The 57671-nt window shown below is 66.5% G+C and carries 51 protein-coding genes (2 of these 51 cut by a window edge); 14 read left to right on the top strand and 37 right to left on the bottom strand.

Annotated features, from left to right (window positions below; genetic code table 11):
• On the top strand, positions 1 to 1001 hold the 3' portion of the coding sequence (locus ACO05N_RS07325) for a glycosyltransferase family 4 protein (protein ID WP_422056505.1). It extends 97 nt beyond the left edge of the window; the window shows 1001 of its 1098 coding nt (coding positions 98–1098); its start codon lies beyond the left edge, outside the window; the stop codon is at positions 999 to 1001.
• Here ACO05N_RS07325 and ACO05N_RS07330 read toward each other — a convergent pair whose 3' ends face one another.
• The 17 genes from ACO05N_RS07330 to ACO05N_RS07410 all read right to left on the bottom strand — a co-directional run bounded on the left by ACO05N_RS07330 (position 1002) and on the right by ACO05N_RS07410 (position 21987).
• Positions 1002 to 2225 (bottom strand): glycosyltransferase, encoded by a 1224-nt coding sequence (locus tag ACO05N_RS07330; RefSeq protein ID WP_422056506.1) that lies wholly within the window; start codon positions 2223 to 2225, stop codon positions 1002 to 1004.
• Between the two features lie 5 nt (positions 2226 to 2230).
• Entirely contained in the window at positions 2231 to 2407 is a 177-nt protein-coding gene (locus ACO05N_RS07335) for a hypothetical protein (protein WP_422056507.1), read from the bottom strand.
• A gap of 55 nt (positions 2408 to 2462) precedes the next feature.
• On the bottom strand, positions 2463 to 4385 hold the full coding sequence (gene asnB / locus ACO05N_RS07340) for an asparagine synthase (glutamine-hydrolyzing) (RefSeq protein ID WP_422056508.1): 1923 nt from the start codon (positions 4383 to 4385) through the stop codon (positions 2463 to 2465).
• Positions 4386 to 4424: 39 nt separating this feature from the next.
• Positions 4425 to 5780: an oligosaccharide flippase family protein gene (locus ACO05N_RS07345; protein ID WP_422056509.1), complete on the bottom strand. Its 1356-nt coding sequence runs from the start codon at positions 5778 to 5780 to the stop codon at positions 4425 to 4427.
• Positions 5777 to 6850 (bottom strand): CgeB family protein, encoded by a 1074-nt coding sequence (locus ACO05N_RS07350; RefSeq protein ID WP_422056510.1) that lies wholly within the window; start codon positions 6848 to 6850, stop codon positions 5777 to 5779. Before ACO05N_RS07350 ends, ACO05N_RS07345 begins: the two co-directional genes overlap by 4 nt.
• Complete coding sequence (locus tag ACO05N_RS07355) at positions 6834 to 8078, bottom strand: glycosyltransferase family 4 protein (RefSeq protein WP_422056511.1); 1245 nt, start codon at positions 8076 to 8078, stop codon at positions 6834 to 6836. The genes ACO05N_RS07350 and ACO05N_RS07355 overlap by 17 nt, the downstream gene beginning before the upstream one ends.
• Complete coding sequence (locus ACO05N_RS07360; RefSeq protein ID WP_422056512.1) at positions 8078 to 8944, bottom strand: FkbM family methyltransferase; 867 nt, start codon at positions 8942 to 8944, stop codon at positions 8078 to 8080. The genes ACO05N_RS07355 and ACO05N_RS07360 overlap by 1 nt, the downstream gene beginning before the upstream one ends.
• 100 nt (positions 8945 to 9044) lie before the next feature.
• Positions 9045 to 9926: an FkbM family methyltransferase gene (locus ACO05N_RS07365; RefSeq protein ID WP_422056513.1), complete on the bottom strand. Its 882-nt coding sequence runs from the start codon at positions 9924 to 9926 to the stop codon at positions 9045 to 9047.
• A gap of 72 nt (positions 9927 to 9998) precedes the next feature.
• A complete protein-coding gene (locus ACO05N_RS07370; RefSeq protein ID WP_422056514.1) occupies positions 9999 to 11150 on the bottom strand; it encodes a glycosyltransferase family 4 protein in 1152 nt (383 codons plus the stop codon).
• Complete coding sequence (locus ACO05N_RS07375; RefSeq protein WP_422056515.1) at positions 11147 to 12085, bottom strand: glycosyltransferase family 2 protein; 939 nt, start codon at positions 12083 to 12085, stop codon at positions 11147 to 11149. The genes ACO05N_RS07370 and ACO05N_RS07375 overlap by 4 nt, the downstream gene beginning before the upstream one ends.
• Positions 12075 to 12833, bottom strand: coding sequence for an FkbM family methyltransferase (locus tag ACO05N_RS07380; protein WP_422056516.1), 759 nt, complete (start codon positions 12831 to 12833; stop codon positions 12075 to 12077). Before ACO05N_RS07380 ends, ACO05N_RS07375 begins: the two co-directional genes overlap by 11 nt.
• Positions 12830 to 14923 (bottom strand): bi-domain-containing oxidoreductase, encoded by a 2094-nt coding sequence (locus ACO05N_RS07385; RefSeq protein ID WP_422056517.1) that lies wholly within the window; start codon positions 14921 to 14923, stop codon positions 12830 to 12832. The genes ACO05N_RS07380 and ACO05N_RS07385 overlap by 4 nt, the downstream gene beginning before the upstream one ends.
• Positions 14920 to 16620: a heparinase II/III family protein gene (locus ACO05N_RS07390; protein WP_422056518.1), complete on the bottom strand. Its 1701-nt coding sequence runs from the start codon at positions 16618 to 16620 to the stop codon at positions 14920 to 14922. The genes ACO05N_RS07385 and ACO05N_RS07390 overlap by 4 nt, the downstream gene beginning before the upstream one ends.
• The gene (locus ACO05N_RS07395) at positions 16617 to 17843 is read right to left on the bottom strand and encodes a glycosyltransferase family 4 protein (protein ID WP_422056519.1); all 1227 of its coding nucleotides are present in this window, start codon (positions 17841 to 17843) and stop codon (positions 16617 to 16619) included. Before ACO05N_RS07395 ends, ACO05N_RS07390 begins: the two co-directional genes overlap by 4 nt.
• A 28-nt stretch (positions 17844 to 17871) precedes the next feature.
• Positions 17872 to 19680 (bottom strand): asparagine synthase (glutamine-hydrolyzing), encoded by a 1809-nt coding sequence (gene asnB, locus ACO05N_RS07400; protein WP_422056520.1) that lies wholly within the window; start codon positions 19678 to 19680, stop codon positions 17872 to 17874.
• 4 nt (positions 19681 to 19684) lie between these two features.
• A complete protein-coding gene (locus ACO05N_RS07405) occupies positions 19685 to 21208 on the bottom strand; it encodes a hypothetical protein (protein WP_422056521.1) in 1524 nt (507 codons plus the stop codon).
• Positions 21208 to 21987, bottom strand: coding sequence for an FkbM family methyltransferase (locus ACO05N_RS07410; RefSeq protein ID WP_422056522.1), 780 nt, complete (start codon positions 21985 to 21987; stop codon positions 21208 to 21210). Before ACO05N_RS07410 ends, ACO05N_RS07405 begins: the two co-directional genes overlap by 1 nt.
• A 323-nt stretch (positions 21988 to 22310) precedes the next feature.
• Here ACO05N_RS07410 and ACO05N_RS07415 point away from each other — a divergent pair, with 323 nt between their 5' ends.
• Complete coding sequence (locus tag ACO05N_RS07415) at positions 22311 to 23087, top strand: metallophosphoesterase (protein ID WP_422056523.1); 777 nt, start codon at positions 22311 to 22313, stop codon at positions 23085 to 23087.
• A gap of 42 nt (positions 23088 to 23129) precedes the next feature.
• On the opposite strand, the gene ACO05N_RS07420 is transcribed toward ACO05N_RS07415, so the two are convergent.
• Complete coding sequence (locus ACO05N_RS07420) at positions 23130 to 24443, bottom strand: UDP-glucose dehydrogenase family protein (RefSeq protein WP_422056524.1); 1314 nt, start codon at positions 24441 to 24443, stop codon at positions 23130 to 23132.
• A gap of 173 nt (positions 24444 to 24616) precedes the next feature.
• Here ACO05N_RS07420 and cysD point away from each other — a divergent pair, with 173 nt between their 5' ends.
• Genes cysD through ACO05N_RS07435 form a run of 3 tightly spaced genes read left to right on the top strand, consistent with a single transcriptional unit; the run spans position 24617 to position 28157 of the window.
• Positions 24617 to 25513, top strand: coding sequence for a sulfate adenylyltransferase subunit CysD (gene cysD, locus ACO05N_RS07425; protein WP_422056525.1), 897 nt, complete (start codon positions 24617 to 24619; stop codon positions 25511 to 25513).
• Positions 25513 to 27426: a sulfate adenylyltransferase subunit CysN gene (gene cysN, locus ACO05N_RS07430; RefSeq protein WP_422056526.1), complete on the top strand. Its 1914-nt coding sequence runs from the start codon at positions 25513 to 25515 to the stop codon at positions 27424 to 27426. The genes cysD and cysN overlap by 1 nt, the downstream gene beginning before the upstream one ends.
• Positions 27426 to 28157: a 3'(2'),5'-bisphosphate nucleotidase CysQ gene (locus ACO05N_RS07435; RefSeq protein WP_422056527.1), complete on the top strand. Its 732-nt coding sequence runs from the start codon at positions 27426 to 27428 to the stop codon at positions 28155 to 28157. The genes cysN and ACO05N_RS07435 overlap by 1 nt, the downstream gene beginning before the upstream one ends.
• 39 nt (positions 28158 to 28196) lie before the next feature.
• Here ACO05N_RS07435 and ACO05N_RS07440 read toward each other — a convergent pair whose 3' ends face one another.
• Entirely contained in the window at positions 28197 to 29222 is a 1026-nt protein-coding gene (locus ACO05N_RS07440) for an NAD-dependent epimerase/dehydratase family protein (RefSeq protein WP_422056528.1), read from the bottom strand.
• Positions 29223 to 29320: 98 nt separating this feature from the next.
• Here ACO05N_RS07440 and galU point away from each other — a divergent pair, with 98 nt between their 5' ends.
• Complete coding sequence (gene galU / locus ACO05N_RS07445) at positions 29321 to 30190, top strand: UTP--glucose-1-phosphate uridylyltransferase GalU (protein ID WP_422056529.1); 870 nt, start codon at positions 29321 to 29323, stop codon at positions 30188 to 30190.
• A gap of 370 nt (positions 30191 to 30560) precedes the next feature.
• On the opposite strand, the gene ACO05N_RS07450 is transcribed toward galU, so the two are convergent.
• Entirely contained in the window at positions 30561 to 30800 is a 240-nt protein-coding gene (locus ACO05N_RS07450) for a hypothetical protein (protein ID WP_422056530.1), read from the bottom strand.
• 428 nt (positions 30801 to 31228) lie between these two features.
• Between ACO05N_RS07450 and ACO05N_RS07455 the strand changes: the two genes are divergently transcribed.
• A complete protein-coding gene (locus ACO05N_RS07455) occupies positions 31229 to 32251 on the top strand; it encodes a peptidase M48 family protein (protein WP_422056531.1) in 1023 nt (340 codons plus the stop codon).
• On the opposite strand, the gene ACO05N_RS07460 is transcribed toward ACO05N_RS07455, so the two are convergent.
• The 4 genes from ACO05N_RS07460 to ACO05N_RS07475 are packed head-to-tail and all read right to left on the bottom strand — an operon-like array spanning position 32248 to position 34822.
• Positions 32248 to 33135 (bottom strand): alpha/beta fold hydrolase, encoded by an 888-nt coding sequence (locus tag ACO05N_RS07460; protein ID WP_422056532.1) that lies wholly within the window; start codon positions 33133 to 33135, stop codon positions 32248 to 32250. The genes ACO05N_RS07455 and ACO05N_RS07460 overlap by 4 nt on opposite strands.
• A 60-nt stretch (positions 33136 to 33195) precedes the next feature.
• Positions 33196 to 34095, bottom strand: coding sequence for a pirin family protein (locus tag ACO05N_RS07465; protein ID WP_422056533.1), 900 nt, complete (start codon positions 34093 to 34095; stop codon positions 33196 to 33198).
• The gene (locus ACO05N_RS07470) at positions 34095 to 34538 is read right to left on the bottom strand and encodes an NUDIX hydrolase (protein WP_422056534.1); all 444 of its coding nucleotides are present in this window, start codon (positions 34536 to 34538) and stop codon (positions 34095 to 34097) included. The genes ACO05N_RS07465 and ACO05N_RS07470 overlap by 1 nt, the downstream gene beginning before the upstream one ends.
• Positions 34535 to 34822, bottom strand: coding sequence for a BolA family protein (locus ACO05N_RS07475; RefSeq protein WP_422056535.1), 288 nt, complete (start codon positions 34820 to 34822; stop codon positions 34535 to 34537). Before ACO05N_RS07475 ends, ACO05N_RS07470 begins: the two co-directional genes overlap by 4 nt.
• A gap of 36 nt (positions 34823 to 34858) precedes the next feature.
• Between ACO05N_RS07475 and ACO05N_RS07480 the strand changes: the two genes are divergently transcribed.
• A complete protein-coding gene (locus ACO05N_RS07480) occupies positions 34859 to 35464 on the top strand; it encodes a J domain-containing protein (RefSeq protein ID WP_422056536.1) in 606 nt (201 codons plus the stop codon).
• A gap of 56 nt (positions 35465 to 35520) precedes the next feature.
• Here the strand turns inward: ACO05N_RS07480 and ACO05N_RS07485 are convergent, their stop codons facing one another.
• Genes ACO05N_RS07485 through ACO05N_RS07510 form a run of 6 tightly spaced genes read right to left on the bottom strand, consistent with a single transcriptional unit; the run spans position 35521 to position 39428 of the window.
• Positions 35521 to 36180 carry a glutathione S-transferase family protein gene (locus ACO05N_RS07485; RefSeq protein ID WP_422056537.1) on the bottom strand — a complete coding sequence of 220 codons (660 nt, stop codon included), beginning with the start codon at positions 36178 to 36180 and terminating at the stop codon, positions 35521 to 35523.
• A complete protein-coding gene (locus ACO05N_RS07490) occupies positions 36177 to 36968 on the bottom strand; it encodes a VOC family protein (protein WP_422056538.1) in 792 nt (263 codons plus the stop codon). The genes ACO05N_RS07485 and ACO05N_RS07490 overlap by 4 nt, the downstream gene beginning before the upstream one ends.
• A 52-nt stretch (positions 36969 to 37020) precedes the next feature.
• Positions 37021 to 37746 carry a DUF1428 domain-containing protein gene (locus ACO05N_RS07495; RefSeq protein ID WP_422056539.1) on the bottom strand — a complete coding sequence of 242 codons (726 nt, stop codon included), beginning with the start codon at positions 37744 to 37746 and terminating at the stop codon, positions 37021 to 37023.
• Complete coding sequence (locus tag ACO05N_RS07500) at positions 37743 to 38465, bottom strand: glutathione S-transferase family protein (RefSeq protein ID WP_422056540.1); 723 nt, start codon at positions 38463 to 38465, stop codon at positions 37743 to 37745. Before ACO05N_RS07500 ends, ACO05N_RS07495 begins: the two co-directional genes overlap by 4 nt.
• Positions 38466 to 38478: 13 nt before the next feature.
• Entirely contained in the window at positions 38479 to 38970 is a 492-nt protein-coding gene (locus ACO05N_RS07505; RefSeq protein ID WP_422056541.1) for a VOC family protein, read from the bottom strand.
• A 23-nt stretch (positions 38971 to 38993) separates the two neighbouring features.
• A complete protein-coding gene (locus ACO05N_RS07510) occupies positions 38994 to 39428 on the bottom strand; it encodes a VOC family protein (protein WP_422058719.1) in 435 nt (144 codons plus the stop codon).
• Positions 39429 to 39570: 142 nt separating this feature from the next.
• Between ACO05N_RS07510 and ACO05N_RS07515 the strand changes: the two genes are divergently transcribed.
• Complete coding sequence (locus tag ACO05N_RS07515; protein WP_422056542.1) at positions 39571 to 40239, top strand: winged helix-turn-helix transcriptional regulator; 669 nt, start codon at positions 39571 to 39573, stop codon at positions 40237 to 40239.
• A gap of 71 nt (positions 40240 to 40310) precedes the next feature.
• Entirely contained in the window at positions 40311 to 41315 is a 1005-nt protein-coding gene (cobS, locus tag ACO05N_RS07520; protein ID WP_422056543.1) for a cobaltochelatase subunit CobS, read from the top strand.
• Positions 41316 to 41360: 45 nt separating this feature from the next.
• Here cobS and ACO05N_RS07525 read toward each other — a convergent pair whose 3' ends face one another.
• Positions 41361 to 43502, bottom strand: coding sequence for a methyl-accepting chemotaxis protein (locus ACO05N_RS07525; protein WP_422056544.1), 2142 nt, complete (start codon positions 43500 to 43502; stop codon positions 41361 to 41363).
• Between the two features lie 205 nt (positions 43503 to 43707).
• On the opposite strand from ACO05N_RS07525, the gene cobT reads away from it, so the two are divergent.
• The 4 genes from cobT (at position 43708) to ACO05N_RS07545 (ending at position 49120) form a co-directional block, all read left to right on the top strand.
• Entirely contained in the window at positions 43708 to 45540 is a 1833-nt protein-coding gene (gene cobT, locus ACO05N_RS07530) for a cobaltochelatase subunit CobT (protein ID WP_422056545.1), read from the top strand.
• Positions 45533 to 45817, top strand: a complete 285-nt coding sequence (locus ACO05N_RS07535; RefSeq protein WP_422056546.1) for a ribbon-helix-helix domain-containing protein — start codon at positions 45533 to 45535, stop codon at positions 45815 to 45817. The genes cobT and ACO05N_RS07535 overlap by 8 nt, the downstream gene beginning before the upstream one ends.
• A gap of 79 nt (positions 45818 to 45896) precedes the next feature.
• Positions 45897 to 48221 carry a TonB-dependent receptor gene (locus ACO05N_RS07540; protein ID WP_422056547.1) on the top strand — a complete coding sequence of 775 codons (2325 nt, stop codon included), beginning with the start codon at positions 45897 to 45899 and terminating at the stop codon, positions 48219 to 48221.
• A gap of 215 nt (positions 48222 to 48436) precedes the next feature.
• Positions 48437 to 49120: a Fe2+-dependent dioxygenase gene (locus ACO05N_RS07545; protein ID WP_422056548.1), complete on the top strand. Its 684-nt coding sequence runs from the start codon at positions 48437 to 48439 to the stop codon at positions 49118 to 49120.
• A 1-nt stretch (position 49121) separates the two neighbouring features.
• Here ACO05N_RS07545 and ACO05N_RS07550 read toward each other — a convergent pair whose 3' ends face one another.
• From ACO05N_RS07550 to ACO05N_RS07575, 6 genes are all read right to left on the bottom strand, one after another.
• A complete protein-coding gene (locus ACO05N_RS07550; protein WP_422056549.1) occupies positions 49122 to 49997 on the bottom strand; it encodes an FAD:protein FMN transferase in 876 nt (291 codons plus the stop codon).
• A gap of 98 nt (positions 49998 to 50095) precedes the next feature.
• The gene (locus ACO05N_RS07555) at positions 50096 to 50926 is read right to left on the bottom strand and encodes a DUF4198 domain-containing protein (protein WP_422056550.1); all 831 of its coding nucleotides are present in this window, start codon (positions 50924 to 50926) and stop codon (positions 50096 to 50098) included.
• Between the two features lie 17 nt (positions 50927 to 50943).
• Entirely contained in the window at positions 50944 to 51447 is a 504-nt protein-coding gene (locus tag ACO05N_RS07560) for a DUF2271 domain-containing protein (protein WP_422056551.1), read from the bottom strand.
• A gap of 15 nt (positions 51448 to 51462) precedes the next feature.
• On the bottom strand, positions 51463 to 52110 hold the full coding sequence (locus ACO05N_RS07565; RefSeq protein WP_422056552.1) for a PepSY-associated TM helix domain-containing protein: 648 nt from the start codon (positions 52108 to 52110) through the stop codon (positions 51463 to 51465).
• Between the two features lie 427 nt (positions 52111 to 52537).
• Positions 52538 to 57154: an NAD-glutamate dehydrogenase gene (locus tag ACO05N_RS07570; protein WP_422056553.1), complete on the bottom strand. Its 4617-nt coding sequence runs from the start codon at positions 57152 to 57154 to the stop codon at positions 52538 to 52540.
• Between the two features lie 176 nt (positions 57155 to 57330).
• Positions 57331 to 57671, bottom strand: the final stretch of a protein-coding gene (locus tag ACO05N_RS07575) for a PAS domain-containing protein (RefSeq protein ID WP_422056554.1). The gene runs 943 nt beyond the window's last position; only the last 341 of its 1284 coding nucleotides appear in the window; its start codon lies off the right edge, out of view; it ends in the stop codon at positions 57331 to 57333.

The raw sequence follows: 57671 nt of genomic DNA on the forward strand, positions 1-57671 counted from the left end.
TCGAGGCGCTCGACGCGGACGACCGCGTCGCCGAGATCGTGTGTCCACCGCGGGTCGCCCGCGGTGCCATCGGGCCGCTGCCGCCAAAGCTGAACTATGACCTGCGCGGGCTGACCGGGCGCGCCGCCTATCTGCGCACGGTTCTGGGCCATGTGCTGTCCGGGCGCTTCGATGCGATCATCGTGCCGCACATCGGTCTTGCCCCGATCGCATGGGCCGCGGCGAAGCTGACCGGTGCGCGCTGGGCGTTGTGCCTGCACGGGGTCGAGGCGTGGCCGGCCGTGGCAAGCGCGCGGCGGCGCTTCTTCGGACTGCGCGCCGATGCGATCGTCAGCGTGAGCGCGTTGACGCTGGGGCGCTTCCGCAGCTGGTGTCCGGTCGATCCGGCCCGGTGCGTGGTGATCCCCAATGCGATGGACTTTACCAGCTACGCCCCCGGACCGCGCGACCCCGTGCTGGAAGCGCGTTACGGCCTCACCGGCAAGCGCGTGATCCTGACGCTGGGTCGGCTCGATCCCCGGGAACGCTACAAGGGGTTCGACGAGATCATCGAACTGCTTCCCGAACTGGCTCCCGATGTCACCTATCTGATCGCCGGCAAGGGAGAGGATCGCGCGCGGCTGGAGGCCAAGGCTGCGGCGCTGGGTGTGGCGGATCGCGTCGTGTTCGCCGGGATGGTGCCGGAAGCGGAAAAGGTGGCGACCTACCGGTTGGCGGACGCCTATGCCATGCCCAGCACCGGCGAGGGGTTCGGCTTCGTGTTCCTTGAGGCGATGGCGTGCGGCATCCCGGCGATCGCCAGCGACCTGGACGGCGGTCGCGAAGCAGTGCGCGAGGGCAAGCTGGGCCAGGTCGTCGATCCGCGCGACCGCGAAGGCCTCAAGGCGGCGATCGTGCGGGCGCTCGACCAGCCCAAGGGTGTGCCCGACGGGCTCGATTATTTCGCGCTGCCCGCCTACCGCGCGCGGATTTCCGATCTGCTCACCCGGCTGGTCGCCTAGTCAGCGCGCCAGGACGGCCGCGAACATCCGTTCGAGCTGGCCCGCGCCCGCGTCCCAGGTGACCGAAGACAGATCGGGATCGGTTGCGGGAATCCGGCCTGCGCGCCAGTCCTGCCACACGGCATCGAACGTCGCGATCAGCTGCGCTTCGTCGGTGCAGGTGCGCAGGTCGCCGCGAACGCGGTCGGCCAGCACGAAGGTTTCGGGATGTTCGCCCGGAAAGCTGATGAGCGGTCGGCGGCACGCCATCAGCTCCAGCGCCTTGTGGTGAAAGCCGAAGGGCGCCCAGATATAGCAATTGACCGCCGCGTCGTGACACAGCCGTGCCAGCCGGTCGTGCGGCACGTTTCCTTCGACCGTCGCCACACACTCCAGCCCGGAGCGGCCGATCGCGGCGCGGACATTATTGTCGGCGGCACCAGCGTAATGGAACAGCGTGGCGTCGCGGCGCTCGGTCCCCCCCGCCTTCACCCAGGCCGCAAAGCCGGAGAGGAAGCGTTCGAGGAACTCGTCGGTATAGGTGCTGCCGATCAGCGTCACGAGGAACTTGTCGCTGCGCGGACGGCTGTCGGGTGCGGCAATCATTGCCGGGGCGATGCTGGAATAGATCACCTCATGCGGCTGGGCGAACCAGCGCGCGGCGATATCGGCGTGCAGCTCGGCGTTGCCGGTAAAGGCGGCCGCATCCGCAAAGCGGCGTTGCAGCACGCCATGAAGGCGGCCTGGGACGTAGCTGGCGAAATTGTCCTTGAAGTCGATCGTCCAGGGCACGCCCGCTGCGCGCGCCAGCTGCTGTCCGACCACGAGATTACTCAGATTTCCGAAATTGGCCCAGACGATCTCGGGCTTGAAGCCGTCGAGAATTGCGGGATGCGCCGCGCGCGCCGCCGCGACCCAGTCGCCATGCACGCCTCCTTCGGCGGCGATCAGCCAGGCGGTGGCGAGGCGCCGGAGCGATTGCGGCAGCGCGGAGGACCGGTGCAGGCGGAGCATTGCCGTTTCACGCGGTGCGAGTTCCAGGCTTAACGGTTCCGCCCAGTCATGCGCGGCAATCCGATCGCGAATGGTTGCCGGGGACAGGGTGGGTTCGGCCGGATCGAGAGTCGGGGAGAGCAGCAGGATCTGGTGGCCGCGGCGCGCCATGGCGCGGGCAAAGGATGCCGCGCGCAGGCCATATACGCCGCCCGCGCGCGAAGAAACGTCGGATATGAACAGGCAGCGCACTGCAATCACCCTCGATCAGAACTTGTGGTCGCGCACGGGTCGACGCGCGCCATTCGCCGGTCTTTCACGTCGGCCGGCATGGCGAAACGGCTCGTCAGCAGCCCGCGCTCGCCATTGGCCTCACCGACGGGCTTACGGAACAGGCGCTGGAGCGGAAGATGGCGCGATTCGGCATTCAGCATGAAATGAAGCCCTGCGGTCTGCGTGAGTTGGAAACGCGGTGGCGGTTTGCCCGAACTACGCAGCGGAGCGAAGGGTTGCCGCAGGCGCGGCGGCATCGAGCCGGTCGAAATACTCGCGGCGCCAGCTTTCGATGATGAAGGGCTGCCACAGGATCCAGCCCAACCCGGCCTCGCCCGCAACCGCGCGGTCGAGAACGCGGTTCCAGTAATTGGCCTGCCAGTATGGCGACTGGCGGAAGCTTTGCGAGGCGAACAGGTCGCGCACCATGGTCTGCAGCCGGGGCGACTTGAACCACAGATCCTGGGGCGGGTTGAATCCCTGCTTGCGCCAGCGCGCGCGGATATCCTCGGGCAATATGCCGCGCATGCTTTCACGCAGCACGCGTTTGGTCTGCACTTCGCCCATCAGCAGATGCGGCGGCAGCGACAGTGCGAAATCGGCAAGGCGATGGTCGCAGAAGGGCAGGCGCACCTCGCGCGAGTGCGCCATCGAGTTGCGGTCGCCATAGCGCAGCAGGGTGGTCAGAAAGCCGCCGAAACTGTCCTCGGCCAGCGCGCTGGCGAGGGGGTGGAACTGGTCCTGCCGCGTGCGATCATTTTGCGCCATGATCCGCTGCGCCACGCCCGGTTCGATCGCATAGAGCATGCTCGATCCCTTGCCCATGCGGTTGGCGAGTAGATGGCGCAGGCGGAAGGGAAGCCGGTCGCGCAGCGCGCGTGACGGCGGGGTGAGCACGCCGGGGTAGCGCGCCGCGATCTGCGGCATCTCCTTGTCGAGCCGCGCGCGGTCGCCGGTCTCGCGCAGACTGTCGAGATAGAGCGCGAAATAGGTCTCGTATCCACCGAGCAGCTCGTCCGACCCCTGGCCATCGAGCAGCACGGTCACGTCATGCTGCTTGGCAAGGTGGAACACGCACCATTGCGCGAACTGGCTCGACCCGCCGGTCGGCAGCTCATTGTGCCAGATGAAATCGGGCAAATCGTCGATCAGCCGGTCTACCGTCGGTTCGACCAGATGGCTTTTCACTCCGGTCGCGTCGATCACGACCTTGGCAAAGTGATATTCGTCCGCGGGCGTGCCGGGAAAATGGCCGGTGAAGGTATTGTATTCGGCATCGTCGCCGATGAGCTGGCGGGCGATGCAGACGATGGCGCTCGAATCGAGCCCGCCCGACAGGCACGAGCCGACCCGCACGTCGCTGCGCAGCCGGATGCGGACCGAATCGGTCAGCAGCTCGCGGAATTCGGCGAAGACGTCGGCGTCCTTTGCCGTGGCGCGGCTGGCGTCGTAGCGCGGCGCATAATAGCGCCAGATTTCGGGTTCGAGCCGCTGAAGGTCGAAGGCGATCGCTTCGCCCGGCAGCAACTGCTCGACCGCGTCGAATACCGTCTGTCGATCGGCGTCGAGACCCTTGCTGGGGTTCACCGCCGCGCGCAGCACCCGGAAATCGTCATAACCGCGCCCGATGCCGGGCAGGGTCAGCAGCGCCTTGTACTCGGAGCCGAACGCGATGAAGCCGTCGCCGCGCGCGAACAGCAACGGCTTTTCGCCATAGCGGTCGCGCGCGCCGAACATGGTGCGCGCGTGACGGTCGAGGATCATGAAGGCGAACATGCCGTTCAGCCGGTCGACGACCTTGCGGCCCCAGACGCGATACCCTTCGATGATCACTTCGCTGTCGCTGTGCGAGGTGAAGCTGGCGCCGAGCGCGATCAGCTCCTGCCGCAGCTCGACATAATTGTAGATTTCGCCGTTGAAGATCAGGACATAGCGGCCGTCGGCCGAATGCATCGGCTGGTCGCCGGCGTGGCTCAAGTCGATGATCGACAGGCGGCGATGTCCGAACCACACGCCCGCCTCGGCATCGCTCCAGTCGCCCGCGCCGTCAGGGCCGCGATGCGCGATGAGGTCGAGTGCGGCGCGATAACGCTCGACTTCCAGCGGCCGCTTTCCGACCCAACCCAGAATTCCGCACATGCTTTCCGTTCCCCAAAGCAGCCAGGCGCTTGAGCTGCCTCAATTCGACTGTGATTCTGGCGATTCCACTGGCGCGCGCCGGTCGATTCGAACCCAGACCCCGATTGCGACCGCCGTTACCACCCAACCAGCGAGTTGGATATAGGCCAGAATTTCGCCGGTCAGCGTCTGCTTGAACCACATGGTTCCACCGATGACGATCGCACCATAGGGCAGCGACAGCCAGAGCTGCGTCCACATCGTCCCGCGCGCGACGAGCAATTGCTGATGCACGTTGCAATAGACCGTGGGGATCACCGCGATCACGATCAGTGCGAACAAATAGTTGTTGTCCCGGAAGCTGTCGCCATAGAGCGCGAGGATCAACGGCGACGCGGCGATGACGACCGCGCAAAACAGGGTCGCGAGGCCCAGATTGACGACCATGTTATAGCGCTGGAGCCGCTGGACGTCGCCATGCTGCTGCTTGCCGATCGACGCCCCCAGCATCGGCAGGATCGCCGAGGCAAGCGATGCCATCACCATCAGGACCGGCAGCCGCCACTGCACCCCGGTATTGATGATCGCCAGATCGGTGAAGCCGGCGGGCGCGCGCGACAGGACGTAGTTGCCAAGCCAGGCGGCGCCGCCCTGCACCACCGACAGCAGTCCGCTCGGGATCGAAAAGGCGAAGATGACGCCGGCATGGGCGAACGCCGCACGCAGGTCGACACCTGACCGCAATGCCCGGCGATGACGCTGCGCCGGGATCGCCACGGCGAGCAGGCGCAGGACATTCGCCGCCGCAACCGCCGCCATGACGTAATTCAGGCTCGGGGCGAACAGGGCTACCGGCACGAGCAGCGCGAAGGCTGCGGCAGCCGTCCATGACCGCGCGAGCGCGAGCACGCGAAATTCCTGCTTCGCCTGAAGCAGCGCGTCGCTGAGCCCGGCCTGGACCGAGGTGAGCAGGATCACGCCGCTGAAGATCACCGCCCAGCCATGCTGTCCTTCACCGAGCAGCCAGTTGGAAAGGCCGGCCGGCCACAGTATGCAGAGCGCGAAAAAGGCGAGGGTGAGGCCCCAGGTCAGCCGGTCGGCGAGCAGCATCACCGCGCCCGCCCGCGCCGGATCGCGCTCGGCGAAGCGCGAGACGATTGAGATCACGGAGTAAGGCAGCTGCAGCGAGGCAATCGGTGAGGCCAGCGCGATGGTGCTGAGCAGCAGCGCATAGCGACCGTAATCGTCCGCGCCGATCGCGCGCGCGATCAGGATGGTCTGGACGAGCGCCGCTGCGCGCTCGACCATCGATGATCCAAAGATCCAGCCTGCGCCGCGCAACCAGGTCGCGACCGGGCTGGAACCGAGCAGATAGGAAGGCGTCAGCCGCGCACGCAGCCACGCGATGTGGCTCATGCGCCGCCCCGCACGATCCCGCGGGCGCGCAGCAGCGCGGCAAGCTCGCCGGCGCGCGCATCGAGGCTGTAGGCCGGGACACAGCGCGCATGGCCTGCGGCAGCGATCCGGCGGCGGTCGTCGTCGTGGTCGAGATAGTAGCCGATCCGCGCGCACAGCGATGCGGTGTCGGCGAAGATGTCGATTTCCTCACCTGGCACGAACAGCGAACGCACCTCGTCATTGTCGATGTGCAGCATGAAGCCGCCCGCCGCGGGAATCTCGAAGGTGCGGGTCGATGTCACGTCCTGCCACCCATCGGGCGGAACCGGGCCGTGATGCATTGCGACGTTAATGCGGCTTTCTTCGATCGCGCGGGCGAAATAATCGCCGACCAACGGATAGCCAAGGACATGGCGTTCGAGCGCGGTCCCCTGGGCCGGCCCGGACCAGCCATTGCCGATCACCGCGATCGTGCGCTCGGGAAATGCCTGCGCAACGGCGAGCATATGGTTGAACTTGTACGGAGAGAAATTGCCGATGTGCGAAATGTCCCAGCGATAGGGGACGTCGCCTTCATGCTGCCGGGCATGGACCAGGGGGGCATAGCCGTGATGGACGAACCCGGTCCGATCCGCGCCATAGGTCTCGCGCAGATGGTCGAGATGGTAGCTCTTGGTCGTGACGATCTGGTCGTAGCGGGCATAGGCCTGTGGCGACGAGCCATCGTGATTATAGGCAACGTCGGGGTAGAAATTCACCGTGCGCACCCCGCGCTGTTGCAGCGTCGCAAGCGTTTCGGTGGTGATGTAGCTGCCCTTGACGGTGACCAGCACCTCCGCATCGACCCGCGCGGCATGGTCCAGGATCTCGCGGTTGTATGCGGCGATCCCGCGGGGGCTGAGCAGGCGGTTGGCGATACGGTGGATCAGGCCGTGCGCGCGACCGAGATAGGACCCCAGATCGACCTCGGCGACATCCCAGCCTTCGCGGCGCAACCCCTGCGCCAGCGCGCGGCCGGTCGACCCGTGCCAGAATTCAGTCGCCATGACGGCGCGGATCGGGCGACGGGGATCAGTCGCCGACAGCATGCCGCGTGCCAAAGATGTCATGGAGGCCCTGGACATTCTCGTTGAAGGACCATTGCGCGATGATCTCGCGGCTGCGCGTGCCCATGGAACGCCGCAATTCTGCATCGGCCACGATCGGACGCAGCGCGTCGCACAGGCCGACAACGTCATTGGCATCGAAGCAATGACCGTTTTCGCCGTCGCGCACCAGGTCCGCTACCGCGCCTATTTCACGTGAGGCGACGATCGGAAGCCCTGCGCACATCGCTTCGTTGATGATCAGGCCCCAGGGCTCACTTTCGGCCGGAAGGGCAAAGATATCGCAGGCACCGAGCATGGGCAGCAGCTCGGTCTGATTGAGAAAGCCCGTGAAGATCGTCTGAAGCTGTGGCGTGTCTGCAGCCGCTGACCGGAGCGACGCTTCCATTTCCCCGGCACCCGCGAAGACGAGCGCAAGCCGCTGTCCCTCGTCGGCAAGTCGGGCGCACGCTTGCAGCAGATGATCGGGATGTTTGCGGGCCAGAAATTTGGACGCGAACAGGACGATCGGCCTGTCGTCCGCAATGCCAAGCTTTTGACGATAGGCCGCGCGTTCCCCGGGCGACAGCCGCGACCCTTCCTCAACCCGGGCGTTGTCGACGGAGAAGGGGAAATGGAAAATCCTCTCGTCCGGGATACCGAGCGAGCGATAATAATCGCGATTGTTGCTGCCGATCGCGAGCAGGCCATCGACGCTGTGGTAAAAGGCGCGGATCGCGATCGAGCGGAGCGCTGTCTTCCAGCCGGCCGCCTTCAGGCTGCCGTGCGAGTCCCCACGAACGAAGCAGGGAATTCCCTTCGACTTGGCGGCGGCAATAGCGATGTAGTTTGCGCCGAGCACGCCGCCGTGCACCACCAGCGCGTCGAAATTCCCGTTGCGCACGATGCTCCACACATCCGGCGCAAGCAGCCTGAGCGCCTGTTCGGGCCGGTGCCTGCTCGCATTCCGGACGAAAATCGGATCCGTACCCGCCAGCAGGTCGATGTCCCACGCCACCTTCTGCGCGAATCCGGGATCGAACTCGCCCCTCAGGCTCACGTCCGAGAGATAGATCGGAATGGCTTCGAACGCGCCAGTGCGGTTGATGTGCGCATAAAGCGGCGCGAAATACTGGATCGGGTGCGAATTGAGAAACGCGATGCGTGGACGTCGCGCACGCCCGTCGGGCGATGCAGTGTCATCTTGGCCCTGGCGGCGCGCTGATTTCATCACAAACGCAGCCCGAACAGCTTGATCGCGGGCGTTGCCGCCACGCGATCCATGATCGCGTCGATATTGCGCACGAACAGCATGTTGTTGTCGTGCCACGGATTGGGATCGGCAGAAAGCGAACGGGTCCAGGGGTTGTAGAAGCGTCGTTCGAACCCGAACCGTGCAAAGCTTGCCAGCGTCTCCGGCCCGGCCGATTCGGTCATGATCGCGAGCAGCGACGGTTTCTGGAGCACCTGTTGCGCCCCGGCGAACATCGCATCCTCATGTCCTTCGACATCGACCTTCATCAGGACCGGCTCGATATCGCCGATCAGGCTGTCCAGCCGCGCCATCGGCACGATGCGATGCGGCTCTTCCGCACTGGCGACGCGGTTGATCGTGTCGAGCCCGACGGTGAACGCGATCTCTCCGTCACTGGCGCCCAACGCCGTTTCATGGATCGTGACCCGATCCGCGATGGCGTTCGCCGCCAGATTGGCGCGCAGCTTGGTCGCCGTTTCGGGATCCGGCTCGAAACTCAGGCAGCGCGCCTCTCGGACCGCTCCGGCGAGGACGGTGTAGGTGCCCACATTGGCGCCGACGTCAAGGAACAAGTCGCCGGGCTTCAGCAGGTGCAGCAACAAGCCCATGTCCGAAAATTCATGGAGCCCGAAATACAGGTTGCCGGTGGCTCCCACCATGCCCCGCTGCACCACCAGACGACTTCCCGCCACCCACGGCTCGACATGGCTGCCGGGGTTGAGGCGGCTGCGGATCTGCCAGGAAATGAAGTTCGCGAGCGCGCGCACGGGTCGCCGAGCGCCGACCGGATGCTGGCTGAGGTATCGCAACAGTGCGACTGCGTCGGTTCCAATATTCGCCATCAGAAACCCCGTCTACCGGACCGGAACGGCCCCTGCTTCTGAACTGCGATGCAACCCGATGTTCCCGCAATTAGCATGGGTCGTCCCGCGCCGTGCGTCCTCATGCGCGCTCAGGAATGACGACATAGTCGCCAGCGGTCAGCCGGTCGGCCGGGCTCTCCTCGAGCGTCACCGAATGGCGCAATGCCGTGCGCGCACCGGTGATACGATAGAAGCGCGCGCCTTCGGGCACCAGTGCGACGATGCGCGCGGCATCTGCCGGAGCGATCCACGCGCCGCCTCCCAGCTCGATCCACAACACCGGGCGGTCCCGCTGAATGGTCTGCTGCAGACCTTCCAGAACCTCGATCTCGAAGCCCTGCACATCGCATTTGATCGCATCGATCCGACCGACATTCAGGCGGGACAGCAACGCGTCGCCCTGTTCGACCTGCACCGTCGCCACGGCTTCGAGCGGGGCGTCATACTGGTCGACGGTGACCAGAGTGCCGAGCCCACCATTGTTGCCGGCGGGCGAATAGAGCTGAAAACTGCCCGGCTGTGCGCCGAGGCCAATCGGGTGCGGCGTGACGTTGGTCGCGGCGTTGAGCGCGAGGTTGCGTTGCAGCCGACCGAATATGAGCGGATTCGGCTCGAAGCTGTGCACCTGATCGAAGGCGCGCGAAAACTGCAGCGCATGGGTGCCGACATTGGCGCCGATGTCGAGGATCGTGCCCCGACGGTCGGCGGGGATGCGCGCCAGAAAAGCGGCGATCTCGTCGCGCTCATAGCCGCCGAACAGATAAGCCTGGCGCTCGATAAAGGAGCTTAGTTCACCCTCGATCCACACACCGTCGTTGGCGACGCGGAAGGCGCCGGTGCGGCCAGCTACACGACTGGCCAGCGGTGCCCATCCGCGCAGATGGCGCAGCCCGCGCAAGGCGCGAACCGCCCGCGCGGCGGCGCCCGGGTGCTGCTCGCCCTGGGGCGTCGTTCCGGTCAATGCTAGTCCCCCTGACCTTCGGCACGGGCGTGCGGAAGCCCGCGCGGCGGATTGCAGACGATCGACGAAAGGTCAAGCGTCACGGCGGACAAGCTCCTTGAACAATGCCGCCATCTCCGCCGCGGCCTCGTTGCCGGCAAGGAAGGCTTCTGCCCGTGCGCGTGCGCCCCGCCGCCACGCCGCCAGCTCTCCGGCGGGAAGTTGCGCCAGCGTATCGATCGCGCCCGCCAGTGCGGCGCGGTCGTCCAGCGGCAGATCGAACCCGGCATGATCGTCGGCAAGATTGCGCCACGGCGTCTCGGTGCCGATCAGCACCGGGGTGCCCGAACATAGCGATTCGAAGATCGCGTGGCCGAAATTCTCGCTGCGCGACGGGAGGAACAGCAGGTCCTGACCCGCCATCGTGTCGGCGACCTCCGCATTGGCCAGTTCACCGCGATGCGTGACGGTGACATGGGGAGGCAGCGCGGCGATCAGATCGCGGCACCGCGCCCAATGCGCGGGATCGCTGATCGGGCCATAGATCGAATAGGCGACCGGCGTGCGGACCCGGGCCAGGGTCTCGAGCGCAACATCGAGGCCCTTGACCGGCGAGATGCGGCCAAGAAACGCGGCGCGGAACGGCTCCCCTGCGCCGCGCGGACGGGGGGTGGGAAGCGGGAAGGCGGGACGCGCATTGCCGATCAGCTCGATCCGGTGCGCAGGGAAAGCGGCCCGGACATCGCTGCGCTCGGCCGCGCTGGTCACGTGGAAGGTGACACCGCGCATCAGCCCGGTCAGCGTGACCAGCCGTCGATACGCCCCCTTGCGTCCGCCCTTGAGGCCCAGGGCACCGGCCGAGAATTCGCCCCGCGGCGAAAGGATCACGGGCGCGCGCGACCCCTGTCCGAAACGCCGGGCGATCAGCGCGGGAATGGTGAATTCGCGGTCGAAGAAGCCATTGAGCAGCAGGATGTCGTGTGGCGTCTCGCGGAGCAGCCTGGCCAAACCCTGCGCGCCGGTGCGGCCGACCGGCAGATATTGCGCCTTGGCATAGCCCAGGTCGCGCCAGCGCCCCGTCTCGACCAGCGGCTCCGTTGCCCCGACCGCACGGTCGCGCGCGACGATGCGGAAATCGAACTGGTCGCCCAGCATCTCGCACATCGTTTTGACGCTGAGATTGGGGCCGGTCGACTCATGCCCCGGCCAGAAGGCGCCGATCAGGTTCAGGATCCGCGGCTTCACCCGCCCGATCCCGGCAACAGATCGGTAAAGCCATAGCGGTCCGCCAGCCACTGCGGAAAGGATTCCCGCCCGTGCCGGGCGATCTGCTGCTCCGCCTCGTCAATCTTGGCGTCGATCAGCATGAAGAACCAGAATCCGTGCAGGAAATGCCAGACAAAGCCCAGGCGCCCGTCGAGAAAGCCGAACCGCGCGACATAACGATACAGGAAGTAGAGCAAGCTGCGGAGATAAAGCGGCGCGCCGCCGAAAACGCGCTCGCGCAGCCAGCGCTTCGTTCGCGCACGCCGGTTCGTCGGCATCGGTTCGGTCGGAACGAACTGATATTTGCGTCCGACGAAATCGACCATGTGCCGGGTGGCATAGCGATTATGCTTATCCGTCCAGGCGCCGATCGTCTGAAGATTCTCGTCGACGAAATCGCCGCCGCCGAACAAGCAGGCGGTTCCGTGGTTCAGCTGGATATGTTCGTCCATCCAGCGTTGTTCCACCCGCGCCGCGCCGGTGCGGAACAGGCGGAGCAGGAACACCGGATAATAGGTGCCCCAGCGGATCCATCGCCCGCGAAAGATCATCTTTCGGCGAAAGGTGACGCCGCTGGTTTCTGCGTCGAGCTGGGGCAGCCTTTCGCGGATTTCCGCCACCAGCGCGGGCTCGAAATACTCGTCTGCATCGACCCGCAACACCCAGTCGGTCGCGATCGGCAGCATGTCGAGCGCCCATTGAAACTGTTCGGCCTGGTTGACGAAGCGTCGCTCATGCACCTGCGCGCCCAGCGACCGGGCAATGTCCTGCGTGCCGTCGTTCGAAAAGCTGTCGACGACGATGATCTGCTGGCACCAGTCCTTCAGCCGCTCGATGCACCGCCCGATATGGAGATGTTCGTTATAGGTGAGGATGATCGCCGTGATGGACGGCGCAGATCGGTCACCGCTCATCTGGACAGGCAAGGACGTTGGTGGTGAACTTGCTCGCCGGGCGCTGCTCGCCCGGGGGCGCGTCGCCGTCGAACAGGCGATAGCCGGCGGTCTCGAACAAGTGCGCCGCCTGGGCCCAGGTCTTGTCGGTGACCTCGATCAACATGGTCGGCCGCACGTCGCGCAACAGCGTTTGCGCCCCGGCAAGCAGCAGCAGCTCGGCGCCTTCGACATCGACCTTGACGAACTGGGGCGCCGGAAAATCGTCGAGCAGCCGGTCGAGCGTCAACATGGGGACGTTGAGTATCTGGCGTGTCTCGCCATGCTGTGTGCTCAACTCGCCACCTTCGATCCCGCTCGAAGCGCGCCCGCGCCCGGCCACCCGGAACCGCGCCACACCGTCGCGATCGCCGATGGCGACGCACAAGATGTCGATGTGCAGGTCGGGGTTGCGCGCGCTGGTCCGCCGCAACAGTCCGGCCAGAAACGGATCGGCTTCGATCGCCAGCACCGGGGCACCCGACAGATGCCCTGCGGCGACCGTGAACACGCCTACATTGGCGCCGATGTCCCAGGTTACCATGCCGGGCTTGATGAAATGCCGTGCGATGGCAAGCAGGGCCGTCTCGAACGCGCTGGCGTCGGGTTTCAGCCAGCGCAGCGCCGCATCGGGCGACACCTGGATCGATCGCCGCCCGAATTCGGAGGGAAACCGGCGGGCGAACGACCGGTTGCGGGCAAGCCGCTCGACAAGGGTGCGAAGCTTCATTGTGTGTCCCCTGCGATGTCGAGCGTTGCTTCACTCACAGCGACCAGCTCGTCGAGCGGGATCGGCGGTGGCGCACCGTCGCGGGCGGCGGCGTAGAAGGCCTTGACCAGCCCCGCCTGTCCCTTGTCCTGCGCCGAGGCGGATTGCGTCGTCGTCTTGCCGCCGGTGGTGATGTGCAGCTTGCGGAAATCGTCGAGGCGGACGACCGTGCCGCTGGCGAAAATCTCCAGATATTCCTTGGGCAGCGCGGAGTCGCCGAGCGAGGAATAGAGGATCGTGCCGGTCGATCCGTCGGCAAAGCGCAGCACCGCCGACACGGTGTCGTCGATCCCCTCGGGCCGGAAGGCGCTGACCGAGATCGGCGGGCCGCCGGCGAGGAAGGTGAGCGCGTCGACGAAGTGGCACGCCTCACCCACGATCCGCCCGCCCCCCTGCGCGCCGTGTAGCCAGCTGTCGCCCGGCACATATCCGGCATTGACGCGATAATGCATCGCGATCGGCCCGGCGCGCGAGGCGATCGCCGCCTTGGCCGCGATCATCATCGGGGCGAAGCGGCGGTTGAACCCGACCGTGAGCACGCCCGGAGCGCCTTCGGCTGCCGCGACGACATCGGCGAGCTGGTCATGGTCGAGCGCCAGCGGCTTTTCGACGAACACATGCTTGCCCGCGCGCAGCGCGGCGGCGGCGAGGCTGGCGTGGCTGTCATGGCGGGTCGCGATGAACACGCAATCGGTGTCGGCATCGTCCATCACCGCCTGCGGATCCGTCGCGGCGTTGGCGAACCCCTCGCGCTGCGCGGCGTCATGCGCCGACAGGCCGGTCGAGGTGACGACCGTGGTCAGCCGCTCCTTGCTCGCCTTCTTGAGCGCGGGGACCAGCACCGACTTGGCATAGTTGCCAAAGCCGATGAACGCGGTGCCGCGTCCGGTCGCGCCGCTCGACGCATTGACGGGAATCGACCGCGCGATCGGCGCCGGGGTTTCGGGATAGGTCAGCAGGATCGCCAGGAACGGCTCGTCCGTGTCCATCAGCTTGTACGCCGCTTCAGCCTCCGCGATCGGGAAGCGGTGGGTAACCAGCTTGAGCGGGGTCACGCGGCCTTCGGCGACCAGTTCCAGAAACGCCTGCATGTTGCGCTGTTCGGTCCAGCGGACATAGGCGAGCGGATAGTCATGCCCCTCCAGCTCATAGGCCGGGTCATGGCGGCCGGGACCGTAGGACATCGACAGGCGCAGATCGAGTTCGCGCTTGTAGAATGGCTCGCGGTCGATCTCCATGCCGGTCAGGCCGACCATGACGACGCGGCCCTTCATCCGGCTGATCTCGGCGGCCTGATTGGGCGGGGTCGATGACTTGCTCGATGCGGTGACGATCACGGCGTCCGCGCCATAGCCTTCGGTGAACCCGCGAACCGCCTCGTCCAGCGCATCGCTGACCACGACGTCGGCGCCCATCTCCAGCGCCAGCTTGGCGCGGCCGGGGTTGGGATCGAAGCCGAGCACGCGGCAGCCATTGGCCTTGAGCAGCTGGACGGTGAGCTGGCCGATCAGGCCAAGGCCCATGACGACGACGCGCTCGCCCAAGGTCGGGTTGGCGACGCGCACGCCCTGAAGCGCGATGGCGCCGAGCGTGACGAAGCTCGCCGCCTCGTCGCACACGCCCGCCGGGATGCGGACCGACAGATTCTTGGGCACGGCGTTGTATTCGGCGTGGTTCGCCACCGCTGCACCGGCACAGGCGATGCGGTCGCCGACCGCGTAGCCGCCCGCTTCCGCTCCGGCTTCCACCACTGTCCCGGCGAGGCTGTAGCCCAGCGGGATCGGGGTATCGAGCTTGGCGAACACCTTCTGCACCGTGGGCAGCAGCCCTTCGTTGCGCACCTTTTGCAGCGTCTTGCGGACGAGATCAGGCCGCGCCATCGCCTTGCCCGCGAGCGAGCTGCGCGCGAGATCGATGATCTGCTTTTCGGTCCCCGCGCTGATCAGCGACACGCGCGTGGCGACAAGGTTGCGGCCCCGGCCCGAGCGCGGAACCGGCGCTTCGATCAGGCGCAACACACCGCTGCGATAATTTTGTTCGACCTGTTTCACTTAAGCCCCGCTTCCCCGACCGACGCGGCCATGAATGTGACATCGCTCTCAAAACAACCGTCCGGGAGTGTCAAGCACAGACGTTGCGTGGATGATTCTTGGCCCATGTCGGGCCACCATGTTGCAGCTTCGAGACGCAGCGGTTGCGACGCGCGGATGGTGAGCTGTGCGTCGCCCCGGCGCAGCGTTGCGGTGGTGCCGTCGAGCGTCGCTTCGCAGTCGGGGTGGAGCAGCATCCGCCAGGTGGCGGGGTGCCACATCGCGCCCTCGATCCGGTCGTACACGCGGATCGTGTCGCCGTGCGCCTCGGCCCGGCGGGTGACGATCGGACGGCCGGGGAGGTGGGTGTAGCCGTCATGGCCTCCCGCCAGTGTCAGCGCGTCCGGCTGAACCTCGGCCGCGCTCACCCACACGCGTGGGCGGCGGCCGCAGCGAAAGGCGCCGAAGAAATCGGCCGGTTCTGCCCCGTCGATCGCGAGGACATTGTGATGATGCGCGCTGCGGCTCTGGTCGCGGCGCTTGCCGGGGACATATTCGAACACGCCCTGGTCGACGATCATCCGCTGGCCTGCAACCGACAGCTCGATGCTGCCGACATCGCCATGGGCATGGGCGGGCAAATCGTCGGGACCGATCCGCCCCTGGTCGGCGATCAGCGTCAACAGCGGCGTGTGCAGCCCGAAATAGCCGGCGGTCGGGAGGGCGAAGCCGCCCTGTGGCTGCGGAACTGTGCGCCCGGTAGAGCCGGTATAGGCTGCCAGGCAGTCGGCGGGCGGATAGGCCATCGTCAGGCCAGCATCGTTGAACAGCGCAGGGCCGGCATCGGGGTGGGCGAGCAAGGCGGTCGCGCGCGCCATGCCGTCGAGCGCGCGGTCGAGCGCCTGCGGTGCCGCGGCGCCGAGCGCGTCGCGTGTCTCGATCAGGTCGGCGAACACCTGCGCGTGGTAGGAGGGCGAGCGCTCGTAATGCACGCCATCGGCCAGCACCTGCCGGGCGAGCTCCTTGTCGACCAGCTCCAGCGCCCGCGCGCGCCAGCGTTCGGCGGTGGTACCGGAAAAGAATGCCGCGCCCCAGCTCAGCGCCTTGATGTTCTTGACGAGGTGGTTGCCACCGATGTCCAGCTCGAGATTGCGTTCGAGGAACGCCAGTTGCTGCGCGAGGCTGGCGTGGATCGAGGCGAGTACCGGATCGCTGGAGTCGACGCCCCAGGCCGCGATCCGCTGCATCCATACCATCACGCGCAGCGACAGCGTGTAGCTGTTCCAGCTGTCATGCCAGTAGCCCGGCTGCCACGGCGGATTGGCGTCGATCCACTGGCGCATCAGGTCGAGGCCCGCGTCGGCGTCGAGTCCCTCCAGATACTCCATGTAATGAAGGTTCATCCGCCACAGCTGGTTGGCGACGCCGGGGCCGGGGGCCTCCCAGTCGATCGTTTCGCCCATCTCGACCGCGCGGCCAAGGAAGGTGAAGCGCCAGCCGCTGGCGGTGCGCTCGACCTGTCCGGTGCGCGGCGGGAAACGCGGGGCTGGCGGGGCGGGGGCGGGTTCGACCCGGCCCGGCGCAAGGCCGTCGAGGCGGGGCGGGCTTCTCAGCGAGCGGCGGCGCTGGAGCGTCAGCCGGCCGCGGGCGAGCAGCTGGCCGACGGGCACGTGACGTGCGAAGGCGATACTGCGGCGCAGGCGGGTGAGGCGGCTCATCGCGCGGCCACCAGCGCCTGCATTTCGGTGAGCAGCCGATCGGCAAGCACGCGGCGGTCGAACTCCCGCGCGACGAAGCTGCGGCCGGAGTCGCCGAGTTGCGCGGCAACGGCTGGATCGTCGGCGAGGCGGGTCACCGCCGCCGCGAGTTCCTGTGCCGATTCGGGGGTGATCGCGATCCCCGCGCCGCCCGCCTGCATCAGCGCCTTGGCCTCGCCCTCGACCCCCAGGACCATCGGGCAGGCCATCGCCATCGCCTCGAACATCTTTGAGGGGATCACCGTCTTGAACGTATCGACCCGGCGCAGCAGCACCAGTGCCGCGTCGCTCGCCGCCCAGATGCCGGGCATCGCCGATTTGGGCTGCTGGGCGAGCATTACGACATTGGACAGGCCGCGCGCGGCAACTTCGCCGACCAGCCGCTCGCGCTCCGCCCCGTCGCCGACCAGCAGGAAGGCGATGTCGCTGCGGTCGCGCAGCAATTCCGCCGCCTCCAGCACCGTATCCAGCTTATGCGCCATGCCGTGCGTCCCGACATAGGCCGCGACAAACTTGCCGCTCAAGCCGTGCGCGGCGCGAAACTCCGCCTCCGCCGCCGCATCGGGCGTGGTGAAGGTGGTCAGGTCGACGCCGTTCTTGACCACTGCGATCGGCCCGTCGCCCCGGCGTGCGCGGATATGCGGCACGAAGCCGTCGGTGACCGACACCACCAGATCGGCCTGGCGATAGGCGAAGCGTTCGATCGCCTCGAGCAGCTTGATCGCCGCGCCGCGCTTCATCGCGCCGACGGTCACGATACTCTCGGGCCACAGGTCGCGAATCTCCAGCACCCACGGCCGCCGCCTGCGCTTGAGCAGCCATCCGGCGAGGCCGCAGAAAAATTGCGGGGAGGTGGACAGCACCACATCGGCCTTGGGCAGCCGCCACATCCACAGCAGCACCGACAGCAGATAGGATACGTAATTTGAAATGCGCGGCAGAAAGCCCTCGTTCGCCGCGAGCCATGTCCACAGCCGGATCACGCGCACACCGTCGCGCTCCTCCTCCTGCCACAGCCGGTTGCGATAGCCCGGATAGGCGCGGCCGGTCGGGTGGTTGGGGACGCAGGTGACGACGGTCACCTCATGCCCGGCCTGCGCCCAGACGCGCGCATGTTCGGACAGGCGCGACGCGGGGGCGTTCACCTCGGGCGGGTAATAATGGGTGAGGACGAGGATTTTCACGCGCGCGCGTCCGCGATGTCGGTCATGGTCACGCGGCCAGGCGCGCAGGATCGCCGAAATAGCGCGCCAGCGCCTCGCCCGACCATTCGCGGCCCGATCGGCGCGTGCGGATGTCGCGCGTCGCACCCTTGAGCCAACCGGTAACGGGAATGCCGAACCCGGTCTTGGGCTTGTTGAGTATCACGTCGGGCAGCGGGGTGGACGGCGCATTGCCGAGCATCGCCTTGCCCACGCCCGGCGTCAGGCCCGGCAGGATCGGGGCGAGCGCCCTGAGCAGCGTGAAATCGACCAGCGGAACGCGGATCTCCAGCGAATGTGCCATGCCGGCCCAGTCCGAATCGCGCAGCAGCTGGTTGCGCATGTAATTACAGGATTCGAGCGCGGCGACGCGGCCATTGGCGCTGCCCGGATCGGGGGTCATCGTCGCGGCGATCAGCCCTTCGGGATCGAGTTCGGCAAGGCCCTGCGCCGCCAGTCCCGCGTCCATTGCCCCGTCCAGCTCGAACGGAAGCAGCACGGCGCGGCGCAGCAGGTAGGTGCCCGCCCAGCTGCGCGGCAGGTCGAGCAATCCGGCTAGCTTGGGATTGCGCGCGAGCAGCCCCGGGGCGAGCAGCTTGAGCAGGCCCCGGCTGGCGCTCCCTGCCCCTGGAACATGCGCGACGGGTCCGAACATGCGCCGCGTCTGCGGGATGGTGCGGAAGGTGGAATAACCCGCGAGCAGTTCGTCGCCGCCCAGACCCGACAGCGCGACCTTGAGGCCCAGTTCGCGGGTCGCCTTGCTCACGAACCAGCTGTTGATGCCGTCGATCGTCGGCTGGTCCATCGCCGCGAAGATGGCGGGCAGATCGCCGCGAAACTCCTCGGCGCTGATCTGGCGGACATGATGCTCAACGCCATAGAGCGCCGCGACCGATGCCGCGCCCGGCACTTCGTCGGCGGGGGTCCCGGCAAATTCGGGGAAGGCGAGGGTGCAGGCGCGGATGCGTTGCGCGCCGCAATCGCGCATCAGGCCGACCAGCGCGCCTGAATCGACGCCGCTGGACAGGAACGCGCCGACTTCGACATCCGCGACCATATGGTGACGCACGCTGTCGCGCAGCGCCTGGGCGACATCGACCGCGCCGCCATTGCTGCCCTCGGCAATCGCCTGCGCGACCGATGCGTACTGCACCGGGGCGCTGACGCCATGGGCATCGACCGTCATCCAGCTGCCCGCCGGGACGGCGCGGATCGCGCGATAGATGGTGAACGGATCGGGCACCGATCCCATCAGGTGGAAACCCGTCAGTCCGGCGGGCGAGGGCTCACGCGAGATCGAAGGGTCGGCGATCAGTGCCTTGACCTGTGACGCAAAGGCGATCCGCCCGTTCGCGTCGGCATAATAAAGCGGCTTGATGCCATAGGGGTCGCGACCAAGCGTCAGGCGGCGTTCGCGCGCGTCCCAGATGGCAAAGGCGAACATGCCGCGCAGCCGGGGCAGCATCGCAGGGCCATGCGCGGCGAACAGCGCCAGCAGCACTTCGGTGTCGGACCCGCCGCTGAAGCGATGTCCCTGTGCCTCCAGATCGGACCGAAGCGCGCGATAATTGTAGATCTCGCCATTGAAGACCAGACTGTAGCGCCCGCTGTCGTCGTGCATCGGCTGCGCGCCGCCATCGCTCAGATCGATGATCGACAGGCGGCGATGGGCAAGGCCGACCCGCGCCTCGCCGTCGATCCACAGCCCGACGCCGTCGGGACCGCGTGCCGCCATCGCGTCGCGAATCGCGATCAGCCGTTCGGGGTCAATTGCAAGCGCGTTGTCGCGATGCGCGACCATGCCCGCGATACCGCACACTGGATCAGGCTCCCACCCGCGGCGGTAACAGCCGGTTGGCGAAATAGAGGATGAGATGGAAGACGACGGCAGCGCTGATCGGCCCGATGATGTCGATCACCAGCATCCCGTCGATCCGCGATCCAACGCGCAATCCCATCGCCACGACCACCAGCAGGTGCCAGGCTTCGCGACTGAGCGCCAGCACATTGTAGATTGACCACAGCGCCAGAACCGGCGCCGTCAGCGCCGCAAACAGGCCGACGCCGAGCCAGCCGAAATCCCAATAGGCTTCGGCTGGAATGCTGGGGCTGGTCGACGAGTTGTAGTTGCCATTCGCTAGGAAGGTGAATTCGCGCGCCAGATCGGTGATGATCGGCTTGTCCGGATAGATCAGTCGAGGCACCCAGACGATGGACAGGTCGCGCAACGAGTCGCCGGGCAGGCCCTGGTCATATTGGCTGATCGCAAAAGCACCGGCGTTGACATAGCTGAGACGGGACCAGCTGATCTGATAGTCAGGCTGGCCGGCACGGCTGCGATCCTCGCCGCCAGCGCGGGCGGACAGGGCTTCGACCGTTTCGGACAGGACCGCGGGGCCCCCATCGCCGCGCGAAACTTCGTTGCGGGTGTCGGTAACGATATCGCCGATCACGAAATAGGTGGGCAGGAGAAACGCAACAGCAATCGCGATTCGGCGAAGGCTGGGGCGATGATAGATATAGGCGATCGGCAGCATCAGCGCCGGAAACATCACCATATATTTGCTGAGCTGAAGCAGGCCGGCGATCGAATCGACCACGGTCAGCGCGGCGACCAGCCAGATCCAGCGGGTCCGCCCTTCCTTGAGCGCCCAATAGCTGACAAGGAAATAGCCCACATAGGCGCACTGACCGACCTGGAAGATGATCTGGGGCGGCGTGAAATTCATCACCCCAAGGACGGCCGGATAGATGATCAGGTAATTGACGCCGGTTCCGATCGCGAGAAAGACGAAGCCGATCATCTGCGTGGACACGTTGGATGGGGTGATGAAACCCAGCATGTTCCCCGTCGCGGCGCGGGTACGCAACGGCCCGACGATCCCGGCGGTGAACACCAGCACGCCCGCATGGAACGTCGCCACGACCATATTGAACTTGAGTACGTCGCGCGGGAAGAAATCGAAGAAGGTCGCGATCATCGCGCGCGTTTCATCGTTCAGGAACAGCGTGATGAGCGAGCCGAGACCAAGGTACGAAACCACCCCGATGCGGTACCACAGCAACGGCGTCCACAGCGTGTGGCGATTGCGCCGCAGCATCTGCACCACCGCCCATCCGACGACCAGCGACAGGATGGCCGGTCCGCAATAATTGGCGACGGTAACCCCGGCGCCGCCATAATTGCTGATGACGCCGTAAAAGATCAGCAGCGCAAAGGTACCGGAAAATTCGGCCACGCTGGGCATCAGCCCGGCCATGGGATCGTCCACCGGGTCTGCCAGCATCGTGTCGCCCCAGCGCGAACGGGGGCGAGGGGGCACCCAGGTGGCGCTGCGGGTCGCCATCAACCTCGCACCGCCAGCGCGATGCAATCCGGACCGTCCCAGATCACCGTTTCGAGGCGAAAGCCCCGCGCTTCAAGGTTCGCCAGGAACCCCTTCACATCGCCGCCAAAGGCATGAAGTTCGATGCCCACCCGGTCGCTGATGTCGAGCAGGCGGCTCGCCGGGTCGACCAGGAAATATTCGCTTCCTTCGATATCGCATTTCAGGAAATCGATATGGTCGATGCCGTGGCGGGCAAGGAACTCCGTTTCGGTCAGCCGTTCGACATCGGCGTAATTGGGGTCGGTCGCAACGTCGCTTTCCTGCTGCCGGCTGAACAGGCCGATAAAGGCGCGGCACAGCGTGGCGCGGTCTTCAAAACCGTTGACGCGCATCGTTTCGCGGAACTTGGCCACCGTGTGCGCGCCCGGCTCCACCGCCACGACCCGCGCGGTCGGGTTGGTGGCCAGGGCCAGCGCGCTGAAATTGCCCATGTTGGCACCCAGGTCGACAACCACCCCGCCATCGGGAATCTTGAAGAAATCGCCGCGCGAATAGACCCGCCGGACCCAGATTTCGCGCAGGCCGCTGAACGCCTGCCGGCCGACCAGCTTCGCCGTCGCCCGGTCATGCCGCACGGTGAACGGGCCATTGCCCATCACAGCATCGGCGGCGAGCAGGTCGCGTCTGCGCAGCGCGGTCGGCAGGGTGATCGCGATCGCCCCCAGCCATTGCACCGCCCGGACCGGGCCGGCCACTCGCATAATGCCGAAAAAATCGCGGAGCAGCTTGCCGATCATCCAATTTCTCGTTGCGCGTACCGCGACCATGCGGCGACAGGGCCAGGAACGGGACTGCCCATAGTCAGAAGCAGTGATCGATGCACGCGGATTTTTAGCCGCATTGCTTTTGCTTGGGCGGTCGGTGAGCATCCGATCGCCGCAATAGAAATTCGGAAGATGGGCGCTGTTGAGCCGAGAATTGCCGTACGTCGCCAAGGTCGATCGGGGGGCGTGATAACGCTGTCCCGGCTAGGCGGGCTGGCCCTTGCACGCCGGTCCTCCGCGATTGCGGCACTGCGGCAAAGCGCCTATCTGGCGGGCGGTAACGGGATGCATGTGTGGTGCTGACAAGGTTGAAGGCAGTGTTCGGGGTGGCGGCGGCCGCACAGGCGGCGGCGCTGCCCGATGGCGAGCGGGTATACGCTATCGGCGACATTCATGGTCGCCTGGACCTGCTCACCGACCTCCTTGCGCGGATCGACGCGGATGATGCGGCGCGTGGGGATGCGCGGACGCGGATCATCTTCCTGGGCGACCTGGTCGATCGCGGACCCGATTCGGCGGGCGTGGTCGAACTGTTGGCGACGCGCGATTTCGGTGGGCGACAGGTCGATTTCCTGGCTGGCAATCATGAGGAGGTGTTTCTCAAGGCGCTCGGCGGCAATCTGGAAACGATGCGCTTTTGGCTGCGCATCGGCGGTGAGGAGACGCTGCTGAGCTATGGCACGCCGATCGAACTGATCGACCGTGGCTTGGCAGATGAGCTGGTCGCCGATTTCCTGCCGCGCGTGCCCGCGCGCCATGTCGCATTCCTGCACGGCATGACCGACATGGTGCGGATCGGCGACTATTGCTTCGTCCATGCCGGGGTGCGGCCCAACGTCGCGCTCGACCGGCAAAAGCCCGAGGACCTGCGCTGGATCCGCGAGCAGTTCCTCAGCTTCGATGGCAATTTCGGCGCGACCGTGGTGCATGGCCATTCGATCGCGGCGCAGGTCGAGGAACTGTCCAACCGCATCGGGATCGACACCGGCGCCTATGCCACCGGGCGGCTCACCGCGCTGGCGCTGGAGGGCGGGGCGCGCTGGTACCTCGCGACCGAGGGCGCGGCGGGGTGAGCCCCTTACCCTCCCCCTTGCGGGGAAGGATAAGCGAAGGGCTCAATCCACCTTCTTGCCCACGCCGACCAGCTTCAGTCCGGCACGCGCCACCTCTTCGGCGGGGTAGATGTTGCGCAGGTCCACCAGCAAAGGCGCGTTGAGCAGCCCCTTCATCCGATTGAGGTCGAGCGCGCGGAATTCGTCCCATTCGGTGACGATCACCAGCGCGTCGGCGCCCTCGGCCGCGGCATAGGCGCTGGTCGAGAACTCGACATTCTTGACCAGCGGTCGGGCCTGTTCGACGCCTTCCGGGTCATAGGCGCGGACGATCGCGCCCGCGTCCTGCAGCGTCTGGATCACCGCCAGGCTGGGCGCGTCGCGCATGTCGTCGGTGTTGGGCTTGAACGTCAGGCCCAGGATCGCGACCGTCTTGCCGCGCACGTCGCCGCCCATCGCCTTGATCACCTTGCGCCCCATCGCGCGCTTGCGGCTGTCATTGACCTGTACCGTCGCCTCGACGATCCGCAGCGGCGTTTCATGGTCGTCGGCGGTCTTGAGCAGCGCCAGCGTGTCCTTCGGGAAGCACGACCCGCCATAGCCGGGGCCGGCGTTCAGGAACTTGCGCCCGATGCGGTTGTCCATGCCGATGCCGCGCGACACTTCCTGCACGTCCGCGCCGACCTCTTCGCACAGGTCCGCGATCTCGTTGATGAAGGTGATCTTGACCGCAAGGAAGGCGTTGGCGGCGTATTTGATCAGCTCGGCCGTGCGGCGGCCGGTGAACATCACCGGGGCCGACTGGTTGAGCGAGAGGGGGCGGTAGATGTCGCGCATCACCGCGCTCGCGCTCTCGTCCTCGCTGCCCACGACGACGCGGTCCGGGCGCTTGAAGTCGCTGATCGCCGCGCCTTCACGCAGGAATTCGGGGTTGGAGACGACGGTGATGCCCTTGTCCGGGGCGATCCGCGCGACGATCCGCTCGACCTCGTCACCGGTGCCGACCGGGACGGTCGATTTGGTGACGATGACGGTCGGGCCGTCGACCGCCGCGACGATCTCCTCCGCCGCGGCGAAGACATAGGACAGGTCGGCATGGCCGTCGCCGCGTCGGCTGGGCGTGCCGACCGCGATGAACACCGCGTCCGCGCCCCTGACCCCCTCGGCCAGGTCGGTGGTGAACGACAGGCGCCCGGCCTTGACGTTCGACGCGACCAGCTCGGCCAGGCCGGGCTCATAGATCGGCATGACGTTCTGGTGCAGCAGCTCGATCTTGCGCGCGTCCTTGTCGACGCACACCACGTCATGCCCGAAATCGGAGAAGCACGCCCCGGAAACCAGGCCGACATAGCCCGTGCCGATCATCGCAATTCGCACGCTGGAAGTCCCTTTCGTCGCGGCTGTCTCGCCGCCCTATGCACAGCCGAAGCGTGCCATGCGACCCAAAAATGGCGTTGCCATGGCACGGGGCAATCGCGCGCATATGGCCTGAAGTCGCATAAACAATTACTAGATCGCAGCGGGCGGAGGTGATCCATAGATGACTGCCCATGACATCCCTCACACATCTTGCCCGGCTGGAGGCCGAGAGCATCCACATCCTGCGCGAAGTGGTTGCCGAGGCCGAGCGGCCGGTGATGCTCTATTCGGTCGGCAAGGACAGCGCGGTGATGCTGCATCTGGCCAAGAAGGCATTCTTCCCCGCGCCGCCGCCCTTTCCGCTGCTGCATGTCGACACGACGTGGAAGTTCCAGGCGATGTACGACCTGCGCGACCGCGCGGCGCGTGAGGCGGGAATGGAGCTGCTGGTCCACCAGAATCCTGAGGCCAAGGCGCGCGGCATCAACCCGTTCGATCATGGCGGGCTGCACACCGACATGTGGAAGACCGAAGGGCTGAAACAGGCGCTCGACCTGTACGGCTTTGACGCGGCGTTCGGCGGCGCGCGGCGCGACGAGGAAAAGAGTCGCGCAAAGGAGCGCGTGTTCAGCTTCCGCTCGGCCAGCCACCGCTGGGACCCCAAGGCGCAGCGGCCCGAGCTGTGGCGGCTGTACAATGCGCGCAAGGCAAAAGGGGAGAGCATCCGCGTCTTCCCGCTGTCCAACTGGACCGAGCTCGACATCTGGCAGTACATCCGCGCCGAGGGGATCGATATCGTCCCCCTCTATTTCGCCGCGCCGCGCCCGACGGTGGTGCGCGGCGGCCTGACGCTGATGGTCGATGACGACCGCTTCCCGCTGGATGGCGAGGAGCCGGTTATGCGCTCGATCCGCTTCCGCACATTGGGCTGCTACCCGCTGACCGGTGCGGTCGAGAGCGAGGCGGCGACGCTGGACGATGTGATTCAGGAAATGCTGTTGACGACGACGAGCGAGCGTCAGGGGCGCGCGATCGATCACGATCAGGCCGCGTCGATGGAAAAGAAGAAGCAGGAGGGGTATTTCTGATGACCTCCTCCTACCGCCCCGACGCCCTGATCGCGTCCGACATTTCCGCCTATCTCGAACAGCATCAGTCGAAATCGCTGCTGCGCTTCATCACCTGTGGCTCCGTTGATGACGGCAAGTCGACGCTGATCGGGCGGCTGCTCTATGATTCGAAGATGATCTTCGAGGATCAGCTCGCCGCGCTCGAAGCCGATTCGAAGCGGGTGGGGACGCAGGGGCAGGAAATCGACTTCGCCCTGCTCGTCGACGGCCTTGCCGCCGAGCGTGAGCAGGGAATCACGATCGACGTCGCCTATCGCTTTTTCGCGACCGAGAAGCGCAAGTTCATCGTCGCCGACACGCCGGGGCATGAACAATATACCCGCAACATGGTCACCGGCGCGTCGACCGCCGACCTTGCCGTGATCCTGATCGACGCGCGCAAGGGCGTGCTCACGCAGACGCGGCGGCACAGCTTCCTGGCGCACCTGATCGGCATCCGCCACATCGTGCTGGCGGTGAACAAGATGGACCTGGTCGGGTACGACCAGGCGACCTTCGACGCCATCGTCGCCGACTATCGCGCCTTTGCCGAGAGCATCGGCATCGCCGCATTCACCGCGATACCGATTTCGGGGTTCAAGGGCGACAACATCACCGGCGCGAGCGCCAACACGCCGTGGTACAGCGGACCGGCGCTGATCGAGCATCTCGAAACCGTCCCGGTCGGCGGGGAGGGCGACGTGCGCCCGTTCCGCATGCCGGTGCAATGGGTCAACCGCCCCAATCTCGATTTCCGCGGGTTTGCCGGCACCATCGCCAGCGGGTCGGTCAAGCCGGGCGACGCGGTGCGCATCCTGCCATCGGGCCGCACCAGCAATGTCGCGCGGATCGTCACTTATGACGGTGATCTGGCGGAAGCCGGGCGCGACCAGTCGGTGACGCTGACACTGGCGGATGAGGTCGATTGCTCGCGTGGCGACGTGATCGTCGCGGCCGATGCCCCGCCTGAGGTCGCCGACCAGTTTCAGGCGACGATCGTGTGGATGGATCAGGAAGAACTGCTCCCCGGCCGCGCCTATTGGCTCAAGCTCGGCACGCAGACGGTCAGCGCGACGGTACAGCCGCCGCGCCACGTCATCTGCGTCAACACCATGGCCGAGCTGAGCGCCAGGACGCTGGCCCTCAACGATATCGGCGTGGCGGAGGTCTATACCGACCGGCCGATCGTCTTCGAACCCTATGCCGACAGCCATGACCTGGGTGGGTTCATCCTGATCGACAAGCTGACCAACGCCACCGTCGCGGCGGGCATGCTCAACTTCTCGCTCCGCCGCGCGCAGAATGTCCACTGGCAGGCGCTGGAAATCACCCGCGAGGCCCATGCCGCGCAAAAGGGGCAGCAGCCGCGTCTGCTCTGGTTCACCGGCCTGTCGGGATCGGGCAAGTCGACCATCGCCAATCTGGTCGAGAAAAAGCTGCACGCGCTCGGCAAGCACAGCTTCCTGCTCGACGGCGACAATGTCCGCCATGGGCTGAACAAGGATCTGGGCTTCAGCGACGCCGACCGGATCGAGAATATCCGCCGCGTGGGCGAAGTGGCGAAGCTGATGTGCGACGCGGGGCTGATCGTCCTCACCGCCTTCATTTCGCCGTTCCGGGCGGAGCGGGAGCTGGTGCGCCGGATGCTGCCCGAAGGCGAGTTCTTCGAGATTTTCGTCGACACCCCGCTGGAAGAGGCCGAGCGCCGGGACGTGAAGGGCCTGTATAAAAAGGCGCGCGCGGGTGAGATCGCCAATTTCACCGGCATTACCAGCCCCTATGAGGCGCCGACGAACCCGGAGATACGCATCGATACCCAGAGCGTGACTCCCGAGGAGGCGGCCGATCTGGTGGTCGAGCATATTCTCGGCATCTGGTCGCCCGTGCTGTGATGCAGGTCGATGACGCGACGCTCGCCCGCCAAGTGGCCGACGCTGCTGCGGCTCTGCTGCTGGCAATCCAGGACGATGGCGCCGACGGAGCGCGGGGAGACCGCGAGGCGAATACGCTGATCCTCGATCTGCTGCGCGCGGCGCGGCCGGACGATCCGATCCTGTCGGAGGAGTCCGCCGACGATTCGGCACGGCTCCAGTCGCGGCGGGTGTGGATCGTCGATCCGCTCGACGGCACGCGCGAGTTCGGTGAGGGACGCGACGACTGGGCCGTGCATATCGGCCTGTCGATCGACGGCGTCGCGGCGGTCGGCGCGGTGGCGCTGCCCCGGCGCGGGGTAACGTTGTGCACCGCCCAGCCGCCGGCATTGCCGCCCGCCGCCGCCCCGCCACGGATTCTGGTCAGCCGGACCCGCGCGACGCCGCTGTGCACCGGAATTGCCGATGCGATCGGGGCGGAACTGGTCGGCATGGGATCGGCAGGGGCAAAGGCGATGGCGCTGGTGCTGGGGGAGGCCGAAATCTACCTCCACTCCGGCGGGCAATATCAGTGGGACAATTGCGCTCCGGCCGCAGTTGCCGCCGCCGCCGGGCTGCATGTATCGCGGATCGACGGGTCGCCGATCCGCTATAACGAAGCCGAACTGTCGCTCCCCGACCTGCTCATCTGCCGCCGCGAATGGGCGGCGCCGGTGCTCGATCTCGTGGCGAAGAGCGGGGTTTGCGGGTGACCAAATAATCCTCCCCCGCAAGGGGGAGGATATTATCTGTCAGCCCTTCTCCGGCGTGACATGCTCGCGGTACCAGCGGACGAACTCGGCCACGCCCTGATCGACCGGGGTGGTCGGTACGCGGCCGGTCAGTGCCCGCAGCAATTCCGGCGAGGCTTCGGTGGCGGGGACGTCGCCGGCCTGCATCGGCAGGAAATTCTTCTTCGCGCTCATGCCCAGCGCCTTTTCCAGAGCGGCGATGTAATCCATCAGCGGGGTGGGGGTGCCGCCGCCGATATTGACGACACGGAACGGCGCGGCGGGCGACAGGCTGTCGTGCGGGCCGACCGGTTCGCTGCCCGGCACCGCCGACACCAGATCGACGATCGAGCGGACGAGGTCTTCGACATAGGTGAAGTCGCGCGCCATCTCGCCATTATTGTACACGTCGATCGCCTGATCGCGCAGCATCGCATCGGCGAACTTGAACAGCGCCATGTCCGGCCGGCCCCAGGGACCATAGACGGTGAAGAAGCGGAAAAAGGTCGTCGGGATGCCGAACAGATGGGCATAGCTGTGCCCCATCAGCTCGGTTGCGCCCTTGGTCGCGGCATAGAGGCTCATCGGCGTCTGCGTCCGCTGCAGTTCGTCGAACGGCATCGACGTGTTCGCGCCATAGACCGAGCTGGTCGAGGCGGCGAGGAAGTGGCGGACGGGGTTGTGCCGCGCCAGCTCCATCAGGTTGAAGGTGCCGACGATATTGGTGCCGACATAATCCGCCGGGTGGTCGATGCTGTAGCGGACTCCGGCCTGCGCGGCGAGGTGGATGACGGCGTCGGGGGCGAAGTCCTTCCACGCCTGGGTCAGCGCCGCCCCATCCTCGATCGAGATGCGCGCCAGCTCGAAATTGGCGTGGTTCGACAGGATTTCGTTGCGGCGTTCCTTGAGCGACGGGTCGTAATAGGGGGTGAAATTATCGACCCCCAGCACCTTCGCCCCCGACTGGAGCAGCAGGCTGGAGGTATGGAACCCGATGAAACCGGCGGACCCGGTGACGAGGACGCGGCGGTTGGTAAGGTCGTTCATCTTGGTCTTTTCCCCTTCGGCTTGCGGCGCGCCTAACCCAAAGCCCGCCCTTGTTCTATGCTCCTGATCGGCTATTCGCTCGGGCAGGAGATTTGAGCATGACGATCAAGAAGCTGCGCAAGGCCGTTTTCCCTGTCGGGGGTCTTGGCACCCGGTTCCTGCCCGCGACGAAGGCGATGCCCAAGGAGATGCTGCCCGTCGTCGATCGTCCGCTGATCCAGTACGCGGTGGATGAAGCGATCGAGGCGGGGATCGAGCAGATGATCTTCGTCACCGGCCGCGGCAAGAGTGCGATCGAGGACCATTTTGACATCGCGTACGAGCTGGAGGCGACGATGGCGTCGCGCGGCAAGTCGCTCGACATATTGGAGCCGACGCGGCTCAAGCCCGGTTCGATTGCCTATGTCCGCCAGCAGGAGCCGATGGGCCTGGGCCACGCCGTGTGGTGCGCGCGCGACATCGTCGGGGACGAACCGTTCGCGGTGCTGCTAGCCGATGATTTCATGGTGGGGCAGCCGGGCTGCCTCAAGCAGATGGTCGACGCGTACAACAAGGTCGGCGGCAACCTGATCTGTGCGCAGGAAGTGCCCGATTCGCAGACCGACAAATATGGCGTGATTACCCCCGGCACGCGCGACGGCACGCTGACGCAGGTGCAGGGGTTGGTCGAAAAGCCCAAGCCCGGGACGGCACCGTCGAATCTGGCGGTGATCGGTCGCTACATCCTTCAGCCCGAAGTGATGCGCGTGCTCGAGACGCAGGAAGCGGGCGCCGGTGGCGAGATCCAGCTGACCGACGCGATGGCGCGGATGATCGGCGATCAGCCCTTCCACGGCGTGACGTTTCAGGGGACGCGCTATGACTGCGGCGACAAGGCCGGGTATGCGCAGGCCAATCTGGCGCTGGCGCTGGCGCGCGAGGATATCGGTCCGGCGGTGCTGGAATTTGCGCGCGGCCTGATTCGCTGAGGGTGGTGCAGCGGACCCTGCGCGTCCGCGCGCGCAGAAACTGACGACCTTACGCCAACGCGCGCAATCCTGTCAGCCTGGCTGACCGACGACGCGGGCGGCGGTCGATGTGCGGGAGGCTGCGGCGCTGCGGTCCGAACCGATGCGGCGCGCCGGGCCGTGCCGCCTTAGCTGCACATTCCGCCTCCTTCTGCAGCGACGATCAAGTAAGTGGGCAGCGCGCCAGCCTAACCCGCTCGAGCGGTTGTCGTCGGAAACCCCGCCGCTCGACCCGGCCCTTTGCCTTGGCGAACAGCGTTCCCACCGGACACAGCCAAAAAAAATGGCGGCCCGAGAGCCGCCATTTCAAAAACCGTTTGTGCGAACCAGCTTACGGGCTGGTCTGCTGGTCTTCATTTTCCTCGACCGCAACGTACAGACCGAGGCCAACCGCCACGACCACGAACACGATCAGGAAGGGGAAACCACCAGCCTGCTGGTTCGATTCACCAGCCGGAGTCGCAACGCGTGCTGCCTCAGCCTTCGAAACCGACGTCTGAGCCGCGGCCAGCGCCGGGGTCGTTGCAAGCGAACAGGCCGCAACGGCCATCATCAACTTTGCCAACCGCATAATTTGCTCCCTCTTCTTATTCTCACGCGACTTTGTAGCGCGTGCCCTATGCCACAGCCGCAGGATCAGCTCAACAGGCTAAAACGCCTAATTGGAGCATCCCCCGACCGGGCTAGAACGCCATAGTCGTTGATCGGTTCCAGCCCAAGCGAGCGATTTCGCACCCGCCAAACACATCGACCGAGCAACAGCCAAGACGGCCTTTGCACCGGATGCGTTAAGTTTTTGTGGCACAAACGTCAACTCGATTGGCGTCAAACCCCGACATTCGCGTGCAATTGTGGCGATGAAGCAACGCTTTTTGCCGCAATGCCGCATTTCATATGCTTTCGTACCGGCCATCGGCAAAGCCGCTGCCCGACCAGCGATTGTGCGAATCACCCCCGCACCGGCTTTGACGCGATTCGCGATCGGGCATAAGCGGTGCCATGCGTTGCGGATCCCGCCTGTTTCATCTGTTGCTGACCGTGTTGCTGGTCGCGTTGGTCCCGCCGGCCGGGGCGCAGGCGGCCGCCGACGCGGCGTTGTTCGAAGGGTTCCGTGCTGCCGACATGCGGCTTGCCGACGCCGGTTTCCGGCTGAGTACCGCCAATGCCGCGCTGTGCGACCGGCTTGAGCCGGGGCACGGCATTCAGGTCCACAGCCTCGACCAATATGCCTCCGGCCTACGTCCGGCAGTGGCGGCGCATTTCCGCTTTGCCGGAGCGCTCGCGGTCGAAGGGGTGGTAGCGGACGGCCCGGCCGCGCGTGCCGGGATTCGCGCGGACGACACGATCGTCCGCTTCGGCGGAATTGCGGTCGCGCCGCCAGGCGACGGCCCGCCCTCGACCGATCGGCTGGTGGGGTTCTGGACGGCGGTGGCGGCGCTGCCCCCGACGGCCCCGATTCGCGCCGAGCTGTTGCGCGATGGTGCGCCGGTGACCGTGACGATTCAGCCGGTCGCGGCGTGCCGCACCCGGTATGAACTCGCGATCACCTCGGCCCTTGAGGCCAGCGCCAATGGCGAGATGGTGCGGATCAGTTCCGGCTATTATGACAGCTTCGGCCCCGAGCTGGTCGTCGTCGCGATCGCGCACGAGCTCGCGCACAATATCCTGCAGCACCGCGAGCGACTGAAGGCGGCGGGGGCGCAGTTCGGCGTGCTGTCCGGCTTTGGCCGCAATGCCGACCTGTTCCGGCAAACCGAGTTGCAGGCCGATACGCTCGCCGTGCATCTGCTGGCGCGCGCGGGGTATCCGGCGAATCTTGCCAGCCGGTTTCGCCAGCATCCGGTGGCGAAGGCGCAATCCGGCATGTTCCAGGCGCGGTCGCACCCGCACTGGCGCGATCGGCTGCGCGTGGCGCTGGTCGAAGAGGCGCGGATCGCGGCGGCCGGGCCGGGGGCGCCGTTCGTGGTGGAACGGGGCACGCCGCTGACCGGCAACTGGCGGCCGCTGGTGCCGAAGGATTAGATCCCCAGCCACTCCCGCATCGCGTCGGTGACCGGCGCGGGCTCTTCCCATGGCACGAAATGCCCGGCATCGATCTTCATAAGCGTCAGGTCCGGAATCAGCGCGTCGAGCCCTTCAAGCTGCACCGGCAACAGCGCGGTGTCGCGCATCCCCCAGATCACCAGCACCGGCATGCGCAGTGGCGGGAAGGGGGCGTCGAGGAACGCCGGGCGGTCGGGCGTCTCGTCCATCGCGGGCACCACGATTGCGCTGGCGCGATACCAGTTGAGCATGGCCGTCATCGCGCCGGGCTGGCTCCATTCGTCGAGATAGGCGGCGCGTTCCGGTGCGATCAGGTCCGGATCGGTGTGCTTGGCAAAGGTCGTGTCGAAGAAGCGATCGACCCCCATCGCCGCAATCTGCGCGTCGAGCGCCGGGTTGCGGAAAGCGCGGATATATTGGCTCGCCGCGCGCTGATCCATGTCGTCATAAAGCGACTTCTGGAAGACGAAGGGGTGGGGGGCGTTGACGATGATCAGCCGCTCGATCCGGTCGGGGTGCTGCAGCGCCGCCATCCAGGCGATCGCCCCGCCCCAGTCATGCCCGACCAGCACGAAGCAGTCCTTGCCGAAGTGGGTGGCGAGCGCGAGCAGGTCGGCCACCGGCTTGTCGGCCGTGTAATTCTCGACCCCTTCCGGCTTGGACGAGCGGGCGAAGCCGCGCTGGTCGGGGGCAATGACGAAATGCGTCTTGGCCAGTTCCGGGATCTGGTGCCGCCAGGTGCGGTGCGATTCGGGGAAGCCGTGAAGCAGGATGATCGCGGGCGCGGTGGGGTCGCCGGCGGTGACGACGTCGAGCTCCACGCCCGTGGGCAGCGCAATTCGCTGAAGTTCAAATCCGGCCATGGCCCTCTCCCTCGATTTTTCGAACCTAGGGTATGGGGGCATGGCCGGGCTGGCAAGGCCTCAGGGGTAGCTGACGGTCTTGGGCACTTCGGGAATCGGAATGAATTCCTTGTCGTCGCCCGGCACCGTGGGGAACAGCCCGGCCTTCCAGTCGGCCTTGGCCTGATTGATCCGGTCGCGGTCGGACGAGACGAAGTTCCACCACACATGGCGCGGCGTGCTGAACGCCTCGCCCCCGCACAGCATCACCCGGCCGCCATCGCGCGAGGTGAGGCGCGCGGCAACTCCGGGGCGCAGGACGTAGAGCGTCTGCGGCTCCAGCTCGACCCCGTCGAGGCTGGCCTGGCCCAGCGCGACATAGACCGCGCGCTCGTCCGCCTCGGCATCGATCGGCACGCTGGCGCCCGGGTCCAGCAGGATGTCCGCATAGATCGTGCCGGCATAGGTCGTCGTGGGCGCGGTCTGGCCCCATAGCGACCCCATGATGATCCGCGCCGTCGCCCCGCCGCTGTCGATCACGGGCAGGTCGGCCCTGGCGACATGTTCGAAGGCGGGGTCCATCTCCTCGAACCGCTCGGGCAAGGCGAGCCAGGTCTGGATGCCCGACAGCTCCGGCCCGGCGGCGCGCTCAGTGGAGGGGGAGCGCTCCGAATGGACGATGCCGTTGCCCGCGGTCATCAGATTGACCGCCCCCGGCTCGATCGTTGCGAAGGTGCCCAGGCTGTCGCGATGGTCGATCGCGCCGGCAAAGAGATAGGTGACGGTGGCGAGGTTGATGTGCGGATGTGGCCGCACATCGATGCCCGTCCCGACCTCCAGATGCGCCGGGCCCATCTGGTCGAAGAAGATGAACGGCCCGATCATGGTGCGCGGGCGCGAGGGCAGGGTGCGGTGGACCTTGAACCCGCCCAGATCATGGGTGGTCGGGTGGATGGCGTGGATGAACAGGTCGTCGGTCATCAGCGTGTCTCCAGCAGCGCCAGCATCGCGCCCAAATCTTCGGGGAAATAGGGTTCGTCATGCGCGGCGAGTTCTTCGGGCGTGAACCAGCGCCATTCGCGCATCACGCGCTGTTCGAGCGCGGTGTGCGCGCCGCAGTCAATCTCGGTAACCTCGGTGACGACGGCGAAATAGCGTTCGTCTGCGCTGACCGGATCGCCCTCGATCGTCACGAACTCGACCTCGCGCCGCGCCACTTCGGGCCCGCAGTCGAGATCGAGGCCGGTTTCCTCGCGCAGCTCGCGCCGCGCGGCCCGCGCATAGCTTTCGCCGGGGTCGAGCGCGCCGCCGGGCGTGCACCAGAAGGGCGGGCGATCCTCGGGGGTGAAGCGGAACAGCAGCACGCGGCCCGCGCGATCGGTCAGCAGGATGCGGGCGGCCGGGCGGGGCCGCCGCGCGCTCACGCCTCCCCCGGCGCGCTCGCGCGGATCGCCATCGCATGGACGCGATCGGTCATCAGGTCGCCGAGCGCGCGGTTGACCAGCCGTTGGCGGTCGAGGCGGGACTTGCCGGCAAAGGCCGTGCTTTCGATCACCACGGTGAAGTGCGATTCGCCGCTGCCATCGTCGCCGCTATGGCCGCGATGCTTGGCGCTGTCGTTGATCACGTCCAGCCGCGACGGGCTGAGCGCAGCGGTGAGACGGGCGGTGATTTCGGCGGCGACGGGGCCGGTAGCGGTGTCGGTCATCGCGCCTATATAGGCGGTTTTTTCCCCGGAGTCAGAGTGTCCCGCGAAGCCCCTAAAGATCGTCCCAAGGCCCGTTTCCATGGCCGCGTCGAGGCGCCGGGGCGGCTGTGTGCGGAACCGGGCTGCGCCGAACCGGGCGAGTTTCGCGCGCCTGCCGGGCCGGGCGGGCGCAGCGGCGACGGGCCGGGCGCCTATCGCTGGCTGTGCCTCGATCATGTCCGCGCGTTCAATTCGCGTTACAACTTCTTCGCCGGAATGAGCCCGGAGGAAATCCACGCGGCACAGCGGCCCTATGCCGGGTGGGAAGCCGAATCGCGCGCCTTCACCGCGACCGGCGGCGCCGACCGTCCGCCGCGCTGGGCCGACTTTGCCGATCCGCTCGACGCCATCGGCGCCCGCTTCCGCGCCGCCCGCCCGCAGGAGCGCAAGGACGGCAAGCCGCTCTCGGGCAAGGACCGCGAGGCGCTGAAGGCGCTCGACCTCGACCTCGATGCCGACCGCACCCAACTGCGCCGCCGCTATTCGGATCTGGTCCGGCGCTACCACCCCGATCGCAATGGCGGCGACCGCAGCCATGAGGGCGCGCTGCAAAAGGTGATCACGGCCTATCAGCAGCTCAAGAGCTCGCCCGCGTTCGCGTAACGGTTCAGCTGCGCTGAACACGGCAGCGGGCCGGTGCCGCCTAACTCAAAACAACTCTAATCCCGGTCGGGCGCGCCGAGCGGGAAGAAGTGGCGATAGGGCCGAGCGCCATCGACTGCGCGGGCAACCGAGGGATACGCGAGCAGCCGGGCGCGATAGGCGCGCAGGTTCGCGTGTTCTTCGGGGATCGGGATGATCCAGTCGGCGTAGAACAGCGCAGGCGCGGCGGACAGGTCGGCAAGGGTGAAGCTGTCGGTCGCCACCCATGTGCGGCCCGCCAGATGCGCGTCGAACCAGGCATAGCTGGTAGCGAGCTGCGCCGCGACCTGATCGTCCGCCATCGGATCGCGCTTGTCGGCGGGCCGGATCGCGTTGAACACCAGCCGCGCGGCGGGGTCCATCACCTGCTGGTCGAACAGCCGGTCGAGCATTCGCACCTGCAACGCCGCGTCAGGATCTGCCGGGATCAGGCGGGGCGCGCCCGACAGCCGATCGACATGCTCGGCGATGATGCTCGACTCGCCGAGCACCAGATCGCCATCGACCAGCAGCGGAAAGCGCTTGAACGGCCACAGCTCGGCCCAGCGTGCGCTGTTCTCCGGATCGTCGGGCGAAACCATGCGCAGCGTGAAGGGCAGGTCGTGGTCGTAGAACGCGATCAGCGCCTTCCAGCAATAGGAGGAGAAAGGGTGGGCGTAGAGGTCGGGAGCGCTCATTTCGGGGCCACCAGCCCGAACACCGCGCCCTGCGGATCGGTCGCGTGGAACACGCGGTCGCCGCCGGGTACTTCCATCGGATCGCTGTGCGGCGTGCCGCCCAGTTCCTTTACCTTGGCATGCGCAGCTTCGATGTCGGGGACGCGGAAATAATAGGTCCAGCCGACCGGATCCTCGGCCTTCTCGCGCGGCATCATCGCGCCCCACACGACGTCCATATCGTCGCCCGCATCCTTGCAACGCAGGAAGCTGTATTCGCCCCACGGCATCGGCATGCCACCGGCGCGCTCCCAGCCGAACACGGTGCTGTAGAAGGCAAAACCCGCCTCCGCGTCGCTGGTTTGCAGCTCGTTCCAGCTGACATGGCCTTCGCCGAACCGGGCATAGGCGGTGCTGCTCTCGGGGCTGGAGCCGCGCATAACGTAGAAGGGCACACCCTGCGGATCGGCGACCATCGCGAAGCGGCCGGTGTCGGGAATGTCGGTCGGGGGCACATGCACCGATCCGCCCGCCGCCTTGAGCTGTTCCACGCTGGCATCGACGTCGTCGACCCCGACATAGCCGAGCCAGCCCGCCTTCGCGCCGCCCGCCAGCATCGCCGCGTCGAGCGTCAGCATGCCGCCGACATCGCCGTCCGCTGCGTGGAGGATGCGATACTCCGCACCGCTCGGAGCCATCGACTCCGCGTCGATCGTCCAGCCGATCACCGCTTCGTAGAACGCGCGTGATGCCTGCGCGTCGGGGGTCATCAGTTCGTACCAGATCCAGCTGCCGTGCGGGTTGGTCATGTCCTGCGCTCCTTCTTGAGTCCTTCCCTCCAGGGGAGGGGCTAAACGTGCCTCACGCTTTCACCGTATCCAGGATCGGCGCAAAGCCGCCCCACATCATGCGCTGTCCGTCGAATGGCGGTTCGGGTTCGCGGTTGCTGTCGTCCGCCATGATCGCGGCCCAGGCGGCATCGCGCGCCGCCTTGTCGGGCCATTCGATCCAGGCATAGACGACGCTCTCGTCGGCCTGCTTGTGCGTCGCGCGGTTATAGTCGGTCACCGATCCATCGGGGGTATCGTCGGCCCAGGCCTCGACCACGCGCAGCGCACCATGCGCCTGAAAGATCGGCGCCATCCGCGCCGCCAGTTCATGATAGGCGTCCCGCTTGGCGGTCGGCACCGGCAGGACATAGCCATCGACGTAGCCCGGCGCGGTCGTGGCCGGCCCGGTATCGACGATCGCCTCGAACCCGGCAAAGATCATGCGGCTGCCATCGAACGGCATGTTCTTCATGCCTTCGAGCGCGTTCGAATCGTTCATCATCGTTTCGTTGGCCGCGTCGCGCGTCGCCTTGTCGGGATATTCCAGCCAGCTGAACAACACCGTCTCGTCGTCCTTCAGGCCGACCGATTGCTTGAGGTCGTTGACCTTGCCGTCGGGCACATCATCGCCCCAGGCTTCGACGAAGCGGGTCGCGCCCAGCCCCTTGAACAGGTCGATCGCGCCATGGGCGTGCTTAATATACTCCGCCTTGTTGGCGGTGGGGACGGGGGTCAGGAATCCTTCGACATAGGTCATTGGGCCGCTCCTTCGAGTTGCTTTTGCTGTTCGAGCCACGCCGCGATGTGCGGCGGCGGCGATCCGGTGAAGCCCGCCATCTGCGCATCAAGCGCGCGCTGGAAGGCGGGACGCGCAGTGCCGCGCGCGACATAGGCGGCGAGCGTCGGATAGGGGTCGAGCAGGTCGCTGCCCTCATGCATGCGCAGCACCGCGACCATCAACAGGTCGCCGGCGGTAAAGACGTCGCCGTCCAGCCACGCCCGGTCTCCGAGGCGCAGCGCTAGTTCGCCGAAGCGCTCGTCGATCCTTGCCTTCACCGCCGGCAGCCGCCGCTTCGACCAAGGCTTGTCGGCTTCAAACAGCGTGGCGATGGCATAGTCGGTCAGCGGCGGTTCGACCGTGTTGAGCGCGGCGAACATCCATTCGATCGCACGCGCGCGGGCGGCGGGATCGGTCGGAAACAGCCCGTCCCAGCGCTCGGCGATTTGCTGTACGATCGCCCCGGACTCGAACAGGGTCAGCCCGTCATGTTCGAACGTCGGCACCTGACCGAACGGCTGGAGCGCGCGGTGCGGAGCGTGCTTCTGGTCGCCCTGCGGCAACAGGCGGACGGCGTAGGATTGCCCGACCTCCTCGAGCGCCCAGCGGACGCGCAGATCGCGGACCTGCCCCTGTGCAAAGGGCGGCACCCAGTCAAAGGCGGTGATGGTAATCGGTGCGGACGGATCGATTGGCATGGCGATACTCCTTTCAGGCCGGAACCGCGGCGGCGGCGGCGGCTTCGATGGCGGCGATGTCGATCTTGCGCATCGGCATCATCGCCTGCATCGCGCGCTGCGCTGCGGCCTTGTCGGGATTGTCCCATACCAGCTGCATCAGCCGGTCGGGCGTGACCTGCCAGCTCACCCCCCATTTGTCCTTGCACCAGCCGCACTGGCTTTCCGCCCCGCCATCGGCGGTGATCGCGTCCCACAGCCGATCGGTCTGCGCCTGATCGACGGTATGGATGATGAAGCTGACCGCTTCGCTATGCTGGAACATAGGCCCGCCGTTGAGCAGCAGATAGCGGTGCCCGGCCAGTTCGATCTCGACCAGGATGACCTCGCCCGCCTTCTGGCTCGGCGTGTCGATCGGCGTGCGTTCGGTGCGGACGATGCGGCTGTCGGGGATCAGCGACGTATAGAACGCCGCCTGTTCCTCGGCGGTATAGTTGCTCCACATACAGGTGGTCATGCGGGTCATGGCATCTCTCCTGTTGCCGCAGTTCAGGCCGGCTCGTGCGCCGGACCTTCGGGGAAGGCAGCCATCGCGGCCTCCATGTCCATGAACATCGGCTCGAAAATATGCCCGTCGGGATCCTCGAAGCTGCGGCTGTACATGAAGCCCATATCCTGCAGCGGGCGGACATCGGCCGTGCCGCCGGCTGCGCCCGCCTGTTCGGTGATCGCGTCGACGTCTGCGCGGCTGTCGAACGACAGGCACAGCAGCACCTCGTTCACCTTCGCGGAATCGGCGATCGTCTTGTGTGGGATGAAGGTCGAATAGAAGTCGTGGCCGAGGATCATCAGCGTGATCGTGTCCGACCACGTCATCGCGCTCGCCACCTCGTTGCTGAAGCGCGCATCCTTGGTGAAGCCGATCGCCTCGTAAAAGGCGGTCGATGCCGCAACGTCCTTCACCGGCAGGTTCACGAAGATCATCTTGGGCAACGTGCTTCTCCTCGGGTGCGTCGGGGAAACTCTATGGTTCCGAATCGCTTGCTTGAGCGTGATGCGCCGATGAGTTATCAAAAGCAACTATGAAGTTAGAAAAAGTGACCAAGTGTAATATGGGGCGGGGCAGTTGAAGCGCGAACGGCGCCGCTGGTATGACGATGCGTGCGGTACGGCGATGGCGCTGGAGCTGGTGGGGGAGCGCTGGTCGCTGATGATCGTGCGCGAACTGATGTTCGGTCCGCGCCGGTTCAGCGAGATCAAGGCGGCCTTGCCCGGCCTGTCGGCGAATGTGCTGACCCAGCGGCTCGAGGGGCTGGAGGAATCCGGCATCCTCACCCGGCAAAAACTCCCTCCGCCCGCCAACGCTCAGGTCTATGCGCTCACCCCCTGGGGCTATGAGGCGGAAAAGCCGATCCAGCTGCTCGGCGCCTGGGCGGTGCGGTCGCCCGAACATGATCCGACGCTGCATCTGTCGGCGGCCTCGGCGATGATGTCGCTGCGGACGATGCACAATCCGGGACTGACCGGCGATCTCGATTTCGTCATAGGGTTCCGCATGGGCGACGACGCGTTTGTCGGCCGCTACAACCACGACGGGATCGAGCTGAAGCGTGGCGACCCGAGCGGCGCGGACGTGATCTTCAACGGTCCGCCGACCGCGATTGCCGGCGCGGTTTATGGCGGCGCGCTGGCGGAGCTCGAGGCCGCGGGGGTGCTGCGAATCGATGGCGATCACGCCCTGGCCGAGGCGTTTGTGACCCGCTTCCCCTTGCCCAAGAAATGGAGCGAGGACTGAACCCAGCTTGCGGCGCGGGGCGCGAGCCGATACCGCACCGCAAAACACCTTGTCCCGAGTCCGGAAGCCCGATGACCAGCATCCCCAATACCCAGCCCGACAGCCGCGACACGACGATCCTGCAGGCTCCTGACAAGACCGTCAGCGTCCGCGACCTGTTCGGCATCGACATCGACATGAACGTGCCCGCGTTCAGCGTGGCGGATGAGCGCGTTCCCGACCTCGACCCGGCCTATGTCTTCGACGCCGACACGACGCTCGCGATCCTCGCCGGCTTCGCGCACAACCGCCGCGTGATGATCCAGGGCTATCACGGCACCGGCAAGTCGTCGCACATCGAACAGGTGGCCGCGCGCCTTAACTGGCCGTGCATCCGCATCAACCTCGACGCGCATATCAGCCGTATCGACCTGATCGGCCGCGACGCGATCGTGCTGAAGGACGGGGTGCAGGTTACCGAGTTCCGCGAAGGCCTGCTCCCCTGGGCGCTGCAGACGCCGACCGCGCTCGTCTTCGACGAATATGACGCCGGCCGCCCCGATGTGATGTTCGTGATCCAGCGCGTGCTGGAGACCGAGGGCAAGCTGACCCTGCTGGACCAGAACCGCGTGATCCGCCCGAACCCGTGGTTCCGCCTGTTCGCCACCGCCAACACCGTTGGCCTTGGCGACACCAGCGGGCTGTATCACGGGACGCAGCAGATCAACCAGGGCCAGATGGACCGCTGGAACATCGTCGTCACGCTCAACTACCTCCCCGCCGCGGTGGAGGCACAGATCGTGCTCGCCAAGAGCGGTGAATATGACAAGCCGGGCGGCAAGGAGATGGTCGAGAACATGGTCCGCGTCGCCGAGCTGACCCGCCGCGGCTTCATCAACGGCGATATCTCGACCGTGATGTCGCCCCGCACGGTCATCACCTGGGCGCAGAATACCGAGATCTTCAAGGATGTCGGCTTCGCCTTCCGCCTGAGCTTCCTCAACAAGTGCGACGAGGCGGAGCGCTCGCTGGTGGCGGAATATTACCAGCGCGTGTTCGGCAAGGACCTGCCTGAGAGCGTGGTGAGCAAGGCCTGATCTGCACGGCGGGGCGTCGACGCGCCCCGCCGGCTGGTGTTTGGCTCACGCCGCTACGGCGTAGCTCCGGCGTTGCGGCGTCCCGTCGATGTCGAACTGCGCGGCGCGGCCGGCGAGTTCGGTCGCCTCGTTGCGCAGCTGCTGCGCGGCGGCGGAGGTTTCCTCGACCATCGCGGCATTCTGCTGGGTCGTCGTGTCCATGCCGCTGACCGCGATCACGATTTCGGAGATCGACATCGCCTGGACGCGGTTGTCCTCGACCAGCGAACTGACCAGCGTATCGACCTGGCCGAACATGTCGGCGATCTGGACCAGCGCGCCATCGACGCTGCCGACGGCGCCGACCGCATTGCCGACCTCCTCCTGAGTCACGGTCAGCTGGTCGCGGGCGCGCTTCGCTTCTTCTTCCGCGCGCATCGCGAGGGCAGAGACGAGGTCGGCGACAACGGCGAAGCCGCGGCCGGCCTCGCCCGCACGGCCGGCTTCGACCGCTGCGTTCATCGCAAGGACGCGCGTCTGGAACGCGATCTTGTCCAGCCCCTCGATGACGTCGTCGATGCCCTTGGCGCATTCGGACACCCGGTGCATCGCCGCCACCGCGCCCGAAGCGACATCGCGGCCGCCCGTCACGCTGGCATTCGCGCGCTTTGCGCAGTTCAGCGTTTCGTCGGCTGAGGCCGCGCTGGCGCGCAGCCGGTCGTCGATCTGCGACAGGGCGGCGGAGGTCTGTTCCAGGCTCGCAGCGCTGCTCTCGCTGCGGCTCGCAAGGTCCTGTGCGGCTCGGGCGATTTCGCTCGATCCGGTCTGGATGCTCTCCGACCGTTCGACGACAGCCGCGATCAGGTCGCGCAGCGTCGTCGCGGTCGCGTTGAAATCGGTCTTCAGCTGCGCATAGGCAGGCGGGAACTCGGCATCGATCCGCGCGGTCAGCTTACCCTCGCGCAGTGCGGCAAGGCCGGTCCCGATCGCGGCGGTGACATGGCGCTGCTCCTCGGCGGTGCGGGCCTGTTCGCGCTCGCGCTCGGCGGCGGCGAGGCGGAAGACGTCGGCGGCGCGGGCGAGCGTCCCGATCTCGTCGATGCGATCGGTTTCGCCAACGGCGAGGTCTTCCCCCTTGGCGAGGCGGTCGACCGTATCGGACAGGCGGCCGAGCGGTAGCCCGACTACCCGCTTCGAGGCGAGCCACAGGGCGGCCAGCGCGCCGGCAACCAATATGACGCCGATCACCACCAGCATCCAGGTCAGCGCATTGGCCGGCGCGGTGATCGCCGCCTGCGGAATGTCGACGACGACCGCCCAGCGATCGGCGATGCCGTCGATCGACACCGGGACAGCGAAGCGCATCCATTGAGCGCCATCGGCTGCGACATGCGTGAAGCGCTGCGCTGTGCCGGTCTTGATGACGGCGTCGATCAGCTCCTTCTGATCCTCGTCATAGGGCTTCATCCGCATTTCGGGGTTTTCGTGCGCGATCCAGTTGCCGTCCTGCGCGATCAGGCGGACCCGGCCCGACCCCAGCGGCCTCTGCTGCATCAGGCCGGCGGACAGGTCGTCCAGGCTGATGTCGAACCCCGACACGCCAACCACCTGATCGCCGCGCCGCAACGGGAAGGTGATGCTGAACATCAGCACGTTCTTACCATCGACGGGATAGCTGTACGGGATGCTGAGGCGACCGGCGGCGCGCTTCAGGCCCCCGGCATAATAGTCCTTCTGCCAGTCTTCGGGCGGGCTGGCATTCTGCTGGTTGATCTTGCCGCTCTTGTCGCGGGTCAGATAGGGGGCAAAGCCACCGGCGACATTGTAATTGGCGCTGCCTGCCAGTTCGGGGCGATGATATTCCGGCTCCAGGATCGACCAGGCCCCAAGCACCGTCGGCGCGGCGTCGAGAAAACCGCGCAGCTGGGCCACCGTGCGGTCGGGGGCGAAGCCGGTCGTGGTCAGATCGGTCGAGATCGACCGCGCCATCGCATGCGACGCGCCGACGATCCCGTTCACATCGGTCGCGATGCCGCTGGCATAGCGTTCCGCCGTTGCTTCCGCCGTATCGCTCGACCCCCGTCCGACGACGGACGACGCCTGGAGCGTGACGATCGTGAAGCCGATCGCGAGCAGCACGCTGATCGCGCCGGCGCAGAGCGCGACCAGCTTGCCCGCGACGGGCAGGCGATCGAAATAGGTCTTCACGCTGGCGGCCGACGGGCCGCCTTTGGCGGATGCAAAGGACAAACCGGGTCTCCCGAAATACATGGTGCCGAGGTTGGTAAAGGGCGCCGTTTCCATTGTTATAGGCCGTACGCATGAGGGCGGGCGCTTGGACGGGAAAATCTCCTTGCGCGACCTGTCCAGCAGGACGCTTGTGTCGCGCGGCCGCATTGCGCATGGACGGGGCATGGCCAGCGACTCTCCCCTCGATCAGTTCAAGTCCGTCCTTGCCGGAACCGCGCGGGCATTGTCGCATGAGGCGGAGCTGGAACTTGCCTTCAGCGCCGACGCGCCGGCGCAGTCGGGTCGGCACATCAAGGTGCCGATGCCGGGCCGCAACCTGCCGCCGGAACAGGTGGCCGAGGCGCGCGGCTTTGCCGATAGCTATGCGCTGCGGCTGCGGCTGCACGATGCCGCCACGCATCTGAAGGCAGCGCCCAAGGAACCGGTGGCGCGCGCGGTGTTCGACGCGGTCGAAACCGCGCGGGTCGAGGCGCTGGGATCGCGCGGCTATGCGGGAATCGCCGACAATCTCGACCATGCGCTTGAGATGAAGATGCGCTCCGACCCGATCAGCCGGGCGCGGACGCGCGACGAGGTGCCGCTGTCGACCGCGGTGCAGCTGCTGGTGCGCGAACGGCTGACCGGGCGTGAGGCACCGGCGGCGGCGGCGCTCGGCCTCGGGCTGGTGCGCGACTGGATCGAGGACAAGGGCGGGGCGGATCTCGACGCGCTGGCGCTGGCGATCGACGATCAGGCCGCGTTCGCGCGGCTGGTCGGCAATCTGCTCGCCGATCTTGAGCTGACCGAGGGCGATCTGGTCCCCGAAGAATCGGAAGACGGCGGCGGCGAGGACGAGGGTACCGACGAAGCCGACGAGAGCGAGGCGGACGCGGGCGACGAGGCTGGCGATACTGGCGAGAGCGAGATCGACGCGCGCGGCGAACAGCGCGAGGGCGAGGGCGAAGAAGGCCCGGAGACCGAGCAGGAACAGGGCGAGTTCGAGGAAGGCGAGGGCGAGCCCGGCGACCCGGGCGACGAGGGCATGATGCCCGTCCGCCCCAACCGCCCCTGGTCCGATCTGCCGCCGCAGTTCGAATATGGCGCCTACACCCATCAATATGACGAGGTGATTGCCGCCACCGACCTGTGCGACGATGAAGAGCTGACGCGCCTGCGCGCCTATCTCGACACGCAATTGTCGAACTTGCAGGGCGTGGTGACCAAGCTTGCCAACCGGCTCCAGCGCCGCTTGATGGCGCAGCAGAACCGCAGCTGGGACTTCGATCAGGACGAAGGGCTGCTCGACGCCGCCCGGCTGGCGCGGGTGATCGTCAACCCGATGCAGTCGCTGTCCTACAAGGTCGAGAAGGAGGCCGAGTTCAAGGACACGGTGGTCACGCTGCTGATCGACAATAGCGGGTCGATGCGCGGCCGGCCGATCAGCATCGCCGCGATCAGCGCCGACATCCTCGCCCGCACGCTGGAGCGCGTGGGAGTGAAGACCGAGATCCTCGGCTTCACCACCCGCGCGTGGAAGGGCGGCCAGTCGCGGGAGAAATGGCTGGCGGAGGGCCGTCCCGCGCAGCCCGGTCGCCTCAACGACGTGCGCCACATCGTCTACAAACAGGCCGACGAGCCGTGGCGCCGCGCCAAGAAGTCGCTCGGGCTGATGATGCGCGAAGGGTTGCTCAAGGAGAATATCGACGGCGAGGCGCTGCTCTGGGCGCACCAGCGGCTGATCGCGCGGCCGGAGGATCGCAAGATCCTGATGGTGATCAGCGACGGTGCGCCGGTCGATGATTCGACGCTGAGCGTGAACAGTGGATCGTATCTGGAGCGGCATCTGCGCCAGGTAATCGGGTGGATCGAAAGCCGTTCGCCGGTCGGGCTGGTCGCGATCGGCATCGGCCATGACGTGACGCGTTATTACAGCCGCGCGGTGACGATCATGGATGTCGACCAGCTGGCCGGCACGATGATCGAACAGCTGGCGTCGCTGTTCGACCTCGATGCCTGACGCTCCTGGCGGCATCGCGCCGCCGCCCGGCGGCTTCCACCCGCCGGTCAAGCGATCGATGACGATCGCCGCGCACCCGACCTCGATCAGTCTTGAGCCGGTGTTCTGGGAGGCACTGGAAGCCGCTGCGGCAGCGCGCGGCCTCCCGCTCAGCGCGTTGGTCGCACAGGTCGATCATCTGCGCATTCAGACCGACGATCCCCCCAATCTGGCAAGTGCCTTGCGCAGCTGGCTCCTCGCTGATGCAGCGGATATTGCGACAAAGTTGCGACAATAATGAAAACGATTCGCATTAGTGTTGACAGTGCGAACGACTCTCAATAGAGGGCCCCCAACGACAATCGAAGGGGGTTTCCATGTCTCGCATCTCGTCGGGCGGCCACCGCGCCGCGCCCGCATTCCTGGCGCTCGCCGCAGTCGGCTTCGTCGCATCGGCACCAGCTTACGCAGCCGATCCGGCTGATCCGGTCGCCGAGCAGGATCGCGCCGACGTCGTCGTTACCGGCAAGGAAGTGAAGTCGGAACAGGAAAGCCCCAAGGCGACGCGCCCGGTCCGCGACACGCCGCAGACGGTGACGATCCTGACCGCCAAGACGATCGAGGAGCAGAATCTGCTCACCCTGCGCGACGTGCTTTCGACCGTGCCGGGCATCACCTTCGGCGCTGGCGAAGGCGGCGGCGGCTATGGCGATTCGATCAGCCTGCGCGGCTATTCGGCCAACACCGACATCACCGTCGATGGCGTCCGCGACAGCGCGCAATATAGCCGCACCGACAATTTCGACCTGGAGCAGGTCGAGGTCGTGAACGGTGCCAATTCGGTCTATGGCGGCGCCGGTTCGGTCGGCGGATCGATCAACATCGTGACCAAGCGACCGCTCGAGCGCACCCAGGTCGTGGTCAATGGCGGCATCGGCACCGACGACTATTATCGCGGCACGCTCGACGCCAATGTCCGCACCAGCGAGTTCGTCGCCGTTCGCCTCAACGCGATGGTGCATCAGAACGACATTCCCGGCCGCGACGTCGAGAATTACGAACGCTGGGGCATCGCGCCCTCCGTCACGCTGGGCATCGGCGGCCCGACCAGCCTGACGCTGAAATACCTCCATCAGCAGGACACCAACATCCCGCAATATGGCGTGCCCTATTATGTCGGTTCGGGCGGGCTGATCCCCGAAGTCGATGCCAGCGACTATTTCGGATACCGCAACGTCGATATCCAGAAGACCAATGTCGATCAGGCGACGGCGATCTTCGAACATGAATTCAGCAAGTCGCTCAGCATCCGCAATCTGACGCGGTGGCAGGATGTGCGCCAGTTCATTCGCGTCGCGCCGCCCCAGGGGACCTTCTGCCTCTCGACCGGCCTGACCCCGCTCGGCGCGGCCTGCGCCAATCCCGGCTATTATGTGCCCGGCGGTCCGCGCGGCAACACGCGCGATTCGCGCAACCAGCTCGGCTATACCCAGACCGATCTGCGCGCCGAATTCGGAACCGGCGGGGTTTCGCATACTCTGGTGCTCGGCTTCTCGGCGGCATGGGAGAAATATTTCCTGCGCACCGGCAACTCGCTGCGCAACGCCGATGGCAGCAATCCGAATGCCGCCGGCTGGCCGCTGATCAGCATCGCCGATCCGAACAACGTCGTCGCGGGTCCGGCGGGCTTCACCTATGGCAGCAACGTCTATACCGGCCCGATCAACTTCATCCCGACCCAGCACCAGCATGGCGAGTTGGAGAATGTCGCGGTCTATCTGTTCGACACCATCGCCTTTTCCGACCAGCTGGAGCTGAACGGCGGCGTCCGGTACGAGCATAACAGCGGCTGGTATCGCGCGGATACGGTGGCATCCTCGGGCAGCAACTTGGGGCAGGTGACGCCGGGCGAGCGCTTCGACAATAGCGACAATCTGTTCAGCTATCGCGTCGGCCTGGTCTACAAGCCGGTGCCGGAGGTGAGCCTCTACGCCGCCTATGGCAATTCGAAGACGCCGTCCAAGACCTCGGTCAACGGCTCCTGCACCGCCGCGACCTGCAACGTGAAACCCGAAAGCGCGCTCAATTACGAGATCGGCGCCAAGGCCGAACTGATGGGCGGCGACCTGTTGCTGACCGTCGCCGCGTTCCGCAACGAGCGGGATCAGTACAAGGTCGCGTCGGTCGATCCGCAAATTCCCGAACAGCAGCTCGATGGCCGCTCGCGTGTCAACGGCATCGCGCTTGGTGCCACCGGGCAGATCAGCGACGCCTGGTCGATCACCGCCAACTATACGTATCTCGACAGCAAGATCCTGCAGAATGCGGCGGACGGCGCGGCGACGGATCCGGCAGTGGGGGCGGCGCTCCAGAACACCCCGACCCATTCGGGCAGCCTGTTCACCACCTACAAGCTGCCGTTCGGGCTGCGCATCGGCTATGGCGTCACCTATCAGGGCGATTTCGCGCTTAACCTGCCGACCGATACGGTGACGCAGATCTACCGCGTCGCGGACTATTGGGTCCACAACGCCTTCCTCGCCTATGACATCGGCGAGAATTTCACCGCGCAGCTCAACGTCAAGAATGTCACCGACGCAGATTATTTCACCCGCGTACGCGCCAATGCCGGCACCACCGTCGGCTGGGCAACCGCGGGCGAAAAGCGCGCGGCGGTGCTGACGCTCGGCTACCGCTTCTAAGGGCTAAAGGGGGAGGAGCGGGTGGGGGCCATCCCTGTCCCCCGGCTTCCATCCGCTCCGACCCCCTTTTCTTGTTTCAGCTTTGCTGAAGCCGCACCGGCCCACTCCCCCACCCGACCACCCAAACAGCGTATTCTAGATGGGTGGCCGGGTGGGGGAGTGGGCCGGTGCGGCAACCGTTTCAGCTTCGCTGAAACCAAAGTAAAGAACCCATCATGCTGATCGCGATTCCCGACCTGCTCGATCCTCTGGGCGTGGCCTCGCTGCGCCGGATCATCGACGACGGGCCGTGGCAGGACGGCAACGCCACCTCTGGCCACCAGTCGGCGCTCGCCAAGAACAACGAACAGCTGCCCGAAGCGAGCGAAGCCGCGCATCAGGCCGGCCGGATGGTGCTGGACGCGCTCGGCAAGTCGCCCCTATTCTTCGCCGCCGCGCTTCCGCTCAAAGTCTATCCGCCGCTGTTCAACCGCTATGGCGAGGGCCAGACGTTCGACATCCATGTCGACAATGCCATCCGCATCCAGCGCGGGTCCGAATTCCGCATCCGCAGCGACCTGTCGATGACCGTGTTTCTCGAAGACCCGGCGGCCTATGACGGCGGCGAGCTGGTGATCGAGGACCAGTTCGGGGTGCAGCGGGTCAAGCTGCCCGCCGGCCATGCCGTGCTCTACCCCTCGTCGAGCTTGCACAAGGTCGAGCCGGTAACGCGCGGCCGCCGCGTCGCCTCCTTCTTCTGGATTCAGTCGATGATCCGCGACGACGGCGCACGCCGCATCCTGTTCGACCTTGACCAGAGCGTCCAGCGGCTGACCGGGCAACTCGGCGGTACCGACCGCAGCGTGATCGAGCTGACCGGGGTGTACCACAATCTCCTGCGGCGTTGGGCGGACGCCTGAGCTAGTTCAGCATCGCCCGCAACGCGCTCGACAACCACTCCCCATTACCCCGTGCCACCAGCTGCACCGCCAGCCCCTCGCGCTCGGCCAGCGCCTTCGCCGCGTCCGGCTCCAGCACCGTCAGCGCGCTCGCCCAGGCATCGGCATGACAGCAATCGGCGTGGATCACGGTCACGCTCGCGGTGCCGTGCGCGATCGGGCGGCCGGTGCGCGGGTCGATGCTATGGCTTCCGGCGACGGAGGCACGACGGTAATCGCCCGAGGTCGCAACCGCCACATCGTGCAGCGCGATCCGCAGCGGGGCGAGCGCCATGCCCGGCGGTGCCTCCACATCGACCCACCAGGGCTGCCCATCGGGCTGGATCCCTGCGCCGGCCAGCTCGCCGCCAATCTCGACCAGAAAGTCGGTGCAGCCCATCGCGCGCAACCGCGCCGCCACCGCATCGACGGCATAGCCCTTTGCGATCCCCGACAGGTCGAGCCGCGCGGCGCGCGTGCGGCGCAGGCGGAGCAGCGGCGCGTCGAGCTCGATCGCACCCAATCCGACCGTAACCCGCGCGGCATCGATCTCGCGGGCCTCAGGCACATGGCCACGCGGCCCCGGCGGGCCAAAGCCCCACAGGTCGACCAGCGCCCCCATCGCCGGATCGAACGCCCCGTCCGAACGCGCCGCGATATCCAGCGCGACGGCCATCACCTGCACGAATTCCGGCGCGATGCCGTGCCACCCGCCCGGCGCGGCGGCGTTGATCCGGCTGAGCTGCGACGCCGGCTCCCAATGGCTCATCTGGGCGATGACCTCTGCCAGCACACCCTCGATCGCCGCCGCCACGCCCGGCGGTGGCGCGACAATCGCCGCCGACCAGCGCGTCCCCATCGTCTCCCCGCCAAACCGTTCTACAACCGCATGCGCCCGCCGCCGGTGAAAGGCAGCGGGCGACAATGTCGCGGGAATAGCGATGCGGGGTTCGGGCGTCAGGGCGCCATCACCTCGACCGTCGTGACATAGCTTGCCCGGCGCGCGCCGGGGGCGGGCGGCGCGCCCTCTTCGCCGCTGGCGCGCGGGGTTGTCACGTTGATCCAGGTCATGCCCGGATCGGTCCACTTGATCGTCACCTTGCCATCTGCGCCGGTCTTCAGATCCTGCTGATGCAGTTGGTCGCGATAGCGGATGCCGCCGGGGATCACCGTGACCGCGAGGCCAGCTGCGGGCTTGCCGTCGAGCAGGAACTGGAAGGTCGCATCCTCGCCCATCACCAGGTCGTTGGGGTGCGTCACCGGCATTAGTTCGATGCCCTTGCCGACCGGCTTGAACACGGTGGAGGTCGGCTCGCCCGCGGTCACGAAAATCTCGTTGCGGTTGCTGGCGACGGTCGTGCGCACATCGGTCGCACCCGCCGGGATCACGCTGGCCAGCTTGTCGGCGGTGGTGCCGCGGGGGATGCGGACCTCTTCGCCATTCAGCTTGTACGATCCCATCACGCCCTCGCTGGCGTAATAGATCTTGTAGGTGCCGCGCTGCTGGATCTGCACGTCGAGCGTGGTGCGATAGCGCCCGGTCGCCTTGTTCTTGACCTCACCCGGCGTGCCGTCGGGCAGCATCACCGCGATATCGGCGCGCAGTGGCTGATGCTCGAAATAGAACAGGTCGTTGGACACGGCGGCGTCGACCGTGACCCACACATCTGCGCCTTCGCCCGAAACGACAGTCATCGACGGCAGCATCCACTGGCGGTGCGCCTGGACGCTGGCGGGAAGGGCGACCGCTGCAACGGCGGTGGCGATCAACAGATTGCGAAGCTTCATGATAATGTCCCCTCGATTCAACGCTTAACGGTCAGAGTCACTGCGCCCAGCTCGGCCTTGCCGCTGGCGCGCGCGGTGCCGCCCCTGGGCAGGGAGAAGGGGATGCGGACCAGCTCGCGCCCGCCAACTTCGCGCGCGGCCTCGACCACCAGTGTGTAGTTGCCCGCCCCCAGCTGCGGCTTGAAGCTCACCTTGTGCGTGCCCGGAGCCTTGGTCGCGCCGGTCACCCCGGCGGCGGGAAAGCGCATCGTGCGGCCCGATGCGCGCCACCATTGGCGGACGTCGCGCAGCCACTTGGTGCCCTCATTGTTCTTGAGGTCGACATCATACCAAACCGACAGCGTCTGGGCCGGCCCGCCCTCCTTCTCGATCCAGATCGCGACATAGGGCCGGTGATATTCGGCCACCGTCAGGCGCGGGATCGTGACCGAGACGTCCAGCGTCTGCGCGGCCGCCATCCCCGGCGCGAACAGGCCCGCGCCCAGCGCGGTGGCGGTCAATCCGGTTACGCGAAACTGCATGGAAGGCGGCTCCCTTTAGATATGAATGAAGAAGATCGCGAGGATCGCGGGGATGACCAGGCCCGCCCCGACGAGCGGCCAGGTGCTCGGGCGATTCTTGGAATGCATCTGCAAAAGGACCAGCCCGGTCAGCGAAAACACGATGCAGGCGAGCACGAAGATGTCGATGAACCACTTCCACACCGTGCCGCTGTTGCGGCCCTTGTGCAGGTCGTTGAGCCAGGCGATCCAGCCGCGACTGGTGCTTTCCGTGGTCACCGCGCCGCTCGCGCGGTCGATCGCGACCCAGCCATCGCCGCCGGGGCGGGGGAGGGCGAGATAGATCTCGTCCGCAGACCATTCGGCATCGCCGCGCGCATGCTTGATGTCCAGATTGCCCTCGACCCACTCTGCGACCGGGGCGGGCAGCGGCTTCTTGCTATCGGCGGCGTCGTCGGGCTTGATCGCGGGCAGCAGCGGCGCGGGCAGCTGCGCCGCACGCTCCACCGTCTGCGGCGATCCTTCGATCTCGGCGGCGTGATTGAGCGTGAACCCGGTGATCGCGAACAGCAACAGGCCGACCAGGCTCACCGCCGAACTGATCCAGTGCCAGGTATGCAGCTGCTTCAGCCAAAAGGCCTTGCGGCTGCGCTTGGCACGCGCGGTCGTGGTCGTTCCGTGCATCGAATGAGAAGGCCTAATTGCGATTCGTTCGCAGCATTAGCGAGAGTGATTCGCAATTACAATGCGGGGTTGTGGCAGTTTTCGGGTCGACGCTGCCCATTCCTCCCTAGCACCGCAGGGGAGGAATCGTGGGAAACAACCTTTGGGACATTCGCGCGGGACATTTGTCGCATGCGTAATCTGATCCACGGCGCGCTTTCACGCGACATGTTCGCTTTGCCTGGTTCCGCATCCCAGGCCTCGTTGGCCGGACACCGGTCTGTTTCCGCCCGGCCGCTATTTAGCATGAGCCCAGAAACCGCAGAAATCTGCGGCTTTCAGACCGCCACTTTCCTACAAGAAGCCTATTTGGTTACAATGGCGGGGCGGCCATCAAGAGGAAGGGGGCAAGGTCACACATGTCGCATGATCTCGCCCACCCCCGATTTCACCGCCCCAGCAGCACCCGGGCCTGCCCGGCAATCTGCGCGAGCATCGCGGCGTTCGGGGCCGGGGCCTTCTTCGCCCGCTCGACCAGCGTCACGAACTGGCCGACCCGCGCGGCATGTTCGGCCAGCCACGTATCGACCTCGGCGTACGGATCCTTGCCGGTTCCGCGCGCAATGAACTCAAGGCGCAACTGCTGGAAGTCGCGCGCCAGGCCCGCGATCAACAACCGCTCCCACGGATCGCCAGCGACGATGCGCGCCGCGTTGGCCTGCGCCCAGTCAAGCCCCAGTGCCTGCCCAAGATGGGTGAAGGCATGGGTCAGTTCTGTCTCGCCGATGCCGCGTCGCTGGCCCAGATCGGCCAGCCCCACCGCGCCGTCGAGTTCGAAGATGCGCACGATCTTCGCGACCAGCTCAGCCGGTGCGCCCGCCGCCTCCAGCTGCGCGGCGATGCGGCCCGACTGTGCCAGCGCCTCTTCCTTGAGCAGCGTCTTGGCCTGGCGGTCGAGACTGTCGATGCCCGGCTTCAGCCGCGCGAGCACTGCGCCGATGTCCTCGCCCGGACGGCACACGCGCAACAGGTCGGCGATCTGCGACCGGGTGGCGACCGCCACCTCGTCGAGCACCGCGATGCGCGCGCTCTCGCTCATCGCCGCAGTCTCGATTTCCTCCCACAGGGGCTGAAGACCGAACAATCGCTCGGTCACCACGAACATCATCGCGATGTCGCGCAGCGATGCGCCTTCTTCCTCGGCCAGTTCAAACGGGTGCAGCACGCCGAGGCGATTGACGACGCGGTTGGCGAGCTTGGTCGCGACGATCTCGCCGCGCAGGCGGTGCTCGAGGATCGCGGTCTTGAACGTCTCGCGCATCGCGGGCGGGAAGGCGGCGATCAGGTCCGGCTCCAGCGCCGGGTCGAGGCCCAGCCCTCCCGTCTCGACCGCGTCCTGCAGCGCGAGCTTCGACGTGGCGAGCAGCACCGCCAGCTCGGGCCGGGTCAGCCCCGCGCCGTCCTGCGCCCGGCGCAGATATTCCTCGTTGGTCGCCAGCCCCTCGACCGCGCGGTCGAGTCGGCCGCCGGCCTCGAGGATTTCGGTCAATCGCACGAAGCTCGGCACCGCGACCGGGCCGTCATTCTCCAGGAACGACAGCGCCAGCGTCTGCAGTCGGTTATCCTCCAGCACCAGATGCGCGACATCGTCGGTCATCGACGCCAGCAGATCGTTGCGGTCGCCCATCTCAAGGCGGCCCTCGATCACCTCGCGATTGAGCGCGATCTTGATGTTGACCTCGTTGTCCGAACAATCGACGCCCGCCGAATTGTCGATGAAGTCGGTATTGATCCGCCCGCCGCGCATCGAAAAGGCGATACGCGCCGCCTGCGTGACGCCCAGATTCGCGCCTTCGCCGATGGCGCGCGCGCGCAACTCCTCGGCATTCACGCGCAGGCGGTCATTGGCGGGATCGCCGACCTCGATATGCGCTTCGGCTGCGGCTTTCACATAGGTGCCGATGCCGCCGAACCAGATCAGGTCGACCGGCGCCTTGAGGATGGCGGAGATGAGCGCATTGGGCTCCATCTCTTCGGCCTCGATGCCCAATGCCGCGCGGACTTCCGGCGTCAGCCGAATCGACTTTTCCGATCGCGCGAACACGCCGCCGCCGGTAGAGATCAGTGCCGGATCATAATCCGCCCAGCTCGACCGGGGCAGGTCGAACATCCGCTGCCGTTCCGCCCAGCTTGCCGCCGGATCGGGATCGGGGTCGAGGAAGATGTGGCGATGGTCAAACGCCGCGACCAGCTTGATCGCCTTCGACAGCAGCATGCCGTTCCCGAACACGTCGCCCGACATGTCGCCGCAGCCCGCGACGCGGATGCTCTGCGTCTGGACGTCGGTGCCCATCTCCAGGAAGTGGCGCTGGACGCTGATCCACGCGCCCTTGGCGGTGATGCCCATGGCCTTGTGGTCATAGCCGACCGATCCGCCGCTGGCGAAGGCATCGCCCAGCCAGAAACCGCGTTCGATCGCGATCGCGTTGGCGACGTCGCTGAACGTCGCCGTGCCCTTGTCGGCGGCAACCACAAAATAGGGGTCTTCGCCGTCATGGATCACGACGCCGTCGGGATGCACCACCGTACCGGTCACGATATTGTCGGTGATCGACAACAGCGTGCGGATGAAGATGCGATAGCTTTCCTTGCCCTCCTCGAACCAGGCATCCCGGTCGATGGTGGGGGAGGGGAGCTGCTTGGGATAGAATCCGCCCTTCGCGCCGGTGGGCACGATCACGGCGTTCTTCACCCGCTGCGCCTTCATCAGGCCAAGGATTTCGGTGCGGAAATCGTCGCGTCGGTCGGACCAGCGCAGCCCGCCGCGCGCGACCGGGCCGGCGCGCAAGTGAATGCCCTCGACCCGCGGGCTGTACACCCAGATTTCGCGCCACGGCAGCGGTGCGGGCAGGTTCGGCACGCGGCTGCTGTCCAGCTTGAACGCCAGCGCTTCGGCAGCGGCGGGGGCATAGGCATTGGTGCGCAGCGTCGCGCGGATCACCCCTGCAATCGCGCGCAGGATGCGGTCGTCGTCGATCGCGCTGACCGCATCCAGGCCGGCGGCGATCGCGGCGTCGGCGGCGGCGATGGCCGCCGCGCTGTCCTTGATGCGTGCCGGATCATGCGCGGCGGCGAAGCGGTCGACCAACGCCGTGGCGACGGCCGGCGCGCGGCGCAGCGCTTCGACCACGGTGACAAGACCATAGCTGAGGCCGGTCTGGCGCAGATAGCGGAACCACGCGCGCAGAAGCACGACCGAAGCCGGCGCAAGCCCCGCTTCGACGATCAGCCGGTTGAACGCGTCATTTTCCGCGCGCAGTTCGAGCACGGCCGCAATTGCGTCCTCGACGATCCCGGTCTCGCCCTTGAGCGCGCCGCCGCCCGGCAGCTCGACCTCGAAATCATGGATATACCCATCCGCATCGCCTGCCAGCGCAGTCGGCACTTCCTCGATCACGCGGAACCCGAAATTCTCGAATACCGGCACGGCGTCGGACAGCGGCAGCGGCCCGCCGAGGCGATAGAGCTTGATCCGCAGCTTGCCGTCGTGCGGATAGATGCGCACCGAGCGCGCCTGGGCACCGCTCAGCCCGGCGATGCGCACGATGTCGCGCGCGGCCTCGTCCGGGGCATTTCCGTTGCGATAGGCGAACGGGAAACAGGGGGCGTAGCGCAGGGCGAGCCGCGCCGCGCGCGACGGCGCCAGCCCATCCTCGCGCAGGGCGTGTTCGATCGCCGGCAGCCAGCCGCGCACCATCCGCTCAAGTTCGCCGTCCAGCATGGCCGCGTCGGGCATGCGCCCCTCGCCGCGCAGGTCGAGCGTGTAGCGCAGCAGGGCGACCGGACCATCCTCCAGCGCGATCGACCAGCTGAGCAAGGAGGCGTTGGCACGCTGCTCCAGCAGCTCGCCGATGGCGACGCGGCGACCGGTCGACACGTCGTCGCGCGGCAACCACACGAATGCGAAGAGATGGCGGCCCAGCGCGCTGCGGATCAGAACCAGCTTGGGCCGCGGGCGATCGGTCACCGACATCGCGGTCAGGGCGATCTGCTCCAGCGCCTCCGCCGGGAAGGCCGTGGTCAGGTCGTGCGGCAGGCCGCTCAGCGCATGCGCCAGCGCCTTGCCGGTATGGCCGCGCGGGTCGAAACCGAACTTGCTTTCCAGTGCGGCGATGCGCGCGCGCAGCATCGGTACCTCATCCGGGGTCGAATGCAGCGCGGCGCTGGTCCACAGCCCGGCATGGATCGACAGGCCGGTCACCCGCGGCCCATCCCGCAGCGGCACGAGCACCAGGTCGAGCGGCGCGCGGCGATGTACGGTCGAGATCGAATTGGACTTGAGCAGCAGCGGCGGCTGGCCACCCTGTTCGAACCATTCTATCGCCAGCTGGCGCGACGCATCGGCGAGCAACGGCGTGTCGAGTTCCATGCGGCAAATGCCCGCCGCATCGGTCACCGTGCCATCGCGATGCCAGTTTTCGTGGCCGATCAACGTCATGCTGCCGCCCTGGAACCAGCGCAGCAGCGCGGCACCCTCGGTGTCGGCGATGCGGCTGGCATCGTCGCTCATCGCGCGGCGCAGCTCGGTCCAGTCGGTCACGGCGGCACGGACATGACCCAGATTGCGCTCGAGATCGCGGACCAGGCCCGTGCGGTCCCGCGCGTCGGCGCGCTCCAGCTCAAGATAGATCATCGATTCGCGCGAGCCGCCGCTGCCGATGCCGGCGAGCGTGCCATCGCCCGCGCGCTCGACCGCGACGACCGGATGGATGATGCGCCGGATCGCGATATCGTGCGCGGCGATGGTCGCCGCGATCGAATCGACCAGGAACGGCATGTCGTCATTGACCACCGCCAGCCGCATCGCGCGGCTGTCGTCACCCAGCCCGGTTTCGAGCGCGATCCCCGGCATGCCGGGCGCGCGCGTCGCCGCGGCCTCCGCCACGAACCTTGCGGCCGCGGCGCGGGCGGTGTCGTCGAACCCCTCCAGCTCCCCCGGCAGGGCCCCATCGGTGAGGCGCGCGTTAACGGCCTCGGCGAGCGACTTGATCGGCGTCTTGCTCATAATTTGGCGCTATGCGCCCGCAGCGCGCGCGGCTCAAGGCTTGCTGCACTGCACAGTAACATTTGAGACTAAATTGCCCGGATAGCGATATCGGAGCACAAAAAAATGCGCGCAAACCGGTGTTCTGGACCAGTTCGCGCGCAGCCTGGGAGAAGGCTTCGTGAAGGATCAGGCGTTCATGCGGCGGCCTTGCGCAGCGCGCGTTGGGCGAGGGCGTCGTCGTCCTCGATCCGCGCGACGATGTCGAGCTCGCCATCGGCACCCGCGCGCGCCAGGAGCAGGACGAACTCCTGCGCACCGGCAGCCAGCGACACGTGCGCAATCGGGGGACGTACGCGCAGTTCGGCGCGGACCTGATCGAACAGATCCGGTTGGGGCGCCGGCTTGCGCAGTGCGCGCTCCGCCTTGACGATCCCCTTGATGCCGCCGTCGGCTGCACTGATAAAGGCGTCGAGCCCGGCTTTGGCAATGTCGTGGCGCCGCGCATGGCTCATCACCGCGGCGAATTCGGTCAGCC

Origin of the sequence: Sphingomonas sp. (assembly GCF_965227385.1) — a bacterium.
In the GTDB taxonomy this organism is placed as follows: domain Bacteria; phylum Pseudomonadota; class Alphaproteobacteria; order Sphingomonadales; family Sphingomonadaceae; genus Sphingomonas.

Excerpts from the sequence above, each read along its gene's own strand:
- ACO05N_RS07335 (WP_422056507.1), bottom strand. The coding sequence starts at position 2,407 with ATGCTGAATGCCGAATCGCGCCATCTTCCGCTCCAGCGCCTGTTCCGT.
- asnB (WP_422056508.1), bottom strand. The coding sequence starts at position 4,385 with ATGTGCGGAATTCTGGGTTGGGTCGGAAAGCGGCCGCTGGAAGTCGAG.
- ACO05N_RS07345 (WP_422056509.1), bottom strand. The coding sequence starts at position 5,780 with ATGAGCCACATCGCGTGGCTGCGTGCGCGGCTGACGCCTTCCTATCTG.
- ACO05N_RS07350 (WP_422056510.1), bottom strand. The coding sequence starts at position 6,850 with ATGCTGTCGGCGACTGATCCCCGTCGCCCGATCCGCGCCGTCATGGCG.
- ACO05N_RS07355 (WP_422056511.1), bottom strand. The coding sequence starts at position 8,078 with ATGAAATCAGCGCGCCGCCAGGGCCAAGATGACACTGCATCGCCCGAC.
- ACO05N_RS07360 (WP_422056512.1), bottom strand. The coding sequence starts at position 8,944 with ATGGCGAATATTGGAACCGACGCAGTCGCACTGTTGCGATACCTCAGC.
- ACO05N_RS07375 (WP_422056515.1), bottom strand. The coding sequence starts at position 12,085 with ATGAGCGGTGACCGATCTGCGCCGTCCATCACGGCGATCATCCTCACC.
- ACO05N_RS07380 (WP_422056516.1), bottom strand. The coding sequence starts at position 12,833 with ATGAAGCTTCGCACCCTTGTCGAGCGGCTTGCCCGCAACCGGTCGTTC.
- ACO05N_RS07390 (WP_422056518.1), bottom strand. The coding sequence starts at position 16,620 with ATGAGCCGCCTCACCCGCCTGCGCCGCAGTATCGCCTTCGCACGTCAC.
- ACO05N_RS07405 (WP_422056521.1), bottom strand. The coding sequence starts at position 21,208 with ATGGCGACCCGCAGCGCCACCTGGGTGCCCCCTCGCCCCCGTTCGCGC.
- ACO05N_RS07410 (WP_422056522.1), bottom strand. The coding sequence starts at position 21,987 with ATGATCGGCAAGCTGCTCCGCGATTTTTTCGGCATTATGCGAGTGGCC.
- cysD (WP_422056525.1), top strand. The coding sequence starts at position 24,617 with ATGACATCCCTCACACATCTTGCCCGGCTGGAGGCCGAGAGCATCCAC.
- cysN (WP_422056526.1), top strand. The coding sequence starts at position 25,513 with ATGACCTCCTCCTACCGCCCCGACGCCCTGATCGCGTCCGACATTTCC.
- ACO05N_RS07435 (WP_422056527.1), top strand. The coding sequence starts at position 27,426 with ATGCAGGTCGATGACGCGACGCTCGCCCGCCAAGTGGCCGACGCTGCT.
- ACO05N_RS07440 (WP_422056528.1), bottom strand. The coding sequence starts at position 29,222 with ATGAACGACCTTACCAACCGCCGCGTCCTCGTCACCGGGTCCGCCGGT.
- galU (WP_422056529.1), top strand. The coding sequence starts at position 29,321 with ATGACGATCAAGAAGCTGCGCAAGGCCGTTTTCCCTGTCGGGGGTCTT.
- ACO05N_RS07450 (WP_422056530.1), bottom strand. The coding sequence starts at position 30,800 with ATGCGGTTGGCAAAGTTGATGATGGCCGTTGCGGCCTGTTCGCTTGCA.
- ACO05N_RS07455 (WP_422056531.1), top strand. The coding sequence starts at position 31,229 with ATGCGTTGCGGATCCCGCCTGTTTCATCTGTTGCTGACCGTGTTGCTG.
- ACO05N_RS07460 (WP_422056532.1), bottom strand. The coding sequence starts at position 33,135 with ATGGCCGGATTTGAACTTCAGCGAATTGCGCTGCCCACGGGCGTGGAG.
- ACO05N_RS07465 (WP_422056533.1), bottom strand. The coding sequence starts at position 34,095 with ATGACCGACGACCTGTTCATCCACGCCATCCACCCGACCACCCATGAT.
- ACO05N_RS07475 (WP_422056535.1), bottom strand. The coding sequence starts at position 34,822 with ATGACCGACACCGCTACCGGCCCCGTCGCCGCCGAAATCACCGCCCGT.
- ACO05N_RS07485 (WP_422056537.1), bottom strand. The coding sequence starts at position 36,180 with ATGAGCGCTCCCGACCTCTACGCCCACCCTTTCTCCTCCTATTGCTGG.
- ACO05N_RS07490 (WP_422056538.1), bottom strand. The coding sequence starts at position 36,968 with ATGACCAACCCGCACGGCAGCTGGATCTGGTACGAACTGATGACCCCC.
- ACO05N_RS07495 (WP_422056539.1), bottom strand. The coding sequence starts at position 37,746 with ATGACCTATGTCGAAGGATTCCTGACCCCCGTCCCCACCGCCAACAAG.
- ACO05N_RS07500 (WP_422056540.1), bottom strand. The coding sequence starts at position 38,465 with ATGCCAATCGATCCGTCCGCACCGATTACCATCACCGCCTTTGACTGG.
- ACO05N_RS07505 (WP_422056541.1), bottom strand. The coding sequence starts at position 38,970 with ATGACCCGCATGACCACCTGTATGTGGAGCAACTATACCGCCGAGGAA.
- ACO05N_RS07510 (WP_422058719.1), bottom strand. The coding sequence starts at position 39,428 with ATGATCTTCGTGAACCTGCCGGTGAAGGACGTTGCGGCATCGACCGCC.
- cobS (WP_422056543.1), top strand. The coding sequence starts at position 40,311 with ATGACCAGCATCCCCAATACCCAGCCCGACAGCCGCGACACGACGATC.
- cobT (WP_422056545.1), top strand. The coding sequence starts at position 43,708 with ATGGCCAGCGACTCTCCCCTCGATCAGTTCAAGTCCGTCCTTGCCGGA.
- ACO05N_RS07535 (WP_422056546.1), top strand. The coding sequence starts at position 45,533 with ATGCCTGACGCTCCTGGCGGCATCGCGCCGCCGCCCGGCGGCTTCCAC.
- ACO05N_RS07540 (WP_422056547.1), top strand. The coding sequence starts at position 45,897 with ATGTCTCGCATCTCGTCGGGCGGCCACCGCGCCGCGCCCGCATTCCTG.
- ACO05N_RS07545 (WP_422056548.1), top strand. The coding sequence starts at position 48,437 with ATGCTGATCGCGATTCCCGACCTGCTCGATCCTCTGGGCGTGGCCTCG.
- ACO05N_RS07550 (WP_422056549.1), bottom strand. The coding sequence starts at position 49,997 with ATGGGGACGCGCTGGTCGGCGGCGATTGTCGCGCCACCGCCGGGCGTG.
- ACO05N_RS07555 (WP_422056550.1), bottom strand. The coding sequence starts at position 50,926 with ATGAAGCTTCGCAATCTGTTGATCGCCACCGCCGTTGCAGCGGTCGCC.
- ACO05N_RS07560 (WP_422056551.1), bottom strand. The coding sequence starts at position 51,447 with ATGCAGTTTCGCGTAACCGGATTGACCGCCACCGCGCTGGGCGCGGGC.
- ACO05N_RS07565 (WP_422056552.1), bottom strand. The coding sequence starts at position 52,110 with ATGCACGGAACGACCACGACCGCGCGTGCCAAGCGCAGCCGCAAGGCC.
- ACO05N_RS07570 (WP_422056553.1), bottom strand. The coding sequence starts at position 57,154 with ATGAGCAAGACGCCGATCAAGTCGCTCGCCGAGGCCGTTAACGCGCGC.